Source organism: Paraburkholderia sp. GAS333, from assembly GCF_050435665.1.
GTDB classification, from domain to species: domain Bacteria; phylum Pseudomonadota; class Gammaproteobacteria; order Burkholderiales; family Burkholderiaceae; genus Paraburkholderia; species Paraburkholderia fungorum_A.
On the sequence record NZ_JBNDKS010000008.1, the window covers coordinates 1 to 57,671 of the forward strand.

Sequence of the window (57,671 nt, forward strand, 5' to 3'; positions counted from 1 at the left end):
GTTACTGGCGCAAGCGGGTTGCTTCCTGCTGCGCCTGCGAGCGTGCTCGTCACAGAGTTGACCACACCCGTCACCGGAGCCAGCGGATCACTTCCGGCAGCACCAGCCAGCGTCCCCGTCACCGAGTTGACGAGGCCCGTTACCGGCGCAAGCGGGTTGCTTCCTGCTGCTCCTGCAAGTGTGCTCGTCACCGAGTTGACCACGCCCGTCACCGGAGCCAGCGGATCACTTCCAGAGGCACCAGCCAGCGTACCTGTCACCGAGTTGACGAGGCCTGTTACTGGCGCAAGCGGGTTGCTTCCTGCTGCGCCTGCGAGCGTGCTCGTCACAGAGTTGACCACACCCGTCACCGGAGCCAGCGGATCACTTCCAGCTGCACCAGCCAGCGTACCCGTCACCGAGTTGACGAGGCCCGTTACCGGAGCAAGCGGATTACTTCCCGCTGCGCCTGCAAGCGTGCTGGTTACCGAGTTGACCACGCCCGTCACCGGAGCCAGCGGATCATTTCCAGCCACGCCCCCAAGCGCCCCCGTCAAAGAATTCACGGTTCCAGCGAGTGTGCTCGTTCCCGAGTTGACCGCATTCGTGACCACGCCAACGGTGGAGTCGACGGTATTCGTCACATTGGCCGTCGTCGCATTGACGGCCGTCGTCAAGGTGCCGGCTTCGGAGTTGACCGAATTCGCGAGCGCACCTGTAGTCGCATTTATCGAGTTCGATAAATTGCTGGTTGTCGAGTTAGCCGCGTTCGTCAGCGTACCCGTCACGGAATTCAGTACGCTCGAAACCGGAGCAAGAGGATTGCTGCTTGCAACATTCGACAGCGAAGCGGTCACCGCATTCACGACGCCACTAACCGGTGCCAGCGGATCCGTCCCACCTGCCCCGGCTAACGTACCCGTGATCGTCCCGATCGCCCCAGTAACTGGTGCCAACGGATTGCTTCCCACCGCGCCCGCCAACGCGCCTGTCACCGCCCCAATCGCGCCACTAACCGGTGCCAGCGGATCCGTCCCACCGGCCCCGGCTAACGTACTCGTGATCGTCCCGATCGCTCCGGTAACCGGCGCCAACGGATTGCTTCCCGCCGCGCCCGACAGCGCGCCTGTCACCGCCCCAAGCGCGCCCGTAACCGGCGCCAGCGGATCCGTCCCACCGGCCCCGGCCAACGTACCCGTGATCGTCCCGATCGCCCCGGTAACCGGTGCCAACGGATTGCTCCCCGCCGCGCCCGACAGCGCGCCTGTCACCGCCCCAACCGCGCCCGTAACCGGCGCCAGCGGATCCGTCCCACCTGCCCCGGCTAACGTACCCGTGATCGTCCCGATCGCTCCGGTAACCGGCGCCAACGGATTGCTTCCCGCCGCGCCCGACAACGCTCCTGTCACCGCCCCAATCGCGCCCGTAACCGGCGCCAGCACCCCACTCCCGCCAACCCCCGACAAGCTCCCCAACGATCCCAAAATCCCCGTCAACGGCGCCAACGGCTGGTTGCCCAGGCTAATGGCAAAACCGCCTGCTCCGCCCAAGGCCACGGTCACGCCGCTGATCGACGTCACGCTGCCTGCCGCGCCGCCCACCGCTATCGATCCGGGCGTCGCGATCGCGCCTAGCACCAGGCCCGTGCTCGGCGTGGTCGAATCTGCCAGAGCCGCCCCGCTCGCAGCCATACCAAACGCGGCGGCCGCGCAAAACGCGATTGCCGTAACCGCCGTGCCCGCGAAATTCTTATCCATCTCCATTCCCCTTTTTGTGTTGACGAGTGCCGCGCTGTTGAGTGCACGGCAAGCAATTGCAGAGAACGTGCCAATTTGCGCAACGTCCCTGCAGACGGGCGATGTAGAGACACAGCCCGCGTCAAACGTAGGGAGAACCACGACGGATTACTTCGATAGATTGCCTGATGTCACGTGAGAAACGGGCGATGTTCCGAGCCCACGTAACGTGACGCGCCCCATTTCCAATCCTGAAGCGGCGACAGATATCAACAGCATCAAATAACGTCTGCTGCGGATTCCAAACTAAACAACACGACCTCCAACCAGGCCGAATGAAAATTCATAACGCATCGCCAGACAGGGTCGATCACGACTCAAGCAGGAAATCTCATGGCGGTTCCAAGCATAAAGTCGTAAGCGATCGGCAGAAAAACTCGCGCCGTCAGTTGGAACGAAAAATAAGCGCCACCCGCTTTGCACTGCACGACACCATCAAACCTTGACGCTCGTCACCCAGCACCCTTTCGTCGATGCCCGGTTACGTGATTGCCTGCATCGGGCGACAAAGAAAACACGTCGGCAATCGCGATCACACTGAACACCGCCACCAGCACAAACGCAATGCTGAAGTCGGACGGCGTCAACGACTGGCCATCGTGGCCGTGCCACCACGCGGCGATCCGCAATGCAATCGCACCGGCCGCGACGCCCATGCCCATGGTCATCTGGCCCAGCGTGCTCGATAAGGTCGACGCGCCGCTCATCTGCTGCTTCGGGACATCGGCGAAACCGAGCGTATTGATCGCGGTGAATTGCAACGACCGCGCGACGCCGCTCACGAACAGCGCAAACAGAATCCAGCCGGATGCCGTCGAAGGCCTCAGCAAACTCATGCTTGCCAGCGTCAACGCGGCAAACGCGCCGTTGAACACGAGCACCGTTCTGAACCCGAAGCGCCGAAGAATTTGCGTCGTGACGAGTTTGGTCGACAGGTTGCCCGCGAATACCGCGAGCGTCAGCAAGCCCGACTGAAACGGGTTCATGCCGAAGCCGACCTGAAACATCAACGGCAGAAGAAACGGTACTGCACCGATCGAGATCCTGAACAGCGATCCGCCGCAAATCGACACCATGAATGTCTTGATCCTGAACGCCGAGAGATCGATCATCGGATGCGCGCTGCGTTGCAAATGAAACCACGCCGCCACGCAAGCCGCGAGACCGATCGCCAGAAACAGCAGCGATGAATGCCACGACGTGCCGACTCGGCCGATCGCCTCCATCGCATACATGACGCAGGTGCCCGCGACGCCGGTCAGCACGAAACCCAGCGCGTCGAACGGACGGCAATCTGCTTCGCGTTCGGTGTTGATGAAGCGCCAGGCGAGCACTATTCCAAGCAAACCGAGCGGCACGTTCAGATAGAAAATCCAGCGCCACGACGAGTACGTCGTGATGAATCCGCCGAGCGGCGGTCCGAGCACTGGCGCAATCAACCCGGGCCACGTGATGATCGAAATCGCGCGCATCAGGTTTTCTTTGGGCGTGACGCGCAGCACCGCGAGCCGCCCGACCGGCACCATCATCGCGCCGCCGATGCCCTGCAAAATCCGCGCACCGGTGAACTCGACGAGGTTGTCGGTCATCCCGCAGAGCATCGATGCGCCGGTGAAAATGGCGAGCGCCGTGGCGAACACCGTGCGGACACCGACCCGATCGGCAATCCATCCGCTGATCGGGATAAACACGGCGAGCGTCAACAGATACGACGTGATGCCGATACTCAACTCCACCGGCCTGATATGAAACGACTGCGCCATTTGCGGCAACGCGGTCGCGATGATCGACCCGTCGAGGTTCTCCATGAACAACGCGGCCGCGACCAGCGAGGTAATTAGTGCGGAACTTCCCTGGCGCTCGGTGGCGGATGAAGCCGACATCGGCAAATACTCCCTGAATTGCGGGCTGAAATAGCGAAAAAAACGAAACATGCGGACAACGGGGCTGCCCTGTCAGCGAGCCGCCTCGTTGTTCACGATTTTAAGGGTGAACCCTCGCGGCCAGTCTGCGTGTTCCTCGTACGTACGCTGTCCCTCTGTAAGCGAAATGGAAACACCCGGCGATCGTCTGCGTAACAAAAGCGTCATGGTAACGATTTACGATCGACTGTTCGCATTCACGGAGCAGTGTCGGCCGACATCCGCGAGTTGTCCCTCTCCTTCCCTAAGGGAGCGCGAATGCTCGTGCACTTCACCCCGTCCTCGGGTATCGTCGTCGGCATGCTGGTGGTGTGCCTGGTCATGGTGCTCGTATTCGAAGCGACGAACGGTTTTCATGACACGTCGAACGCCGTCGCCACTGTCATCTACACGCAATCGCTGAAGCCCGTACAAGCCGTCGTCTGGTCGGGCCTTCTGAACTTTATCGGCGTGATGGTGGGCGGTATCGCGGTCGCCTACGCGCTGGTCGAGATTCTCCCTCCCGATGTCCTGACTCCACCCGACGGCTCGCCCGCTGTGCCGATGCTCGTGTCGATCTTCGCGGCGGCACTGTTCTGGAACGTGCTGACATGGGCGTTCGGCATTCCGAATAGCAGTTCTCATTGCATCATCGGCGCGTTGATTGGCGTGGCCGTCGCCGACGCGCTTCTGAAATCGCGCAGCGTGGTTCAGGGCGTGGACTGGAAGCAGATCATCACGGTACTCGAAGGACTCGCGCTATCGCCCGTGCTGGGCTTTCTGCTCGCGGGCGGCCTCTATGGCCTGCTGAAACTCATCGTGCGCAGCGGACATCTGTTCGAGCCGCCCAAGGAAGGCCAACCACCGGTCTGGTGGCTGCGCGGCCTGCTGATACTCACATGCACGTCGGTCAGCTTTTCTCACGGCACCAATGACGGCCAGAAAAGCATCGGCCTGATCATGCTGACGATCATCGGGTTATTGCCCGCCGCCTATGCGCTCAATCCTGACGCGACCGGTCAACTGACGCAACTGAGCGAGCATGCCGCAGCGGCAATTCCTCTCATCGAAAAATATGGCGACGACGTCAAGCCTCACGCGTTGCAAGCAGCGCAGATGCTGCGCGACGCGCGAACGTCGCTGCAAAAGCAGGCTTCGGAACTGCAATCGAAGGAACAGCATGTCGACGGCGAGCGAGCCACGCGCGCGCAATTGCGCGGCGCGATTTACGACGTCGTATCGCAGATGAAGCACGTCGGCGAGGTCAAATCGGCGACGTCTGCCGACAAGAAAGAGGCTGCCGATCTTCTCAAACAGATGAGCCTGCCCGTTCAATACGCGCCGCTGTGGGTTCGCATGTTGAGTGCCGTCTGCCTGGGAATCGGCACGATGGTCGGCTATAAACGGGTGGTACGCACGCTCGGCGAGCGGATCGGCAAACAGCACATGACGCCGGGTCAGGGTGCGAGCGCGGAGTTGATCGGCTCATTGCTGATCGGCACAGCGGGATTCACGGGGCTGCCGGTGAGCACCACCCACATCATCACGTCAGGGATTGCGGGGACGATGGCGGTCGGCGGACAGGGTCTGCAACGCGGCATGATGGTTCGCATCGTGATCACGTGGCTGGTGACGCTGCCGGTCACGATCGGCCTTTCTGCAGGGCTGTTTTATGTGCTGGCGAATCCGCGCTTCTAGTCGCGGCGCCGACACTTACGCCCGATAGACGGCGTGCCGGGTCATGCGGCCCGGAACGCCGTCGCAGCCGTTACTACGACGAATGAACGGGCACGTTCTTCACGCCGATCGAGCCCAGCTTGAAGTCGCCGTAGCCGTTCCACTTGGTATCGACCCACAGGACCGCGGAGAACTGCTCCAGAAACGTTCCGATCGCGGGCGGCGGCAGGACGTGCGGATACGTGCCTTCGAGCAGCACGACATTGGTTTCCGACTGATTGCCAAGAGCGTGAATGGTGCCCGACACCCTGATCTCGGCATCCAGCGGCGGATTCGTCGCCTGCGTGATTCGAACGATGCCCGACACGCTTCCCGACGGCGGATTGACCAGAAGCGAGAAGTGAAGGATCGGTGCGCCCGGAATGTTCTTTCCGGCAGTCCCGTCTACTTTGTAGAGTTGGTCCATGATTATTTCCAGATTGTTCAGCGGTTAATGAGCACAGCAATTGAATGCAGAAAACTAACGTCATAGAACGACAACTGGTTCGCCTCATCACACGTTGGCGTGCGAAGGCGCATCGGCAATCTTGAACCCAAAGGGAAATCGGTGAATCCGAGAGGATATGTCTGTCCGGTTGCCTTCATTCGTCGCTGCAATGAAGAAGCAATCGTCAGAAAACGACAGCGCCACAAACGGTCAGGCGCCTGATTGAAGCCCTCGCTGCCTTTGGCCTTTATTTTTTTATCCGACCCAGCGAGAGACAGGATGCTATCGGCGGCAGACTCTCACAACCTGTCAACATTGCGAGGGATAAAGATACTTCGCGGCAGTTCAATAGAGGAGAACCTGTTTCAATTAACGAATGACCGGCTTTTTACCGTGCAGCCAGCGAGTGACCTCGCAAACCGAAGTCGACTCCGCTGCCTGTAACAGTCCCCGTGTTATGCGGTCGCCACTTCCGCGTCTTCCATAATCGGCTTGCGCGCCATGCACCAGTAGAACGGTGCTGCGCATGCCACAATGAACCCGCCCGAAATAAAGGCGAGTGCATACGAGCCAGTATGGTCGACGATGAAGCCCGCCACGAGAGGCGAAAACGCGCCGCCGAAATAGCCGCCGAAGTTCTGAATCGCACTCACCGACGCCACCATCGACGACGGCGCGATATCGGACGCCAGTGCCCAAGCCGAACCGATCATCGCGGCAAGAAACGCGAGGCCGACCGTGAACAGAACGAGCGTCGCATTCAACGAATCGGCGAACGGCAATGCGACCGCGCACACGCCTGCACCGACGGCGCAACACGCAATCAACAGGCGCTTCGCGCCAATCGCCGTAGCGAGATGGCGATCGACAAGCTTCTTCGCCAGATACCCGATCGCGATTTCACCCAGTGCGCCACCAACCCAGGGAATGCCCGCGACGGCACCGAGTTGTGCAAACGAGATATGGAACCGGTCGAGCAGATACAGCGGCAAGAACACAAGAAAAATGTTCCAGAGCCAGATCGTGCAGAAGTACCCGAGAATCATCCCCCACACGCTACGGCGCACAAAAAGCCCACGCCATTTGAGCGAGGACGTCGCGAGCGAACGCTCATGGCCGCCGCCGCCCGCTTCGATGTATCCGAGTTCATCTTTCGATAAGCGTTTGCTGTCGCGTGGATTGCGATACAGCATCAGGAACAGCAGCGCGAAGGCAATCCCGAACGCGCCTGTTACGTGAAAGAGCGAGCGCCAGCCGAACGCAATCATCAACGCAACGAGTAGTGCGGGAGCCAGCGCGGGTCCCCATTTCGATGACGAGTCCCAGATGCCGGTCGCAAAGCCGCGCTCCTTGGCGGGAAACCACGCCGCGGTTATTTTCGCCGCAGTAGGCCAGCATGGGGCTTCGCCCACGGCGAGCAATGCACGCATCACCACCAGCGCAGCGATCGAACCCACCACGCCCGTCAGCCATGTCGCGATACTCCACCAGATCATGCCGATAGCGTACGCACGCTTCGCGCCGAATCGATCGATCAGCCATCCTGCTGGCAACTGCATCATCGCGTAGGTCCACGCGAATACGCTGCCGAGCAGACCGATCTGTGTGCGGGTCAGGCCGAGTTCCTGAATCATTCCAGGCGCCGCAATCGACAGACTTGCACGATCCAGATAATTGATGATGCCGCCCATCAGCAGCCAGATCAGCACATGCCAGCGGTAACTCATGCGAGTGGTTTGACTCGCGGCGGGCGATACGGGAATGGTTTGCTTGTCCAACTCGTGTCTCCGTCCGGATGGCCGTTGTGGCCATTCATCGTTGTTTTTGGCGTGTCGCCGCGTTGTGCGTTGTTCGTCTGCGAACGCACTGCACGCCAGTGTACGGACGGAAACCTTTCTACTCCAATGTCGAAACCGAATGGGTCGATACCGTTTCCGTTATCGACTCTTGCTGACCGGCGTTATTCAACCAACGCCAAAGCGTCGGCACCGGCCACGAGACGAACCGGACTCGACGGGTCGTTCACCGCGCGCCACACGGCTTCGGAGACATCGTCGGCGGTCGTGACAACAGACGACTGTGCCCATTGCGCGAACACATCCTGCGCGAGCCCGGCGTACGCTTCGGGGATCGTGCCTTGCATCCGCGTCTGCGCGTTTTCCCCGAAACGGGTGGTTGGCGCGCGCCCCGGCAGCACCAGACTCACGCGAATGTCGAATGGCTGAAGTTCAAGCGCAAGCGATTCCGTGAACGCGTTCACCGCCGCTTTGCTCGCGGAGTAGATAGCAAGGAGAGGCAGCGATTTCAACGTCACGCTCGACGTGACGTTCACGATCACCCCTGCTTTCCGCTGTCTGAATTGAGGCAGCACAGCTTGCGTCATCGCCATCGTGCCAATGGTGTTGGTCTCGAAGATTTCGCGCGCGCGGCCCATTGAGATGCCTTCGAGAGCGCCCAGCAAACCGATTCCCGCATTGTTGACGAGTACGTCGATCGGTCCCGCTGCGTCCACCGCCTGGCGAATGCTCTCAGCGTCCGTGACGTCGAGCGCGAGCACGCGCAGCCGCTCCGAACGAGGCAACAGGTCTTCGCGCGGCGTACGCATCGTCGCAATCACCTTCCAGTCGCGATCGAGAAAATACCGCGCGATTTCCAGGCCGAAGCCTGACGAGCATCCGGTGATCAGAATTGTTTTCATCGAGAATTCCCGTAATGGTGGGGTTGGCAGTCCTCAAACGATAAAGCGTCGAACCTGGACTTGCTACAATCGAACGTCCAGATTTCATTTGCAGGAGTCCTGCCGTGACCGATCCGCTTGCCGAAGTTGTGCTGCTGCTCCAGCCTGGCGCACCGTTTTCGAAGGTCGTCAGCGGATCGGGGGCGTGGCGTGTTCGACGTTTCGACGTCGGGCAGCCCTTCTACTGGGCGATCCTCGAAGGTTCGTGCCGCCTGAGTGTCGAAGGACAGGAACCGCTAGATCTCCACGAAGGCGACTTCGTTCTGATTCCTTCGTCGTCCGGGTTCGCGGTGTCGAGTGCCGAACCGGCTCCACCGGACGACCTCGATACCGTTCCCGTCGCGTTGCTCGACGGCAAGTTCCGGCTCGGCGATCAAAGCGGCCCGGCTAATGTTCTGATGCTGGTGGGACATTGCGTCTTCGGTTCGCCGGATGCTGCATTGCTGGTTTCGCTGCTTCCGCAACTCGTTCACGTTCGCGGCGAGAAGCGGCTCGCGACGCTCATGCAGCTTGTCGGCGAGGAATCCCGCGCACGACGTCCTGCCCGCGAGGTGGTACTGGAAAGGCTAATGGAGGTACTTCTGATCGAAGCGCTCAGGTCGACGGCGGGCATGGGAACGGCGCCTGGTTTATTGCGTGGACTCGCCGATGCCCGACTCGCGGTCGCGATCCGGCAGATGCATGAGAGCCCCACCCGCGCATGGACGGTCGCGCAACTCGCGAAAGAAGCCGCGTTATCCCGCTCGGCATTCTTCGCGCGATTCACTCAGGCGTTAGGCGTCGCGCCGATGGAGTACCTGCTCGCGTGGCGCATGGCATTGGCGAAGAACCTGCTGCTGCGCAACGAGGTGAGCGTCTCGGAAGTCGCGCAACGGGTCGGCTATAGCTCCGCGAGCACGTTCAGCGTTGCGTTCACCCGTCATGTGGGATTGCCGCCGTCGCGATATGCGATGACGCAGATCGAATCCGCACTCGTTCTTTAACGACGAGTGCAGCGTGAAATCGCCATTCACATTGCTACATTGAAGGCGACATTCGAAAGCGACAGCATGCCGACCACGATGAGGCTAACCGCCCAGACCCGATCCAGATTGAACCAGCTCCGCGACACGAATCTGAGCCCAAGATAGCGATACACCAGCCACGCCAGAAGTCCGCCGCCGGTCACCATCGCGGCACCATGCGCGGCGGACACCAGCAACGCCATCCACAGGTTATCCGCGATCAACACCTGTGCTGCGTGGTGCGCGTGATCCATGCCGTATGACCGGCAGAGGCCGAGATAGATCGGGACCAGCATCAGCCCGGCCCCGTGCGCAATCGCGATCGCAAACGACCAGAGCGCGAGACGCGTAGGCGGAATGCGCGCCAGCATCCGGGGATGGCGTCGCCAGATCAGCAGGCCGACACCGAACGCAATGACCAGCACGCTCGCGCCGCCCTGTATCGCGCGTTGCCATTCGAGCAGGACCGCGAGCAGCGCAAACGGCAGCATCACCGAGAACATCGCGAGCACGTGTCCGGCGGCGAGATAGGCCAGCGCGGTAAACAACGCCCGCGCGCGTCGTTGAAACAAGCCGTTCGAGACAGCAAGCGGCCATCCCATTGCGGGATTGATGCCGTGATAAAGACCGCTTGCGAGAATGGCGAGCCAGAGGCCGGTGCGCGACCACTCTCCGCCGATCAAACGCCCACCGACGGATAGCAAAACGAGTCGGTCGAGCAATCTCCGCCTTCCAGGCGGATCTGATGCGCACGATAGCCGGCGGGAAAGGTCACCCAGTAATCGTCGGCGAGCTTAAGTCCGCCGCCCGGTTCCGCGTGCGCCATGACCTGCGCCGCCGGCACACCGTCTGGATAGAACTGGTTGTCCCACGTCGAATAAAGCGAGTTGGTCCAGTAGACCCGTTTGCCATCGCGGCTGATCTCGACCATCTGCGGGCCGCCTGCGAACGTCTCCCCATTCGGATGTGGCGTGCGCCGCACAATTCCGCCGATATGAACCGAGCCCGTCAACTTCGGCTTGCGCGGTTCCGTCACATCGTACTGACGCATTTCACCAGTGCCCCAACACGCGACATACAGGAATTTGTCGTCGATCGAAAGATCGATATCAGTCACGAGCGGCGGCACCGCGCCGAACCCCTGCAGCAACGGCGGCAGCAATTCGGCGGCCGCGGGCTCAGCCGGAATGGTCGCGGTCTTCTCGATATGAAACTGTCCGCCTTCGCGCCACCAGGTCCAGATCGATCCTTCCAGATTGGTCGTATCCACCACCACGCCGACGAACCCGTACTCGCGGCTCGGATCGTGCGCGGGCCGCACTTCGAGCGCCATCTGATGATTCGCGCCGAGGTCGAGCGTCTGCACATTGCGCCTTGCGCGCAAATCCCAGAAGTGGATACGGTGCCCGTATTTGTTCGACAGCAAGTCCTCGGGCACGATGCCGTTTTCGAATTGCGGCGGCAGCGCCCACTCGCTCGACACCATATAGTCGCGCGGCAGATTCCACCAGAAATCGTAGTGCTTCTCCTGCGCACCGCGATCTATTTCCCAGCGGCCGAGAACCTCGAACGTTTCGCAATCCATGATGAAGATTCCCGGCGGCCCGTCTGTGCCATCCGGCCCTGCGCCGCCCAGCGTGCTGACGTAAATACCCTCGGGCCCGCAATGAACCGTATGCGGACGCGAATAGCCTGTTTTGCGGAAGATTTCCTCGGGCTCGATGATCTTGTGAATCCGCGCCTGGGTCGGATGCGGCTTGGTGTCGACGATATAGATACGCGACGACCGCATGCCGGGAATGATCAGATAGCGGCGTTCGAGAAACGCATGCCCGGTAAGCGGCGACAGCGACGATGAACACGCATTCCAGCCGAAATGATGGAATTCATCGCCCTTGTTCGGCACCGACACCGTATGAACGACCTGGCTGTAAGTCGGCGAGCCGGGTTGCACGTCGATCACGGCGAGCGCGTCGGGCCGCGAGAAATCCGGGCTCAGCAGGAGCGTGTACGCGAAGTCTTCCGCGGGCGCGTCCATCGCGAGTTTGGGAGAGGCGTGAAAAGTGGGATCGGGGCGCATACCCATGGCAGGGCTCTCCTTGGTTTATCCGGCTTTGGCGGCAAACGAAATAGGCGGACGTTTATTAACGTTTTCTGCTCCCACTCGCCTGGCTGCTAGATTTGTAGTCCACGGGCACGGGGAGATCAACCGAAAGTTGGCGGCGTCCCGGCTTTCCTTTTCGTCATAGGCTCTCTCCTTCCGGAAACGGCGGTCGGCGTTCGCAAAGAACGTGATTTGCAATGCATGAATGGTTCGAACTGGCGGCGTATGGATTGCTTATAGTTGAACGCCTAAACCAAATCTCACCAGGATCGGGGTCTTTGATGAAACCACTGCTTTCCTCGCTGCGAATCGCCGCCGCCGGCATCGCCCTTTTCGCTACCGCCATCGGCGTTGCGCACTCCGCCGAACCACGCGAAGTCGTGATCGGCTATCAGGACATGGTGGTGCCGTGGCGATACGCGCAGGTCAGCGGCGCAGTCGAAAAAGCCACCGGTTATAAAGTGACCTACCGCAAGCTCGCGAGCGGCGCCGACGTGATCCGCGCGCTGGCGTCGGGTTCGATCCAGCTCGGCGAGGCAGGCTCCAGTCCGATCGCGGCAGGTCTGTCGCAAGGCGTCGATATTTCGCTGTTCTGGATTCTCGACAACATCAACGATGCAGAAGCTTTAGTGGCAAGAGACGGTTCCGGCGTGACGAAGCTGACCGATCTCAAGGGCCACAAGATCGGCTTGCCGTTTGTATCGACCTCGCATTTTCATGCACTCGTTGCGCTGCAAAATGCTGGCGTGGACCCGTCGACCGTGAAGATCCTCAACCTTCGCCCGCCCGAAGTCGCGGCCGCGTGGGAGCGTGGCGATATCGACGCGACTTACATCTGGGACCCGGTTCTCGCGAAAGTGAAGAAGAACGGCAAAGTGCTGATTACGTCCGGGGAAGTGGCGCGCGAATCGGGCAAAGCGACCTTCGACGGCTTCGCGGTGAATCGCAAGTTTGCGCAGGATAACGATGCATTCCTGGTCGGCCTGGTCAAGGTACTCGCCGACACCGACGCGCAGTATCGCGATCACAAGGCCGCGTGGACGTCCGGCTCGAAGGAAGTCGAAGGTGTAGCGAAAGAGTCGGGCGCGAATGCTGCCGACGTCCCCGCCAGCCTCGCGCTCTACGCGTTTCCGACGCTGACGGACCAGGCGTCGTCGACGTGGCTCGGCGGTGGCGCGCAGAGCGGCGCGGCGAAGTCCCTTGCCGCAACGGCGGCTTTCCTCAAGTCGCAAGGCACGATACAGAACGTGCTGCCCGACTACTCGGCGGGTGTCGATCCGCGCTTCGTGCAGCAAGCGGCCAAATGAGCACGCTGGAAATTCGCGGGCTGGGCGTCACCTATGAAGGTGCGTCGACGCCCGCACTCGAAGGCGTCGACCTGCAGATAGAGAGCGGCGAATTCGTGGTCGCACTCGGCGCGTCCGGGTGCGGCAAGACGACGTTGCTGAACTGTCTTGCCGGGTTCATCGATCCAACCTCGGGGTTCGCAAAACTGAATGGCGAGCCGATCGACGGACCGGGCGCGCAACGTGGTGTCGTGTTCCAGAAGTACGCGCTGATGCCGTGGCTCAACGTGCTCGACAACGTCGCGCTCGGCTTGCGCTTTCAGGGCGTCGATCGTAAGCGCCGTCGCGAAATCGCACGCGAAACGCTGGCGCTGGTCGGCCTCGACAAACACGCGGACGCACGTGTGTACGCGCTCTCCGGCGGCATGCAGCAACGCGTGGGCATTGCCCGCGCACTCGCGAGCGATCCACAGGTTCTGTTGATGGATGAACCGATGGGCGCACTCGACGCACTTACGCGCGAAACCATGCAGGAACTCGTGCTCGATGTTTGGGGCCGCACGCGCAAGACCATATTCTTCATCACTCATAGCGTTGAAGAAGCGCTGTTTCTCGCCACGCGCCTCGTTCTCATGACGCCTGGTCCCGGCCGAATCGCCGAAAGTCATGAGTTGCCTTTCGCGCAACAGTTTCTCGCTTCGCGCGACGCGCGCGCAGTGAAGTCGTCACCGGAATTCATTCAGTGGCGCGAGCGTCTCGTGCGACGCCTGCATGGCGAGCCACACGTCGCACGTGAGGCGGCGCTGTCATGAGCAGCATTGAATCGCTGGCTTCGTCCGCACCGGCAAAGAAGCGCGAAGTGCGGCGCCGCAAGCCTCGGCGCGGTCTTCCCGGCGAAGGTTCGACCGTTGCGCTGAGCCTCACCTCTGTCGCTGCGATTGCGGCGCTGTGGTGGGCCGCGACCTTCTTTCACTGGATTCCGCCGCTCTTTCTGCCGTCGCCACAAGCTGTCTGGACCGCATTCGTCGATGCATGGAACGGTCGGATCCAGGGCGGCCTGCCGCTCTCCGAGCATTTGATGTGGAGCGCGATTCGCGTATTCGGCGCATTTGCACTGGCGAGCCTGACCGCTGTTCCTGTCGGCATTCTGATGGGCGTGAGCCGGATTGCGCGCGGCCTGCTCGATCCGCCGCTCGAGTTCTATCGACCGCTGCCGCCGCTCGCTTATCTGCCGCTGGTCGTCATCTGGTTCGGTATCGACGAGACCGCGAAGCTGATCGTGATTTACCTCGCATGCTTTGCGCCAGTTGCAATGGCCGCGCGCGCCGGGGCGCGTAGCGCGACCGCCGAACAGGTCAATGCCGCTTATTCGCTTGGCGCAAGCTTTCCTCAGGTCGTCCGGCATGTCGTGCTGCCCGCCGCATTGCCCGAAATATTGACGGGCTTGCGAATCGCCATCGGCTTTGGATGGACGACACTGGTCGCCGCCGAAATGGTCGCGGCGACTGCGGGCCTGGGACAAATGGTGCTCAACGCATCCAGTTTTCTGCGTACCGATGTGGTTGTGATGGGAATCGTGCTGATCGGTCTGATCGCATGGACTTTCGACCTCGGAATGCGCGCACTCGAACGGCGTCTCGTGCCGTGGCGCGGAAAGTCCTAACGCACCGCGAATGGCGGTCGGCGAAAATGCGAATTCAACCATTGCATTTTCGCCGTTTAAAAATAAAGATTCAAATCGCCAGGGTGACACAAACCGCACTGAATTCAATTCAGATACGCATTGCAATTGACACGATATCTGTGAATGAACGTGTTTAATACGGCATCGGCATCTGACTTACGATGCTTGCAATTGGAGATTGCCAATATTGTATGAACGTCGAACGCCCCGTTGATCCGACCGTTTGCGGCAGGCGAGTCAATTGTTTTAAACGTGGCGCTTGCTCACGCTCAACGATTAAACCATCATGGACGCCGCGAATCCGATTGAGGACATGAAGGATCTTTACCCCAATGTCCGTCACAAACCCGCCAGCGGCATAATTGCTCTTCAAAGAAACCATTTTTCCCGCAAGCCGCGACCTGTTCAGCGAGATGCGTATTGGCAGGCCGAGTCGACGCACTCACTTTCGACGTTTTCGCGCTAACCGGCGATTTAGGATCGTACGGTTCCGTACGCGATACTAATGCCGCCAGCAAATCGGCATCCGTATCCTCGTGCTTATGCGCGCCGGACTCCGTTTTTTTCGATTGGGCGAGAACCTTGTTATTCGCCGGATGCGTTTTCGAATCGGCAAGCTCATGTTTGCCGCGCGCCTGCACGGAGTCATGATGGCTCTTCCTCGACGCTGAAGCCGATCCCGAACTCGCGACCTCTGCAGGTTTCCTTATCGCCTGGGGTCCGTCATTTTTTGTCTCGGCGGAAGCCACCGTTTTCGCGGACGAAGCCTGATTGTCGCCATCTGCGCCATTGGCAAGCGCGCGTGACAGCCGGCTGTCGTCAGCCGTGCCTGGCGTAGACGCGCCGTCGGAACTGTCGGAAATGATGGTCGCCGTTTGCGGAGCCGATGCCGGCGCGGCCTGCGATGCGGCGGCGAGTGTCGCGGCGGGCGCGGCCGCGCTGGCAGCCACGGCCGCGGGCGCTTTCACCACCACATTTCCAGTCGCGACCGCCTCGGCAGGCTTGCCCGCTGCATGACGCTGGACGCGCCACGCGCCCCACGAACCCACACACACCACGAGCAGCGCGACGAGAATCAACGGCGTTCTGGAACTGCGCGGCGCATCGGCCTGAGGCTCGACGCGCCCCTCGAGATTGGCAAGAATGCGCGAGCCATTCGCATCGGTGCCATTGCCTGCATTTGAAAGCAGACTCGGCGGTGCTTTGGAATTTGATTTGTCCGGCGCGCTCATTCAGTATCTCGTTGAATTCTGGTTTATTTCGCCGCAATAATAGATGCCTGCCCATCTGGGGCAGGCCTGATTCTATGTTCAAGTATCACAAAATACAATTGCTTCTACTCAACGGGGTTCTGCATTGATTGCCGCCGCACTTACCGCTTATTTTGCAATCGCGGTCGCCATTGCCGCATTGCTGCTGTTACCTGCGGCACGCACGATGTTTTTCGGTGTTATATCCAGTTTGCATAATCGATTTATGCATATTGCTTCGAATAGCACTACTCGCATTTTCGACAACATTTCTCAATCGGCAAGAACTTCGCAATCAGTATTAGTCAATACGAAAAATTTACTCGCGCGTCGTCGCTTGCTGATTTTTACTGCCGCGGGTATTCTTGCGGCGCCGCCATTAGTGGCAATTGCATTTCGTAGTCGACTTTTATTCCAGTACGATGATGATGTCCGCATTCCTGACGAAAAGATTTCAGCATTATTGAATGGCGAACAACTCGTTCCACCTCCGCCGCTCCCGCCCGAGGTATTCGCCACCCAGGAAGTCGAACAGATCCGGCCGGCACTGAAAGACGCAAGCCGCGACTGGAATATGCTCGATCCCGATTTCAGAACGCGTTTGCTGCTCGTCTACAAGATCATGCGTGAGCAATACGGATATGAAATGGCGCTGCTTGAGGGGTACCGGAGTCCCGAGCGGCAGAACCGGCTCGCGCAAATGGGGGGCAACGTCACCAATGCGGCGGCGTTCCAGAGCTATCACCAATACGGCCTCGCTTCCGACAACGCGTTTCTGCGCGACGGCAAGCTGGTCATCAGCGAAAAAGATCCGTGGGCCATGCGGGGCTATCAGTTGTACGGCATGGTCGCCGAACAGGTCGGACTGGTCTGGGGCGGCCGCTGGAAAATGATGGACCTCGGCCACGTCGAATATCACAAACCCGGCTTCGTACTCGGGCGCGGTCACTGACCAGACCGGCCCTATGCGATGCAGCATGTAGCGCTCGAATACGCTTCACCTGTCGTCGAACCGCACGTCACGCGCACGTCACGAATAACTCCAAGACCTGAACGGCTTATGCAACGCATTCTCAACGTGTTGACCCATCCGCGCACGCTATCGATCGTCGGTTTGCTCGCGCTCGCGGCGGCTCTGTTCATCGGCGCCGATGCGCTGCAAATCGATCCACTGTGGCCCGCTGTCGTGCTCGGCGCGGTGATCGCACTCGTGCTGCTGGTGTGGCTCGTGCGCAAACTGCGCGCGCGGCGCGGCAATCGCAAGCTCGGCGAGATGCTCGAACAGCAGGCCGAAACCGGCAAGGTGTCCGCGCCCGTCAAACCGGCCGAACTCGACACGCTGCGCACGCGTCTCGCCGACGCGGTCAAGACGATCAAGACGTCAAAAATCGGCCAGGTGTCGGGCGGTTCCGCGCTTTACGAGTTGCCCTGGTACATCGTGATCGGCAATCCGGCTGCCGGAAAAAGCAGCGCGGTGCTGAATTCGGGTCTGCAATTTCCGTTCGCGGAAAAGAACGACGCGGTGATTCACGGCATCGGAGGCACCCGCAATTGCGACTGGTTCTTCACGACCGAAGGCATTTTGCTGGACACGGCCGGCCGCTATGCGGTGCATGAAGAAGACCGTACCGAGTGGCTCGGCTTTCTCGGTCTGCTCAAACGTTATCGCCCGAAAGCGCCGATCAACGGCATTATCGTGACGGCGAGCATTGCGGAGTTGACCGGCAATCGGCCGGAATTCGCGATCAATCTCGCGAAGAACCTGCGCCAGCGCGTGCAGGAACTCACCGAAAAACTCGAAGTATTCGCGCCGGTTTACGTGATGTTCACGAAGACCGACCTGATTACCGGCTTCGCCGAATTCTTCAGCGACAACGACCGCGCCGAATACGACCGCGTGTGGGGCGCCACCCTCCCCTACTCGCCCGATGAAAAACGCGACGTGGTCGCGCAGTTCGACGAACATTTCGAAGAGCTTTACGACGGCCTGAAAGAAATCAGCGTCGCGCAGATGTCGATCAATCGCGGCAATCGTCTTTCGCCGGGGCAGCTCAGCTTTCCGCTCGAATTCTCGACCATCAAGCCCGCGTTGCGCTCGTTCCTCGCCACGTTGTTCGAGGCGAATCCGTTTCAGTACAAGCCTATTTTCCGCGGCTTTTATTTCACCAGCGCCTTGCAGGAAGGCGAAACGAACAGCGCGGCGACCCAGCGCATCGCCTCGCGTTTCGGACTCAATGCGGACAGCTTGCCGAAGGCTGTCGGCGCGGTGACGAAGAACGGCTTCTTCCTGCGCGACCTGTTTTCGAAGGTCATTTTCGCGGACCGTCAGACCGTCAAGCAGTTTGCCAGTCCGGCGAAAACGCGCATGCGCTATGCGACTTTCTTCGGCTTTGTCGCCGTACTCGCAGTGGCGCTCGGCGGCTGGACCTGGTCGACGATCGGCAACCAGCAACTGGTAGCGAACGTGCAGGCCGATCTCGACAACGTGGTGCGCCTGCAGCAGAACCGCAACGACCTGCAATCGCGCCTGCAGGCGATGGACATTCTCGAAGACCGCATCGACCAGCTCGAACAGTTCCGCCGTGACAAGCCGCTTGCGGTGTCGCTCGGTCTGTATCAGGGCGATCGTCTCGAAGAACATCTGCTGACCGAGTACTACAGCGGCGTGCGCCAGATCATGCTCGCACCGGTGGCGGACAACCTGCAATCGTTCCTGAAGGACGTCAACGCCCACCCCGAGCAGTTGTCGCCGATGACGCACACGCCGGACTCCGGCGCGATTCCGGTGTCGGCGCACTCGGCCATGGCGGCGAACAGTCAGGGCGGCCTGTACAGCGACGCATCGCCCGCCAACGTCGAAGACGCGTATAACGCGCTGAAAACCTATCTGATGCTGTCGGACAAGCGTCATGTGGAAACCGCGCATCTGACCGACCAGATTGCGCGCTTCTGGCGCGGCTGGCTGGAAACGAATCGCGGCAAGATGCCTCGCGACGAGATGATCCGCAGCGCCGAGCGGATGATTACGTTCTACCTGTCGCGCGTTTCCGACGACGACTGGCCGATGGTCGACGAAAATCTGGCGCTCGTCGATCAGACGCGTGAGAACCTGCGCCACGTGGTTCGCGGCATGCCGGCGCGTCAGCGCGTCTACGAAGAAATCAAGGCGCGCGCATCGACCCGCTTTGCGCCGATGACGATCAACCGTATTGTCGGCGACAGCAATTCGAGCCTGATTGCAGGCAGCTACGCAATTCCGGGCACCTTCACGCGCGAAGCGTGGTTCCAGTACGTGCAACCCGCCATCCGCGATGCGGCGACCAAGGAATTGCAGGCGAAGGACTGGGTGCTGAATACGTCCGCGCACGACGACCTGACGCTCGAAGGCAGTCCCGAGCAGATCCAGAAAGCGCTCGTGACGATGTACAAAACCGAGTATGCGCAGCATTGGCAGAAGTTCATGCAGGGCATCGCGGTGCAGAGTTTCGGCAACTTCAATCAGGCAGTCGAAGCGATGAACCGTCTCGGCGACCCGCAGGACTCGCCGATCCGCAAGGTGCTCGAAACCGCCTACGACCAGACCTCGTGGGACAACCCGTCGCTCGCGAATGTCACGCTGAAAGCGGCGCAAAGTGGCGTGACCGGCTGGTTCAAGCAGTGGTTCTCGCGCGCGCCGACCGCGCAGATCAACGCGAATATCGACATCAACGGCAATCCGGTCGAATTGCCGATGGGTCCGATCGGTCAGGAATTCGCCGGACTCGGGCGGATCGTGTCCGCGCACGACAACACGTCGATGCTGCGCGCGTATATGGATTCGTTGTCGAAGGTTCGCACGCGCTTTAACGTGCTGAAGAACCAGGGCGATCCGGGACCGGGCGCGCGTCAGTTGATGCAGCAGACGCTCGACGGCAGCGGCTCCGAACTCGCGGATTCGCTGAAGCTCGTCGACGAACAGATGCTCACCGGCCTCAGCGATTCGCAGCGTAAAGCGCTGCGCCCGCTGCTGGTGCGTCCGCTGGTTCAGGCTTACGCGGTCGTGATCCAGCCCGCCAGCGCCGAGGTCAACAAGGTGTGGAATGCGCAGGTTTATCAACCGTTCCAGACGTCGCTTGCGGGCAAGTACCCGTTTGCATCCGACGCGAAGGTCGAGGCCGGCGCGGCGGAAATCGCGCAGGTGTTCGGGCCGGACGGGGCAGTGGCTAAGTTCGTCGGCACTACGCTCGGGCCGCTCGCCGTGCGTCGCGGCGACACGTTGACGCCGCGCACGTGGGGCGACATGGGGCTCGCGCTGACACCCGACTTCACGTCCGGTTTCGCGCGCTGGGTCGCACCGCTCGCGGGTGGTGCGTCGGGCGCGGCACAAGGTTCGTCCGAGCCGCAAACGGTGTTCCAGTTGTTGCCGCAGCCGAGCACGGGCACGACCGAATACACGATCGCAATCGACGGCCAGCAACTGCGCTATCGCAACACACCGCCGCAATGGACTAACTTCGTGTGGCCGAATCCCGCCGGTTCGCCGGGCGCGACTTTGACCGCGACCACGTTCGACGGCCGCACGCTGCAACTGGTCAACGAGCCGGGTCGTTACGGTCTGGAAAAGCTGATCAACTCGGCTCAGCGCAAGCGTCAGCCTGACGGCACGTTCGACCTCACATGGACTCAGGGCAGCGTCACCGTGTCGATGAGCATGCGCATCATCAGCACGTCGCAGCCGTCTTCGGGCAGCGGCGACGCACCGCAACAGCAGAGCTTGCGCGGCCTGACGCTGCCGTCGTCGGTAGCGGATGTCAGCGCCGGGGCCGCGGTGAATGCGACTGCCGTGGGCTCGCCCGCAGCACCCGGCTCCGCACCGGCGACGTCGACGGCGGCAGTCCCCGCCGCCGCCCGGGCAACCTCGAACACAGGGAGCGCGCAATGACGCAGACCGTGCAGGCGCAAATCGCCTATTTCGGCAAAATCCCGTCGCGCGGCGACTTCGTCAAGAGCGCGCACAATCCGCAGTTGCTGCAGACGCTCGACCGCTGGGTCGCGCAGGCCATGGAACTGCTGGCGGAAGATCCGCGCTGGAAGATCGTCTATGAAGCCGCGAAGCCGTTGCATTTCGCGTTTCTCGGCTCGCGCAGCAAGCTCGCGATTGCCGGGCATATGGTGGTGAGCCACGATGTGTCGTCGCGGCGCTTTCCGTTCCTCGCCGCAACCGCGCTCGAAGTGGACCGCCCGCTCGCGTTCCTCGCGCGCAGCCCGCTGGCGTTCGCGCGGCTATGGTCGCGCATCTCGGCTCAGATGGCTCCGTTGCAGGCCGCTACGGAGCCCTCAGGCGCGTTGCAGGCACTCGGGGATACTCAGGTGCCCATCGAGGTCGCCGGACCCGGCAATCCGCACGATGGCACGTTCAACGATTTCGTCGAACATCAGACACTGTCTGGTCTCGAACAGATGCTGCTGGCAAGCGGCCATCCGGTGCGTCTGCGCGGCGCGATGCTCGCGCTCGGCTCGCTGCTCAAGCCGGTAATGAGCAGCGGCTCGTCGCATCTCGAACGCGGTTTGACGCTGCCGCTGCCGGTCGACCCGTTCTATCGCAGCCTCGTCGCCGCGTTCTGGCTCGAACTGATCGCGCCGTTCGTGTCGCAGGCCGATTTCGAACTCGCGATTTTCATCGGCACGATTGCGGAGCGCGAGCGCCTGGTGATCGGCTTTAACGGCGCGTCGGCGAAAACGCTGCACAGTGTCATCGATCCGCAGGCGTACGCGGCGCACAACATCGATATCGACGATCCCGAATGGATCGACGAACACGCACAGAACGATCATGGCATCAGCAAGCTCGTCAGTTACCTCGATCAACCGCAACTGTCGCTGCGCGTCAGCATCGACACGTTCCGCGAAGCTTTTACAGGGGTTTGAGACGATGACCGCCCCGATCCGCGCGCCGATGAAGCGCCGCGCTCTATCCCTGGCGGTGGCGCTTTTTTCCACCGTATTCGTCAATGCCTCCGTCTTTGCCGACGACGCCAGTCCCGCACGCGTGACGCCGGTCGACAACAGCGGCGTCCAGATTCATACGACCGTGCTGGCCGCTCAGGGCAGCACGGCTTCGTCGCCAACGTATGGCGGCAATGCGCCGGTCGCGTCCACGCCGCCTGCGGCAAATGCGTCGCCGGGTCAGGTCGTGGTGGGCGGCAAGGTGCCCGACGAAGCGACCAAGTCGGCGGTACTCGCGCGTCTGCGCGACACCTACGGCGCGGCGAACGTGGTCGATCAGATCGAAGTGGGTGATGTCGCGACGCCGCCGAACTGGGGCGCGAATGTGCAAAAGCTGATCGGCCCGCAATTGAAGCAGATCAGCAAAGGCCAGTTGAAAATCGACGGCACGCAGGTCGACGTGAAGGGCGAGGTGCGCAATGAAGCGCAACGTCAGCAACTCGCCAGCGATATGGCCGATGCGCTCAATCCGACCTATACGATCAAGAACGGCTTACGCGTCAGCGCGCCGGGCGCGTCGGAACAGGGATTGCTCGACCAGACGCTCGCCAACCGCACGATCGAATTCGAAACGGGCAGCGCGACGCTGACCCCGCAAGGGCGCGCGATTCTCGATCAGATGGCGGCTGTGCTGGTCAAGATGACGACGAAAACCGTCGAGATCATCGGCCATACCGACAATGCCGGTAACCGCCAGTCGAACATCGCGCTGAGCCAGGCGCGCGCCGATGCGGTGAAGGGCTACCTGGTCGCGCGGGGTATTACGCCCACCCAGTTGACAACGACAGGCGTCGGTCCCGATCAGCCCATCGCGCCGAACGATACGAACGACGGACGCGCGCGCAATCGCCGGATCGAATTCCGCGCGGGGGTTTGAATTCCTCAGGCGTTGCAAGCACGGACTCTGCGAAAACGGCCCTTCCTGAAGGGCCGTTTGCATTTGTACCGTCACTAACGATCGCGAGGACTCAGCGGTTTTCGTCGGCCTTCACACCCAGAATTTCGCGGATATGCGACAGCGAGCCATCGTCCTTCACGACGGCGGCAAGCCATTCATGCAAAGGCATGTTGGCCCACTCGGCCGCTTTATCCGCGAGATAGGCTGCGGGACTGTGCGGCTCGGTATGACGCAGAAACTTCGCGACTGCCCGCAATTGCGCGACGGCGTCCGAGCGGCTGCGAATGCCCGCGTGAGTCGGGGTGGGCGTTGTCGTCATGGCGGCCGTGTCGAGGTGAGGTTCGGTTTTGAAAGTCGGCTCCGCACGCTCCACGCGCGTGGCGTCGTCGGCCCGTTCCGTCTGCGCGGGTTGAGTCGCGGTCTCGGGCGTCACGCCGACTTCGCGCGCAAATCGCTCCGCCAGCAGATACACCGACTCATACGCCGATTTCGTCTGCCGGAAACTCGGCGCGGAATCCGCTGCGCGCTTGTCGAGTTCCTGTTCCAGCGCGTTCATTGCCGTCTCGAACGCTTTCAGATCGGCGAGCAGCGCCGAGTAGAACGCGGGCGGCGTAGAGCGTTTCGCGGCCTCGATCTGATCGACGGACGGCTTGCCGCGCGCGATATCGTCCGCGTGATCGGGATCGCGTTTGACGGCCTGCGCGACGTGCGTAGCCACGTCCCAATCAAGCGCGCTATACATCACGCCCGAGGTTTGCGTGAGCGGCACGGCGCGCAGCAATTCGGCGGTACGGGCCGCCAGCCACACGATATTGCCGAGACGATATTCCGAGTCGTCGCCGTCAGGCAACGGATGCAAATGCGCCCAGTAACGCTCCGACAACGCGGTCAACAACGCATACCCCTGCGTCAAACCCTTCACGCCCTCTTCCAGCGCGAGCGCTTCGGTCAGCCATGCGGCGAGCCGCAGGTCTTTAGTTTGCGTCGCAATCAACGCTGCACTTCGTTCGACGACAAAGCTCCAGTCCGCCTCCTTGATTTCGGTAACCCATTCGCCCTGATCGAGCGATGGATCGTCGAAACGGCGCGCGTGCTGGATCGCGTCGAACTCTGTTGAAAACAGCATGTCTTCGCCGCAAGGCGATGTGTCGGAGAGAGGTGCGGTAAGTGTGGCTAGATCAATCGGCATATCAGGCAATGGTGTAGTCGAACTCGTTAGCTTCGTTCGCACGGACGGCGATACTCGCGATAGACTTGCCATCCGCAATACGCTCGAGCACTTCCTGCGCAACTTGCGGCAGCAGCGTGCCATTCAGAATGTGGTCGACATTGCGTGCGCCCGAATCGACTTCTGTGCAGCGCGCGAGTACCGCATCGATCAGCGACTCGTCCCACGAGAACACGGCTTTGTGATTCGCTTCGATCCGCCTGCGAATGCGTTCGAGTTTGAGTTCGATGATTTCCGCGAGCACGTCGTCGGAAATCGGATAGTACGGAATGACTTTCATCCGTCCGAGAAAGGCCGGCTTGAAAGTCTTGTATAGCTGCGGCCGCAGTGTTTCGGCGAGCGCATCGGCATCCGGCAACTCTTCTGCCGTCTTGTTCAGGCATGCCTGCATGACGGCCGTCGAACCGACATTCGAGGTCAGGATGATCAACGTATTGCGGAAGTCGATCGTGCGGCCTTCGGCATCGTCCATCGCGCCTTTGTCGAAAACCTGGAAGAACATTTCGAGCACGTCGGGGTGCGCTTTTTCCACTTCGTCCAGCAGGACGACGGAATAGGGATTGCGCCGCACGGCTTCGGTGAGCACGCCGCCTTCGCCATATCCGACATAACCCGGCGGCGACCCTTTGAGGCCGGACACGCTATGCGCCTCCTGGTACTCGCTCATGTTGATCGTGATCATCTTGCGCTCGCCGCCATAGAGGATATCGGCTAGCGCCAGCGCTGTTTCGGTTTTGCCGACGCCCGATGGCCCGACGAACATGAACACCCCGCGCGGCTTGTCCGGGTCTTCGAGATTCGCATTCGCGGTTCGAACGCGTTGCGCAATCGCTTCGAGCGCGTGATCCTGACCGATGACACGCGCCGCCAGTAATGGCTGAAGATTCAGCACGGTCTGGATTTCGTCCTTGATCATCCGGCCAAGCGGAATACCGGTCCACGCTGCAACGATCTCCGCGACGACGTGCGCGTCGACCTGCAACGGGACCATCGGATGATCGCCTTGCAACGCTCGCAGCTTGTCGAGTTGCGCGCTCAGAATGACGCGTGCTTCGTCGAGCTTTCCTTCGCGAGATCCCGCATCGGCATGACGACGCATCTCGTCGATCTGCGCGTGCAGGCTCTCGATATTTTTGACAAGCGCCCGCTCTTCTTCGTAACGTGCTTCGGCGCGCAGCAACGATTGCGCGTCTTCCTCCCGCTGCGTGCGCAATTCGAGAAGACGCTCTTCATGCACCGCGCCACTCGCGGATTCCCGCTCCAGCGCGGCAATTTCTACGTCGATCCGCTCGATACGCTTGCGCGTATCGTCGATTGCGGCAGGCGTCGAACTATGCGCGAGCGCGACCTTCGCGCACGCCGTATCCAGCACGCTAATGGCTTTATCGGGCAACTGCCGCCCGGTGATGTACCGATGCGAAAGGCGCACCGCTTCTGTAATCGCATCGTCGAGCACGCGCACGTTGAAATGCCGCTCCATGAGTCCCGACATACCGCGCAACATCGCGGCGGCCAATGCTTCGCCAGGCTCTTCGATCTTGACCACCTGAAAGCGTCGAGCAAGCGCTGCGTCTTTTTCAAAGTACTTTTTGTACTCGCTCCAGGTCGTCGCGGCGATCGTTCTCAGTTCGCCGCGCGCAAGTGCGGGCTTCAGCAAATTGGCCGCGTCGTTCTGTCCGGCTTGTCCGCCTGCGCCGATGATCGTGTGCGCTTCGTCGATAAAGAGAATCACGGGATGTGAGCTTTTCTTCACCTCGTCGATCACGCTCTTCAGGCGATTTTCAAACTCGCCTTTCACGCTCGCGCCTGCCTGCAACAGGCCCATATCGAGTACATGCAGCGCGACGCCGCGCAATGGCGCGGGCACGTCGTCGGCAGCGATCCGCAATGCGAGTCCTTCGACCACCGCTGTTTTTCCGACGCCCGCCTCGCCGGTCATGATCGGGTTGTTCTGCCGCCGACGCATCAGGATATCGATCGTCTGACGAATCTCTCCTTCGCGGCCGATTACCGGATCGATCTTGCCGTCGCGGGCGCGCTGCGTCAGATTAGTCGTGTACGTATCCAGCGCCGGAGTTTTCGACACAGCAACGCGTGCAGGATCGGCGATGTCGTCCTGACTGGTATCGCTCCGGGAATCTGTTGCGCGCTCGGTTTCTATCGAGTCCGAGGTCAATTCGTCAAAGCGATGCTTGAGGTCGGTCACGCGCACATTCGCGAACAACGGCGACATACGCTGCGCGAATTGCGCGAGGTCCGGCGCACTCAACAACGCAAGCAATAGATGCCCCGTCCGAATGCGTCCGATCTGCGAGTCCAGCGAAGCAATCAGCCACGCCTGTTCGAATAGCGCGATCAGATGCACCGAGAAAACAGGCGTGCGCGTATTGCCAGTCTTGACTCGCGCCAGCTCACGCTCCAGATCCGCGCGCAAAGCGTGTGCGTCGATGTCGCTAGCACGCAGCACGACGGACACGTCACTGGCTGGTTGTTCGAGCAACGCCAGAAACAGATGTTCGAGATCGACTTCATAGTGACCACGCGACAGGCAATTACTTGCTGCGCGCTCCGTAGCCTGCCGGCAGGTCGAATTCAGTTTCGCAATCAGCGTTTTTAGAGGCGTGCTCATGTCGGGCTGTCCAGTTTCAGTTCGATCGTTGTTATCAATGGATGACGTGCAATTCGTAACGGGCGTCCGCGCGATCCCGGTCGGCGTCGTGCGTACAAAGGAACGCGTCCCAGCCGAGACGCGCGCCACCGCCTAAATGACTCGGGCCGACATCGTCACGCCGGAGCACCAGCGACACCTCATATTCGAGCGTGACGCCCGCGAGCAACGTCAACATCCGTTCGAGCGCCGCCGCCAGTTCCGCGCCCGGCAAGAACGCTTCATAGTCTTTCTTCGCGAGCGGTCCGATCACAAGGCGCGCCCGCATGTCGCGCTGCCACACACGCTCGCCGGCAAGCGCGGTTGCACCCAGAGTCGCATTCACTCCACCGAGTACGGTCAGCTGATCTTCGGGCACGGTGTACCACTTGCCGACGAATTGCTCGACACGCACCGGCACGCGGAAATACTCGGTCAGCGAGCGCTCGAGATAAGCAGCCGACATCGGACGATGGCGTGCCGCCATTGCATAACCCGCAATGCCTTCGTCGAATAACGCGCCGCTACCTTGCTGCAGACCGTCACGAGTGTCCTCGTTGACCACCCCGGCAAGCGCCAGCAACAACGGCAAATAGCGTTCGTCGCGATCCAGCTCGTAGTGCAACGGCAAACGGTACTTTTTCCACGCGGCGTAAAACAACGCTGTCGCGCGATTCGAAAACACGTCGAAGAACTCGCGCGCGGCACGATCGCGGTTGATCTGCTCACGCGCAATGATCTGCTCGGTGTAGTGCATCGGCAACGCGCCTTGCGTACCCAGCAAACCAAAAAACGCGGGCGTGATATCTACGCGGTCGACCTGGCCGTCTGCTATAGCCGCGACTTGCTCTGCCTTGCCTCTGAGTGCGGCGCCGTCGCGCCCGAATGAATTTGTCCGCTCGATCTCGCTCGGCGGAAACGACATCGAAATCGAGTTGCGAAAACCAATATGCTCCGCAACGGCCTTGCCGGCCCGCTCGGGCGATTGCTCCGCGAACCATTTCTCCAGAATCCGCACTGCCTGAAAAAACTGGAAGCGATGTGGTTCATCGAGCAGTTGCTCGACTACACCAGGATCGATTCGCCGCTGCGGGGTTTGCATCGAAGGATCTCCTCGCCGGTGCGCCTCGACAGCACGACCAGTTGTACAAAGCTGTTCAGATGAACATACAGCCCAAAGAATGTATCAATCACGCGGACAAACGACGCGAGACTGGTGCCGACAAAATGTTCTTCGTCGATGGTCAGGCGAATTTCAATACCGCGCACAAAAGTGGCAAACGGCTTACCTTGCAGCCACTGCACGGCCGCACGTTGCTCGATAGCCGTAATGCCGTCGATATGACGCGACGACACTGCTGTGCGTCGCAGGTCATAGAGCACCAGCATTTCCTTGAGCGCGGACAAGCCGTTATTCGCCAGCGACACATGATTCAACGCGAGATGCGAAATCAGACGCCAGTGCGACGAGCGGCCCCGTTCGAAACGCACGCTCGGTGTCGGACGGCGCAGCATTGAAATGCTGCCGGTTAACGAACCACCTTCCATAAACAGATCGCCGCCTTCGAGGCCGACCGCGAGCGTGGCAGGCAAATCGCGATTGGTACAGGTCAGGTCGAGACTCAGCGTATCGGTCTGCGGAGTTGCAGGATTGAAATCGATGTCGACAATCGAGATTTCGGTCTCGTAGCCGGGACTCTTTTGTGCGACCCATTCATCACGCCGCGCAAACCAGTAATGCCCCGCGCGTTGCGGCTCGCCATGATGCAGCGAATAGAACGGGCGAAATTCGATCACGGTTTCTTCTCGCGCGGTCTGTTTGACCAGTTGCACCGAATCGATCGAATAAACCTCGTAGGCAAATGCACGGCGCGCTTCGGCAATCACCGGATACGAAATCGATTGATGGCTAACGCGTATCGGTTCGCCATGCTGCTTGAACAGATTGACGACCGGCGTGCAGAAAAGCCGGAAATGCGTCGCCGTTAGCGATTCCATCAGACGCGCGACATGCGAGTCGCTGCGCATTTCCTTCAGCACGATGTGCAACGTGATTCGTTGACAACGGCCCGTTGCGCGAGTCATCGCACCGAGGTCGAAATTCACGAAATTGAATTTCTCGGGAAACGCGAAATACTCGGTTAGCAACCGGTATGCGGGATGTGCTTTTGCCGGGTAGTCGATCAGCGAGTCGGCTTCGTCGAAACCCGTGTGGGTAACCGGCGATGTGCGCAATGCTTTCCATCGCCCATTGCGATCCGCTTCCACATAAGCGGCCATCTGATTGATGAACAGACAATCGAGTAGCGCCGCGATGAACGACTGCTCGCCGTGCAAATGCGCGCGCAAGGTATCGAGTTTGATTGCGCCGAGATCGAATTGCGGCGCCGTGGACTCGAACGTAATCGACAGCACAGCGGCTGCGTTGTTCGGCAGAACCGTTGCGGCAGGCGCCATCGCGACCGGCGAAAACTTCGCTTCGGATACGCGGATCGGCGCGAGTTTCACTTCATACGCGGTTCGAAAACGACATTGCACGCCGTTGACCGGACGACTCTTCAGCTCAGTTCCACGCTCGATCACCGCCGCCTCGGTCAACTGGTTAATCGCGGCCGACGTACCGAACTGCGCAATCGAACATGAAGGGAAAGGCCGCAAATAATGCGGATAGAGCACTTCGAGAAGCGCCTCGGTGAATTCCGGGTAATCGTCGTCCAGCTTCTTGTTGATCCGTGCGCCTAGCAACGCGAACGACTCGATCATCCGTTCGACGTGAGGATCTTCGCAATGCTCGCCCGATATGGCGAGCCGCGCCGCGATCTTCGGATAGCGTTCGGCGAAATCGCGTGAGTAGCGGCGCAGAAATGCCAGTTCACGCTCGTAAAACGGCAGTAGTTCTTCCATCTTTCTATCCCCGGACTGCTGGTACTTTCTGCCGAATCAAACTGGTCCGCAGCACTTGCGTCAAAGTCGGGCCCGCGCGCGCGTGACCGAATACTGCAAGGTCGATGGTTGGAGCATGGCGTCGAAGCTCACCGGTTCTTCAGCCGGGTGCACGACGAGCAAAGCCTGAATGGCAAAGTACAGCGCGTTGGTGGATTGCTCGTTCAATTCGAGCGCTACCGACACGCGCTGGAGACGCGGCTCATGCCGCGCAATCGCCTGCTGAATGGACTTGCAGATAAAAGTCCTGTCGTAATGGCTCGCCAGGCTCAGTCCGGCAAAATCGTTCAGCCCGTACGTCAGCACCGATTGACGGCATTCGGGCAGCGCTTCGAGATCGTGTTCGGTCAAAGCAATCCGCGTGTTCAGGATCGACTCGACGTCGCGCGCCACGGTACTTTTCAATTCGTCCAGCGACAACTGCCGCATCGCCGGAGAAGCCGGCAGATGCGGTTCGTCGTCAAACAGCTTGTCGAGAAAGCTCGGTTCGAATCGTTTCATCAGGTGCGGCCAGGCTCTTCCGACATCAAGCGGAAACGCGCCGCACAAGCGGCGCGTTCGCTATTTGCATCAGACTGCATACGTCTTGTCGTTCTTCGTGAGACTCCACGCGCCCTGCGCGTTGCCGCCCTGGTTGCCGCCAATCTTCTGCTGCGTGTACTTCCACTGCACAGCGGCATATTTCAGCGAGAACTCTTCAGTAGGCAGGCCTTCTCCGACAACCGCCGGTGTGATGCTCGAAATGATCACGTATTTCAGCTTCACTTCCAGATACTTCACGCGATTGCCTTCACCGTCAGACCGCATGAAGTCGATCGTCACTTCGTCGAACGTCGTGCCACCTGAAGCGTGTTGATACATCAACGGGCTGACGACGTCGATGTCTTTCGTGAAGCGCATATCGGCGTGTTCGCAGCGTTCAGCCGTGTGGCCGCCCGCAGTCGATGCGGTTGCCGAACGCGGTTGCAAAATCGAATGACTCCACGAATCGATTTCGACCCAACCCTGGTGATCTTTATCGGCGGACTCGCCTTTGATCGCCGGATTTCCGAATTTTAAATAGATATCCTTCATAATTCATCGACTCCCCAAAGTGGTGGTTTTGCCGTGTGAGCGGGCCATCCGGCCCGCATTCACGGATTTCGTTTACGAATTTGCCGGCTTCGGCAGATCAGCGACAAGGCGCAAGGAGATAGAGAGTTCGTCGAGCTGGAAGTGCGGGCGCAGGAATGCGACCGAACGATACGAGCCCGGCTTACCCGGAATCTCCGAGACCTGTATGGATGCCTCACGCAATGGGAATTGCGCTTTCTGTTCCTGCGTGGCGTTGTCGTCCAGCAGCACGTACTGCGAGATCCAACGGTTCAGGAACACTTCGACATTCTGTGCGGATGCAAAGCTGCCGATCTTGTCACGCATCATCGCCTTCAGATAATGGGCGACGCGCGATACTGAGAAAATGTACTGCAATTGCGCGGAAAGAACCGCGTTCGCGTTCGCGCTATCGGTGCTGTACTTTTTCGGCTTCTGCACCGACTGCGCTGCAAAAAACGCTGCATAGTCGGAGTTCTTGCAGTGAACGAGCGGGATAAAGCCGAGGTCGCTCAGTTCTTTCTCGCGACGATCGGTAATCGCAATTTCCGTCGGACACTTCAACGCGACTTCACCGTCGTCGGTCTTGAACGTATGCGTCGGCAGGTCTTCGACCAGACCGCCGCCTTCCACGCCGCGAATGGCTGCGCACCAGCCGAAATCGTCGAAAGCCGCAGTCAGGCGCGCGGCAAAAGCCCACGCCGCGTTGCACCACAAATACTTGCTGTGATCCGTGCCGTCGACATCTTCGACGAAGTTAAAACTCTCCGCCGTCGCGCCGTCTTTTGGGTTGAACGGCAAACGGCCCAGAAAACGCGGAAGCGTCAGGCCGACATAGCGCGAGTCTTCCGAATCGCGGAACGACTTCCATTTGGTGTATTCGACCGTGTCGAATACCTTACCCAGATCGCGTGGCCTGCCGAGATCGGCAAACGTTTCAAGGCCAAGCAACTCAGGCGCAGCCGATGCAATAAAGGGAGCATGTGCAGCAGCAGCGACATGCGCCATCTGGTCGATGAAGTACACGTCTTCCGGCTGACGCGTGATTTCGAAGTCGCCGATCAGCGCGCCAAACGGCGAACCGCCGAACGTGCCGAACTCTTCTTCATAAACTTTCTTGAACAACGCGCTCTGATCGAATTCGATGGCCGCCTTGAAATCGCGTACGAGGTCGCGCTTCGGCGCATGGATCGCCTTGATCTTGACGGTCGCGCCGGTGTTGCTCTCCTTGCACAGATAGTCCAGACCGCGCCATGTTCCTTCCAGGCGCTGAAATTCAGGCGCATGCATCACGGCGCTGAGTTGCTCGGAAATCAATCGGTCGAGTTCTGCAACACGTGCATCGATCGTTGCCGACAGATTGTCGGACACGATCACCGTGCCTTCGAGCACCTGATTGACGAGTTCGCCAATCAGATCTTTCGCGCGCGCGTGTTCGGAATCGGATTTCGCCACCTTGCTCTTCTCGACGATCTGGTCGATCAACGAGCTGCCTTCGGTGAAGTCCGCACCGGCGAATTGGGCCGCAGCCGCTTGCTGGTTCATCTCGATCCGCCTTATTCGCCGTCGCGTTGGTGATCCGGCGTGTCGCCGTGCGAGTCTGCCGCGCCGCCTTCAGCTTTGGCGAGCGCTTCGAGCTGCTGTGTGTTCTTCAGCACTTCGTTCAACAGGTCTTCGAGCTTGTCGTTACCAGCAAGCTTGTTACGCAGATCCGCGAGCTTCGAGCGTGCTTCGAGCAATCGGCGCAGCGGGTCGATTTGCGCCACCACTTCGTCCGGATTGAAATCGGTCATCGAGCAGAATCGCAGATCCACCGCAAACTTGCCGCCAGCATCGCTCAAACGGTTTTCAACCTGGAACGCGGCACGCGGCTCGATCGCCTTCATCACGTCGTCGATATTGTCCCGATCGATGTTGACGAATTTGCGGTCACGCATTTTCGGCTGTTCGATTTCCGACTGCCCCGCGAGATCCGCAACCACGCCGACCACGAACGGCAGTTCCTTGATTTCGATCGCATCGCCACGCTCGACCTCGTAGGTCAACTGAACGCGCGGCGGCCGCACCTTCTGCAGGCGCTTCTGGATACTTTCTTTTTTCGCCATCGAAGGCTCCCGGTAGCTGTGGTTCAGGCGTGGATCAGCGTAGCGCGCTGAAAGGGTCGGACGCGCCGCGGCTTTGCGCAGCCTTGGTCGGTGCCGCAGGAGCGGCGGGTGCAGCGGGGGTTGCCGGTGCCGCGGGCGTTGCCGGCGCGGTCGCGGCACTGGTTGTCGCCGCGGATTCTTCGGCGGCCGGCGCCTTCGCTACCTTGCGGACATAACGACGCTTCTTCGGCGCGGGCTTCGCGTCGACCTCGGGCGGGAACAACGTGGCTTCGCCCAGCGTGTCGCGCAACTGCTTCGCCAGCGTCTGCGCATCGGATTTTGCATCGCCCGCGAGCGACGCATCCTGACGCAATTCGCCCAGCGATTGCGTGGCGACCCGCAAACCGGCTACTGCCAGCACGCTCTTCGCGCGGCGGTCGGACTGATCGCGCTGCAACGCTTCCTGTGCGGCGACGATTGCCTGGCCGTAATGACCTTGCGTGAACTGGATTTGCGCGATCCGCGACCAAGGTTCTTCGCGCGTCGGATTTTGCTGAGCGAGCTGCTGATATAGCGCGATAGCGTGATCCTGATCGTCGCCCTTTGCAGATGCTGCATCGGCGTCGGCTAAAGCCTTATCAAAGGCCTCCGGCGTCGACGCGGTGTTATTGCTTTGTGTCGCGCATCCGGCCATCAGGCCACATGCCAACACCACCCCAGATATTTGAGCGAAGAGCCGTTGTTTCATCGTTATCACCGACGTGCGAATTTTTTTAATTCAAGGAATAAACCGGAGTTTTGCCTTGCCCCAATTGCGCGGGTATAGTACAGGCCAATTTTCTATATTTCAACTTTCATGTGAGGAAACGTCAAGCAAAAGAATTTAATTGCTTTCTCTAATAACGGAGTGCTGGCAATTATTTCTTATTGATTTGCCGTGAATTGTAAATTCCAGGAAATTTTTTCCTGATGTTCAATTATTCAAAATGAATAGATCAGAATAACGCGATACGCATAAAAATTCATTTTCACGATTGATTCTATTGAATGTTTTTTGGGGCGACGGTGAGATCCGATCGATATAAATGATTCCGCGCATAACTCGACATACCTCTCTGGACTGGCTTGCGTGCGTGTCGATTCTGGCCGGCGTGACGCTGCTTGGCGGCTGCGCGGCGGCCGTGCCACTGCTCGGGTCGGCCGCCAGCGCGGCCCTCCAGGCTACCGGCCTGACCAAGCCGGACGTGCCCGACGCGCAGAAACCACCGCGCAACGTGGGTGTGACGCTCTACGCCGCGCCCAATCTGAACGCCGCGAACGACAAACGCCCGTTGGCATTGGTGGTGCGCCTCTATACGCTAAAAGATCCCACCTCTTTCCAGCAGGCGCCATTCAACACTTTTATCGATCCCGCATTGGAAAAATCGACACTGGGCTCCGATCTGTTAAGTGTCAGGGAAGTGACATTGGTGCCAGGCCAGCGCTATAACGTTACGGAAAAGGTTTCTCGCGAAGCTCAGGCATTCGGTATTGTCGCCCTGTTCCGCGATCCGGCAATGCAGCGATGGAAATTCGCATTCGATCCGGCAAAGTCGGAGAAAGCGGGCATAATGATCGGCCTGCATAACTGTGCAATGACCGTGACAAGCGGCACTGTCATTCCGGCACAACAGGGAATGCCGGTCCAGTCATTGAATATGCTGTCTTCGGTGAGTTGCGGCTAACAAGAAAGCCAATTGTAATTAAATGGCTTCGATTTATCCGGTCGGTTTGCGCTCATTGCACACCAGACTAAAACTCATTGCACGATTGTTTAAAACAGGTTTAAAAAATGAGTTATTCGGCAAAGGTACTCTGGGGAGAAGGCCTTTTTCTGAGGCCTCAGCACTTTCAGCGGCAGGACGCCTATCATGAGGCGCGTCTGTTCGAATCGATACAGGCCATTCAACCTTATAACTGGGGTGTGCGCTCGGTGCGCATCGACCGCGATGCGCTCGGCAGCAATGTGCTGCGTCTGAGCGAACTGTCGCTCGTGTTTCCCGACGGAGCGTTGTATTCCGCACCGCAGGCCGACGATCTGCCGGCGCCGGTCGCTCTCGACACGCTGCCCGACGGCATCAACGAATTCACGTTTTATCTGGCGCTGCACCCGCTTCGCGACGCGGGCACGAATTACGCGGCGGACCGCGACGCCGGTTTCGTCTCGCGCTACGTCAGCGAGCATTTGCCGGTGCCGGACAATTTCACCGACGCAGCCGAAGCCGACATCACCTTCCTCAAAACGAGCGTGAAGTTGATCGCGCATAGCGAGCCGCGCGACCAGTTGCTGTCCGTGCCGCTCGCACGCGTGCGCCGTACCGCGACTTCCGGCTTCGAACTCGACGAGAGTTTCGTGCCGCCGTGCATCGCGATCGACGCTTCGCCCATTCTTCATCAACGGCTGCGTCAGCTGATCGATGCGTTGCAGGCCAAGGTCAATGCGTTATACGGCTTTCATCGCGAGCCGACCAAGAACATCATCGAATTCCGTTCAGGCGATATTGCTTCGTTCTGGCTGCTGCATACCGCGAATGCCGCGTTCGCCGCGCTCGCGCATCTGTACCAGCACTCGGCGCTGCATCCCGAGCGGCTGTTTCAGGAGTTGCTGCGCCTCGCCGGTCAGTTGATGACGTTTTCGAAGGGCTATGCACTCGCCGATCTGCCCATTTATCGTCACGACGATCCGGGCCCCGGCTTCGCGCAACTCGACACGATGCTGCGCGACCTGCTGGAAACGGTGATCTCCACGCGCTACTTCGCGATCTCGCTCGATGAAGTGCGGCCGTCGTTTCACGTGGGCCGCCTCGACTCGGGAAAGATCGACGAGAAAACGCAGTTCTACATCTCCGTATCCGCCGACATGCCCACGGTCGAACTGGTCGAAGCAGTGCCCGCGCGTTTCAAGGTCGGCGCACCGGACGACGTCGACAAGCTGGTGTTGTCCGCCATGCCGGGGGTACGGCTGACTTACACGCCCCAGGTGCCTCCCGCGATCCCGGTCCGGCCCGGCGCCTGCTATTTCTCGTTCGAGCCGCGTGGGGCGCTTTATGACCGCATGCTGCAGTCGCAGTCGGCCATGATCTACGCGCCGTCCGGTATTCAAAACCTTCAATTCGAACTGATCGCGGTGACCTCATGAGCTACGCGCCTTCACTCCTCGACGGCAGCAAGCCGTCCGCCGCTCCAACGCCCGCGCAGGAACCCACCTATCAGGTGCGCTCGTTGCTCGACCTGCTGTATGACGGCTTCTTCATGCTGTTCCTGTTGAAGAACGGCCGCGAGCCCGGTTCCGCCGACGAATTCCGTCAGCGCGTGCAGCAGTTCCTGCAGGATTTCGAGCGCGGCGCGAAGAAACTGAACGCGTCGGCGGACGACACGTATGCGGCGAAATTTGCGTTTTGCGCGGCCGTCGACGAATCGGTGCTGTCGTCGCAGTTCGCGATTCGCGCGGAGTGGGAGCGTCGTCCGCTGCAACTGGTGTTGTTCGGCGAACAACTCGCGGGCGAGAAGTTCTATCAGTTACTCGAAGAAGGACGCGCGCTCGGCGCGGTGCGTCTGCAATCGCTCGAAGTTTTTCATATGTGCCTGCTGCTCGGATTTCAGGGCAAGTATCTGCTGGAAGGGCCGGAGAAGCTCGCGTATCTGACCGCGCGTCTCGGCGATGAAATTGCACATATGAAGGGCAAACGTGCCGGCTTCGCGCCGCATTGGCCGCTGCCCGATCAGGTCGCGCACCGGTTGAAGCGCGAGGTGCCGTTGTGGAGTATCGGCGCGGTTTTCCTGCTGGTCGCGCTGCTGGGTTATCTTGGCCTGAATACATGGCTGCGCGATTCGACATTGCGCACGCTCGCCCCATACTCGCAGATCGTCAAGCTCGGCCCGCAGTCGGCGAATCTGACTATTTCGTTGCCGTAGCGCGTTGTAGCAGGAAGCGGCGGAATTCGTGCCTGCAGGTGTGCACGAGATTCCGCCGATGTGGTTCCTGCGTACCCGGCCTGTTGTTCAATATCCCACCCACACTCACTTCCGCCGACGTCCATAAAACGGCGGAACGTACCGCATTTCCGGCAGTAGACCTCGACACGATGCCCGTTGTTTATGGCGCCATCCGTTCTTCTGATCGGCGCGCCCTGCGCATGGCATTACCGATCAAAAGATGCTATTAACAACGGCTGCGATACACGCTTGATCTGATGCGGACACCGCGCCGCCCGCTCCAATCTGTCGAACAACATTGCCCATTCAACGAGGACCTAAGCAAATGACGCAGAACGAAACCGCCACCCCTGCATGGAAAGCCGATCCGCTCACATGGGGTCACGGTCCGCGCGTATTCGAAGTATTTCTGGAGCCTACCTGTCCGCATTCGGTGCGGGCTTTCGGTAAGCTCGACGCGCTTCTGGAGCAAGCAGGCGCGGATCGCGTCACCGTGAAAATCCGGCTGCAATCACAGTCGTGGCACATGTATTCCGGCGTGATCGTGCGATGCATTCTCGCTGCTTCGACACTGCCCGGCGGTAAGGAGGCGGCGAAGGCAGTGATGGCCGCCGTCGCTGCCCATCGCGAGGAATTCGAGTTCGAACGTCACTGCAGCGGACCGAATATGGATGCGACGCCCAACGACATTATTGACCGCATCGAACGCTATAGCGGTATCGAACTGCGTGCCGCTTTCGCGATTCCCGAACTCGATCGCGAAGTCAAATGGCACGCGAAGTATGCGCGTCAGAACGGCATCCACGTATCGCCTACTTTCATGATCGACGGCATTGTCGATCCGAAGGTGGGCAGTCGCGACGAGGTATCGGCGTGGGCGGCGTTGCTGGACTGAACGCGGCTCACAGCAGGGGTAACGTCGCCCTGATGTGCTCCGCGAATACCTGAGTCAGATGCGCCGGACGCGCCCGCTCGAACTTCAGGCTTATGCCGATGCCCGGTAACGGCGGCAATAACGGATCGCCGTTGAGTATCTGAAGATCGGGCGCGACGGCAATCTGCGTGATAACGGCGAACGCCTGGCCCGAGCGGACCAGCGCCGTCAGACCCGCCAGGCTGCTGCTCGCATAAGCGATGCGATACGCCCGGCCGGCCTGTTGCAGCGCCTCGCAGGCCGCAACGTGATCGAGCGTATCGGGATCGGAAAGCGCCAGCGGCAACGGGTCGAAATAGGCGGAATCCAGCCCCGGAGAACCGACCCACACCAGCGGCTCACGACGGATCACGTCGTCATTCGGCGCGCCTTCCGGCAACGAAATCATTGCAAGGTCCAGCGCGTGCATCTCCAGTTGTTCGAGCAGACGCGGCGTGGGCGCGCACGTGACTTCCACCAGCGCATGCGGATGCTGGCTCGCGAACTGACGTAGCAAATGCGGCAGGAAAACGGCGGCGTAGTCATCCGGGCAACCGAAACGGATCGTTCCCGACAGCCCTTTGCCGGAGAGATCCGCCATCGCCTCGTCGTGCACACGCAGAATCCGTTGCGCGTGAACTAGCAGACGCTCGCCAGGATTGGTCAGCACCACACCGCGCCCCGTCCGTTGAAACAGCGGCTGATCGACGATTTCTTCAAGACGCTTCATCTGCTGACTCAGCGCCGATTGCGTGCGGCCAACGCGGCTCGCCGCGCGACTCAGCGCGCGGCTTTCGGAGACGGCGATAAACGAGCGCAGCAGATCGATTTCAAGTGAAAGACTCAAGGTATAAGCCCCGTTTCTAGCTTCCATTAGAAGTATTCGATTCTATGAAAGCAGAGTGACATCTAGACTGCAAGTTATTCCCGCCCTCGCTCAAGGAGAAGCCACGTGACCCGCAACGACGATGCAACTTTCTGGCGTAATGCCAGGCAGCACCTGATTCGCTATGGCGGCACCTTCGAGCCGATGATCATCGAGCGCGCGCAGGGCAGTTTCGTTTATGACGCGGACGGTCGTGCGATTCTCGATTTCACGTCGGGCCAGATGAGCGCGGTGCTCGGGCATAGTCACCCGGAAATCGTGTCGGTCATCAACGAATACGCGGGCAAACTGGATCATCTTTTCAGCGGAATGCTGTCGCGGCCGGTGGTCGATCTGGCAACGCGGCTAGCCGACATCACACCCGAGGGACTCGATCGCGCGCTGCTCCTGAGTACCGGCGCGGAGTCGAACGAAGCGGCGATTCGCATGGCGAAGCTCGTTACCGGTAAATATGAAATTGTCGGTTTTGCGCAGTCCTGGCATGGCATGACCGGCGCGGCCGCTTCCGCAACCTACAGCGCCGGTCGCAAGGGCGTGGGTCCGGCCGCCGTCGGCTCGTTTGCGATTCCCGCGCCGTTTACGTATCGGCCAAAATTCGAGCGGCACGGCGAATACGACTATCTGGCCGAACTGGATTACGCGTTCGACCTCATCGATCGTCAGTCGAGCGGCAATCTCGCGGCCTTCATCGCAGAGCCGATTCTTAGCTCCGGCGGCATCATCGAGTTGCCGGAAGGCTACATGGCCGCGCTCAAACGCAAATGCGAAGAGCGCGGGATGCTGTTGATTCTCGACGAAGCGCAAACCGGCGTCGGCCGCACGGGCACGATGTTCGCCTGCCAGCGCGACGGCGTGACACCCGACATTCTTACGCTGTCGAAAACGCTGGGTGCCGGTTTGCCGCTGGCGGCGGTCGTCACCTCTGCGCAGATCGAGGAGCGCGCTCACGAACTCGGGTACCTGTTTTATACGACCCACGTGTCCGATCCGCTGCCCGCCGCCGTCGGTTTGCGCGTGCTCGACGTGGTCGAACGCGAAGGGCTGGTCGCGCGTGCCAACGTGATGGGCGCGCGGCTCAGGCGCGGGCTGCTGGATCTGATGGAACGTTTCGAATGCATCGGCGACATTCGCGGACGCGGACTGCTTCTGGGCATGGAGATCGTCAAGGATCGCCGCACGAAGGAGCCGGCGGACGGGCTCGGCGCAAAGATCACGCGAGAGTGCATGAAGCTGGGGCTCAGCATGAACATCGTGCAATTGCCGGGGATGGGCGGCGTATTCAGGATCGCGCCGCCGTTGACCGTCAGCGAAGACGAAATCGATTTGGGCCTTAAGTTACTGGGACAAGCCATTGAGCGGTCGCTGTAGTCGCGGGTTCGACATCAATTTATAGCGCGACTGAAAGCAATATGTAATACTTATATCTCGCCGGCTGACTTCGGCGAGTGCACTTAAAAGCCGCGGCCGCTGCCGCGGCTTCTTTTTATGCATCTCCTCCATTCGCTTTCCCGCCTACCCTCAGGCGCACTCCTCCCGGCACAGCGCGAGCATATAGTTGCAATTTTCAACTATATAAACCTGGGACTGGTGCTACGCTTCTTCCTCCTGGAAAGTGCGGTCCGGCTTCCACGATCTGATTTCCTCAAAAAGTATTTGATCTGATCATTTGCGCCAGCCTGTTGATGGAAAGGACACTGCTATCCTTGTCCACGCTCAGCTCCGCCTGAAACGTCATCGCGACGCCGGCCGATCATCAGACTATGCGTAGTTTCTCTCTCGCCGCCAACGGAGGACCCATGAAGCAACTGATCAGCGCACTCATACCCGACGCGGACGCTCTGCTGCCCGAACTCGAAGCCATTTACAAAGACCTGCATCAACATCCCGAGCTTTCGATGCAGGAGGTGCGTACTGCAAAAATCGCCGCCGACTACCTGGCCGCTCAAGGATTCGAGGTGACGCGCGAGATTGGTGTCACCGGCGTGGTCGGCGTGCTGCGCAACGGCGAGGGGCCGACGGTGATGCTTCGCGCCGATATGGACGCGCTCCCGGTCGCGGAGGCCACCGGCCTGCCCTATGCGAGCACGGTCATCGCGAAAGACGAAGACGGGGTACAGGTAGGCGTTTCGCACGCATGTGGACACGATCTTCACGTCACGTGGTTGATGGGTGCCGCGCGCCTGCTCGCGCAGCATCGTGACACGTGGAGCGGAACGGTGCTCGCAGTCTTTCAGCCCGGCGAAGAAGTGGGCCGTGGCGCTCAAAGCATGATGGACGACGGCATGATCGAGCGCTTTCCCAAGCCCGACATCATCCTGGGTCAGCACGTGATGGTCGGCGTGGCCGGCACGGTCGGTTATCGCAGCGGCGCCATTCTCTCCGCGGGCGACAGCCTCAAGGTCAAGCTCTTCGGACGCGGCTCGCATGGCTCGCAGCCGCAAACATCGGTCGACCCGGTGATCATGGCGGCATCGACGACCTTGCGGCTGCAAACCATCGTGTCGCGCGAAATCGCGCCGAGCGAAAGCGCGGTACTGACAATCGGATCGCTACAGGCCGGCACGAAAGAAAACATCATCCCCGACGATGCGACGCTCAAACTCAACATGCGTACCTATGACGAAGACGTGCGCGAGTACATGCTGTCGGCCATCAAACGAATCTGCTGCGCAGAGTGTGTGGCGTCCAACGCGCCGAGGGAACCGGAGTTCACCACGCTCAGCAGCTACCCGTTGACCGAGAACGACAAGGAAGCGACTGCACGCGTCGCACAGGCATTCGCCGCCCAATTCGGCGAAAGTGCGTACGAAACACCACCCGCCGCAGCCAGCGAAGACTTCAGCATATTCGGGCGTCGCTGGAATGTGCCCTACGTTTTCTGGTTTGTCGGCGGAACCGACCCGCAGCAATATGCCGACGCAAAGGCGAAGAAGCAGCTTAACCAGATCCCTAGCAATCACTCGCCGAAATTCGCGCCGACGCTGCATCCCACGTTGAAAACGGGCCTGCTCGCGATGCTGGGCGCGGCGGCGGAATGGCTCGGCGAGGGGAACGCAGCGTCATGAGTGGACACGCCCTCTTTCTGCTACTCGACCTGGTCGGAACATTCGTCTTTGCGATCAGCGGCGCGGTGGCGGCGAAGCAGCGCAATCTCGATCTGTTCGGCGTGCTGGCTATCGCGTTCGTGGTGGCTTGCGGCGGCGGCATCGTGCGCGATGTGTGCATTGGCGCGATACCGCCTGCTGGTCTGTCGAACTGGCGCTATCTATCCACGTCGATCGGCGCCGCACTCATGGTGATCGTCGCGTATCCGCAGATCAGAAAATTGCGGCACTCCGTGCTTTTTTTCGACGCGATCGGATTGGGGCTATTTGCGGTGTCCGGTGCGCAAAAAGCGCTGACGTATGGGCATAACGCGGAAGCAGCAGTGCTGCTCGGTGTGGTCACGGCGGTTGGCGGAGGCACGTTGCGCGACATTCTGCTCGCCCGCGTACCGGTCATTCTGCAGAGGGAAATTTACGCATCGGCCGCATTGCTGGGTTCGGCCTTGATGGTGGCATGCGAACACTTCGGCGTAGCTCAGCCGTGGACGCCATGGGTCGCCACGCTCGCCTGCGTCGGCTTGCGCCTCGCTTCGCTGCGGCTCAGGTGGCATCTGCCTACTTTTGCGAACCGGCATGCGCGGAATACGCAGCATACGGATCAAGCGTGAGCGCAGTGACCTGCGCCTCCATGTACTAAACAGGCGGCGAGGCACCCCGCTCTCACCGCGCTCTTTATCAGCGGACCTTCTTCAAAGCATCGGCCTTATGAATGGCCGTCTTGCCGCTTTTCGAGCTTTCCACCTCGTACTGAGGATTGTCAGGGGACGCCTTCGCAACGTGGCCGCCGGCTTTTGCTGTGCCGCTCACTTTGCGCGTGATCGTGCCTTCGGTGCGTCCCTGTGAGGTTTGCCATTGCACCTTGTCGCCCTTGGATAGAGTCGGCATGTCGAACTCCTTTGGATAGTCGTTTTGCTTCTCTCGCTGCCTGCGATCTTTTGTCGCAATTTCTGTTCCGCGCCGGACGCTGCCTTTGGCAACGAACGGGAAGCGTATGCAGTGATAAAAAGGGACTGCCACGAGTGTGCGACTTGCTAGCCGTATGCGATGTCCGGAGCGTCAATCGCAGAAATGGAATGTTTGCAGAGGCGAGCCAAGGGACGGCGTCGTTTTTGAAGTTACCAAAGGAGCGAGAGCGAGCGATTGTCGTCGGCGAACCGAAAGTCGATCCGACAATATTTGTTCCGGACTTTTGCAACTGGAGGGTCATGCGGCCGCTGTCGAACAACCGGTTACCGGCGCCTACAGGGTTATAGCGTGCGGAATAGTCCGCTTGGGTCCTGCTTCACAAACTCATACATCTGGTGCCGACGGCGAGACTCGAACTCGCACAGCTTTCGCCACTACCCCCTCAAGATAGCGTGTCTACCAATTTCACCACGTCGGCATCTTTCTTCAACAAAGGATGTCTGGATAAGAACCCATACACCTTTCGGCACTACCCCTTCAAGCCGGGGCGTCTGCCAGTCCCGTCACCTAAGCAACGGGGCGCCATTGTAACCACTAAATTCGCTTTTGTGAATATTGCGTGACCGGTTACATCGCACTTTCTCGCGTGACGGTGCAGCGCGGAGAGAACGACACAAGCCGTGATATCGTGGAATTCGCTGCGTCGCCGCTAAGCTGACAGTCGGAATACAAATCGGACAAGCGGCCGACAACGACCGCGCAGCAGACCTCAAACAACAGAGAACGGGGGAGCCATGGGAGCAATGGCCTTTTGGGAATGTGTCCGGCAAGCGTGGGTGGATGCCACAGGTTTTGTCCGCCGCAGGCCTTTTACCGTAGCCGCTGCATTTGCAATATTGCTTGCCGATAATGCTATTTCCATCGAATCAGGCGGTTTGCACGGCCTCTCGTCATCAGCTATTGCATCGAATTTATTGCAATGGATTTTCATACCCGTCAGGTTCGCGGTCATGATTGCGCTGCCCATTCAGGTTGTGCGGTACGTCATGCTCGGGGAGCAGGAATCCCATCCTCGCTCCGTGTTCGGAAAGCAATTCTGGCGCTACTTCGGTTTGTGTCTTGCAATCGGCTTCGGCAGTATTGTCGTCGGCGCTCTGATAGTCGCCGTCGGGTTTTCTGTGACCCACTCTTTCAATGGCTATCTGGGCAAAACGGGATTGCAACTGTTCGTATGGAGCGTGATTGCGATATGCGTCGTCACCTTCATCGCAATTCGCTTCAGCTTGTTGTTCTGTCATGTCGGGATCGGACGCGCCATTCGCTGGCGTGCATCATGGCGCGATACACGCGGGCATTTCTGGCGAATCGTCGTTTCACACATGCTGACACTGGCGCCGCTCGAAGTCTTTTTGATCGCCCTGTTCGCTGTTCTTCGCGCGTGGTCCAGCACGGGTGATAGATCGACATCGCTCTATCCCATTGCGATTGTCGTGTCGCTATTCTCCTCTGTAGGCATGGTCGTCGGCGCGACATGCGCGTGCTGGTTGTACCGGCGGTTCGCACGGGCTCTGCTCGAGAACCCGTGATCGACCGGATTGGCAACCGGTCATTGCATTGCGCCGGCCTTGGGCGGATACACGATAGTCCAGTCCTGCTTCATGCTGACGACGATCCATCCTTCGCGTTTGGCTTCGTCCCACGCTTTATCGAGCCGCGCCATTGACGACTGCCGGTCGTAAGCGAATTCCCGATCGGCATCGTCGTGATGCAACAGCAACGCAAGCGTTTCGCCAGGACCGCTTGCAACATACTCGAGCATTTCCCGGTCGCCGTCGGAATTGCCGAAAGCGAGAATCGGGCGCTTGCCGATCGAGCGAAAAATACCGACGGGTTTGCCCGGACCATCGTCGATAAAATCAAAACCAGGCTGGCGAATCAGCACCGGCCTGCCGTCGCGCACTTCATACTTCAGCTTCTCTTCGCTGCCTACTACCTGTTCCGGCGGCACTCCATAAGCCTCTTTCGCCCACACGCGCATGAATTCGGCCGTGCCGCCGGACACGATCCACACGCGAAAGCCGTTGGCTCGCAGCAGACGGAGCAATTCGAGCTGCGGCTGATACACGAGTTCGGTATACGGACGATTGAGCACCGGATGCTTCGCGCTGGCGAGCCACGCGCGAATCGAGCGGTCATATTCGTCGGTCGTCATGCCGCTGTTAGCCACAGCCAGCATCTGCAGAAGCGCCTTGCTGTTCTTCGCAAGCGCTGCCGTGTCGTTCGCGAGAAGCGCCTTATACGCCGGATTGCGCGTCCATTCCGGATGCTGCGGCGCAGCCGCTTTCAATCGTTCGATCATGAACGACAACTGGAACGGCACAGGCTGCTCGCTCCACAACGTGCCGTCGTTATCGAACACCGCAATGCGCGCTTCGGGCGGCACATAAGTGGAAGAACCTTCGCGCGTCACATCGGCGATGAACTTGACGATGGCCGTGCGCGCGGCGCCGTCCTGCCATGACGGCAACGCCGCGGCCAGTTGCCCGGCCGATTGCGCCGGTTGCGATGTCACCCCCGGCGTTTGATGGCTGGCGCAGCCGCTCAGCAGCACGCCTGCGCAGAAAACGATTCCGCCGAGACAGCGTGAGATCTGCTGCAACAGCGCAGGCCTCGTCAGCGCCGTAAAACCGGTTTCAGATGCCATCGTGTTCCCTCCGGATAGTGAGGCAGTGTCTGACATGGTGGGTGCCCGGTCGAGGCGGATCGCGGTGATGTGAAGGCACCCGTTCGCCGTTAAGCGTTTTCCCACAGAAGACCATAGCGAGCCATAGGTACTTGCGGCAAGCCCGCTTCCCCTTCGGGCAATATTGAATTTCGTTCTTTCATTTCACGCAGATGAACACTACATTAGACTGCGCGAGTGCACCGCGGATACCGCGAAAATGCTCGCCGCCGACACGCCTTCAGATTCACCAGGCGTTTCTCTCACGAATTGGGAGAGCACAATGAAGCGAAGCGTTTTTGCCATTCTGACGGTGGCCGGAACGATGCTCGCGCCTCACATCGAGGCGCAAACGGCGTCGGCCCCCGTCGCCGCCAGCGCGCCCGCGAATCCGGTAGATCCTGCCGCCATTCAGGCGCTCCAGAAAATGGGCACGCATCTCCAGTCGCTCAAGCGGTTCAGTGTCACGCTCGACCTGACTGGTGAGCGCGTTCTCGAAGACGGCCAGAAACTCCAGCACACTGCTGTCGCGCAACTCGACGTGGACCGCCCGCACCGGGTTCGCACCGTGATGCGAAGCGCGAGAAGCGAGCGCGAGATCTTCTACGACGGCAAAACCGTATCGCTCTATGTGCCGCAGCAGAAGTATTACTCGACGGTCGCCTTCGACGGCAATATCTCGGCGCTCGTCGCGCGCCTGCACGAACGGTACGGTATCGAATTTCCGCTTGCCGACCTGTTCGTCTGGGGCACGCCCGATGCGCCGGTTGACCAGTTCGAATCCGCGATGTTCGCGGGCCAGGACTACATCGGCCCGGACCTGACCGACCACTACGCGTTCCGCCAGAAGGATATCGACTGGCAGATCTGGATCACGACCGGCGACAAGCCTTTGCCGCGCAAGCTGGTGATCACGCGACGGGATGACGATGCGCGTCCGCAGTCGGTCTCGATCATCGACTGGACGACCTCGCCCACTTTCAAGGACTCCGAGTTCACGTTCCGGCCCCCGGCGGGCGCGAAGAAGATCGAGGTTGTTCCGGTTGACGGAAAACGGGAGTAGGCCATGAAGACCGTACTTTGGCGAAATCGAACCCTGCTTCCGATTCTGGTGACCGTTGGTGCGACCCTCGGCGCGGCGCCGCTGACCGATGCGCTCGCATTTGGCGGTGGCGGCGGTCACATGCAACGAGGCGGCGGTGGCGGCGGAGGTGGAGGATTTCACGGTGGTGGGGGCGGAGGCGGCGGTGGTGGATTTCACGGCGGCGGCGGCCCTCACGGTGGTGGCGGCGGCCCTCACGGCGGCGGACAGATCAACAATGTCCACGCCGACCCGCGTACCAACAACGTCCGCAACACCAGCGTGAACAACGTGAACGTCAACCGCAATGTCAACGTGAATGCGAACGGCAATAATCACGGCGACGACCATCACGGCGGCGGCGATCATCACGACGACTACTACCACCACGGCGGCTGGGACGACGACTATCACCCGATCGCGACGGCGGCTGCCGTCACGGCGACGGTGGCCGTCACTTCGGCGGTTATCGGATCGATGGTGCGCACGGTGCCCGCAAATTGCGTACCCGTGAACTACGGCGGGTTGATCTACCAGCAGTGCGGCAGCACCTGGTATCAGCCACAGGGCGCGCAATACGTCGTGGTGCGCGCGCCGTACTGACACCGACAGGTAGCCCGGTTATCAGGTTTCCGGGCCGCCCTTGCCGGCAGCGATAGGCTTGCGAACGCGGCGGCCCGCCAATGACGTCCTGCAACTGCGTTTGAGTGGGCGTCATCGCCGCATTAGCCGCAGGTGAAGCGGGAGGATTTCATCGTGAGCACGCTGCCCGGCAGGATCAAGCATGAAGTGATGAAGGCCATCCCGCCCACCCTGTTCTTTTTCTTCATTCTCCATATCGTCACGCTCATTCGCGCGCTGATGATCAAGGGCACCGGCATTTCGATCGGAACCTCGGGCTCGGTTCTGATCGCCTCGCTGATACTCGGCAAATCGGTCCTCGTCGCGGATATGCTGCCGTTCATCAACCGCTTTCCCGACAAGCCGCTGATCTGGAACGTCGCGTGGAAAACCTTGATGTACGCGATGGTCGCGCTCGTCGTCCACTATCTGGAGCGGCTGTACGACGCCTGGAAGGACGCGCCGACTCTGCTCGCTGCGAATCACGTACTGGTAACCGAAATAAACTGGCCGCGCTTCTGGGCAATCCAGATACTGCTCGTCACACTCATACTCATGTATTGCGTCATCGCCGAATTGTCTCGGGTGATGGGGCGCGGGACGCTGAAGGCCATCTTTTTCGGGCCGCTCGACGTTTCGCGCGGATCGTCGCGCTGACGGCACCTGTCGCGCGGTTGGCGCAGCAAGGATTGACCTCGTTCACGACGCTGCGGCCTGCGGGCAGCGGTCCGTCAGAACCCGCGTCGCCAATGCGCTACCTTTTGCGATGTGCGTCGCACCAAATCGCGTGTCGCGCAGCGGTGTCACCTCTCGTTCAACGGCGGAAGAGCGTCGCGCTTCTGTTTGCGTGCGCGTGGCCGTATCCGGCGAAAATCGAGCCGCACGTGCGGCGTGTTCGTGGTGCGTTGCGTGTAGTGCTGCTGCACGGCATCGGCGAGCGGCTTGAGTTGCGGATCGTCGATCATGGCGACACGTGCCGGACGCGCAAAGCGCGGACTGGCATCGATCCATCGATAGAGAGCGGGCACGATACGCTGCATCGCGCCGGATTCCACCGCCGTACGCAACCCCCGCCACGCGGCAAACTCGCCTTGCGCGCGCCGCTTGCGCCGCGCAGACCACCATCGCGAGAGTAGCTCGACCCAGCCGCGCATGCGCGAATAAAACGCCACCACAGCGACGATGCACGCAAGTACGACGCCCGCCAGCACGAGATCGCGCGCACTCAGGAAAATCACCGTATGTCGGGCTGCACCCGCGAGCGCATCGGCGGGAATCGCCCATAGCGGTTTTTCCTGTGCGGCCCGCGCTGTGAATGTGACGGCGGGCAGATGAACCATCTCACGCTGTTTCGTCGCCGTGCTCCACCATTCGATATCGATGGGCGGCAATGTGTAGTGTCCGCGCCGGTTCACGACATAAGTCACTGTGTCGACACGCTCGCCGGCAATGAGGCCACCCCGACCATCGGAAATAACACGCGTGGCAGGCGCTTTCGCATAGCGGCGCAAACCGTCGACGTCGCCGAACGCAAGCGGTGGAATCAGCATCGGCGCGGTCGCTTCCGCGCGCTGGGTGATGATGCGAGTGATCGTGCCGCCAACTTCGAGCCGCCCGTCCTTCGGCTCGACAACCTGGGTCGCCGTCAGTTTCGGTGCGGGAAAGAACGTCGCCATATTCTCGGCACCAGGCGGCAGCGTCGCCGAGAAGCTAAGGGTCGGCGTCTCCAACGTGACCGGCGTATCGGAACCGCCCGGATGCAGCGTGATCCTGAACGACGGCACCTCGAACGTGCCCGCCGCGCGCGGCACGATCTGATACTCGCGGCTCACGCCGAACCAGCGCACGCCGTCGATCGTCTCGTTCAGGTTCTGGCCGCTGTCGTCGGGCAGCGTGACAAATGCGTCGTGCAGATCGAACAGCGGCCAGTCGGGTGCTTCGGAGAAATACGTCGTCGTGAGAGTATCGACGACGAGCTTCACCGCGCTGCCCGCGACCACCGGTCCCGCCGGTTCCAGATGCGCGCGCAGCATCGTGCGCGGCGCGTCATCGGCATGCGCGGCGGTGGACATGAGCATGCACGCGAACAGGATCGCAACGAAGCGCGAGATCATGGTGCGCCTTGCGCCTCCTGCGCGAAACGCCGCTGCATGAACGTTGCAGGCGACGTGTTGAGATTGCGCATCCACGTGTCCTCCGAAGGCGCCTGCTGCTGCACGAGCATGGGCTTGCCCTCCTTGCCCTTCTTTTTCTGCAGATCGATCTTGTCGGGCTTCACCGTGGTGGATTCGTCGCCTTCGTCCGGCTTGTCCTTGCTGAGTTTCGCCACCAGGTCACGGTTCGCGAGGGCTTCCGCGAACCCGGCGCGTTTCGCAATCGCGCTGTCGTAGGCTTTCAGCGCGCCAGCGTAGTCCTTCATATGCGCCAGCGAATTGCCGATGTAAAAGTCTGCCTGCGCGGAATCGATTCGCGAAAATGTTTCGAGCGCACCGGCGTAATCTCCCGCGAGATATTGCGCCCGCCCTTTCCACATCGGGTCGTCGAATCGCGCCGCAGCCCGCGCATAGTTGCCGTGATCAAAATTCCATCGCCCTTGCTGATCGTGAGTCGCGAAAAGATCAAGCCATTCAAACGATGCCGCTTGCGCATGCCTGGGCGCGAACAGCGCCGCCGACGTCATCAATAAAATTGGCAGCCACTTCACCGTCCAGCCACGCCGGAAGCTATATAGCGCGATCAGGAGTATCGGCAGCACGAGCCAGTAACCCGACTCTTTCCAGCGCGGCACGATCTTCGATTCCTGCGCTGCTTCGAGGTAGACCTGCGCGCGGCGCTGCACCCATTCGATGTCGTCATCGTCGGCGCGCACGCTCGCCAAAGGAATCGACGCGGCCTGCGTGATTCTGCGGATCGCCGCCGCGTCGAACGCGCCCATGATGGGATGGCCCGCGTCGTCGGTGGCAATGTCGCCTTTCGCGTCGCGAACCGGGCCGCCGTTTTCGGTCCCCACAGCGAGCCATAACAACTGGTGTTTCGTCTGCTTGGCGATGCGCAAAAATGCGTCGGTGCCGCTCTCGTCGAAGCCGTCGCTCACGAACACAATGGTTCCCGCCGCCTGTTCCTTTTGCAGCATCTGCTCGGCAATCGCGAGGCCGGCTGCCGCATTCCTGCCGTCGCGAGGCATCAACTCGGGCGCGAGCGCGGGGACGTATAGCTCAAGCATCGCGGGATCTTCAGTCGGCGGCACTACGAGATGCGCACTCGACGCGAACACCACCAGCCCGGTGCGCGCGCCCTTGCGCGCGGCAGCGAGATCGAGCACCTTCTGCTTCGCGCGTTCGATGCGGCTCGGCGCGACATCACTTGCATCCATCGACCGCGCGAGTTCCAACACAACGACCAGCGGCGCCTTGTCCTGATCGAACGGAGGCCGCTCCTCCTGCCACGTCGGCCCGGCAGCCGCAACCGCGCCGAGCGCGATCAGCGCGGCGAGCGTATGCACGGGCCGCACGCCGCGCTGCGCTTTCTCGCCGACAATCAGATGTTCGAGCAGAGGCGGCGCGATGATGGCGCGCCATCGCGCGCGCACATCGTTTCGCCGCAACCACGCGAACGGCAGCAGCACAGCCGGGATCAGCAGCAACAGCCAGAGCGGTCGCAAAAAATGGAATGCAGTGAGATCGATCGTCATCTCACGCCTCCTTCCGTTCGACCAGCACGCGACGCGGCGCGCGCAGCCACGCAATCAGATACGCCAGCACGTGATAGAGCGTGAGCAGCGACACAGCGAGCGCGAGCGGCACCCAATAAAACTCGCGCTGCGGCCGGTACACCTCGCGTTTGATCTTCTCCGGCGTCATTCTGTCGATCGTGGAATAGACCGCTGCGAGGTCCTCTTCGCGGCCTAGCGCATGAAACGCACTGCCGCCCGTGATCTGCGCAATGCGGGCAAGCGCGTCGAGATCGACCTTGTCTTCGCCTTCGGTTTGCGGATCACCAATGCCGATCGTATGTACGACGATACCGTGCCGTTTCGCAATCCGCGCCGCCTGCTCGGGGGGAATCGCGCTCGCGGTGTCGTTGCCGTCGGTCAGCAGGATCAGCACTTTCTCCTGCGCGGGCGTGTTCTCCATCAGCCTGACCGCGAGGCCGATTGCGTCGCCAATCGCCGTACGCGGACCCGCCATGCCGATCCGCATCGCGTCGAGCAAGGTGAGCACGCTGTCGTGATCGAGCGTCAGTGGCGCCTGGGGATACGCGCCGTCGCCGAACACCACGAGGCCGATGCGGTCGCCTTTGCGCCGCGCGATGAAATCCGCGACGACATGTTTCACCGCGGTGAGCCGGTCCATGTGCTCGCCGGTCGTTCCGTCGACAAAATCACGCTCGCTCATCGATTGCGACAGGTCGATGGCGAGCAGCAGGTCGCGCGCGGGCAGGTCGCGCGTGACGGGCGCTTCGACGAACACCGGACGCGCCGCCGCGATCAATAGCAACACCCATAGAAACGGCATCAGCAGACGTTGCAGCCAGTTGCTGCGCAGACGCACGCCGCCTGGCGCGGGCCGTTCGCCCGTCACGTCGGCCATTTCCTGAAAGAACGGCATGCGCACCGCCGACGCCGTCGTGCGATACGCGGGCGCGAGCCACCACACCAGCGCGGGCAGCGGCAGCAGCACGAACATCCACGGGAATTCAAATTTCCACATGATGACTTTCGATCCAGCCGCGCGCCGTTTGCGCAAGACGCTGCGCCTGTTGGGGCGAAATCGTCGCCACGCGCGCGGCCGATGCATAGCTCGCGGTGTAGAGGAGCGCGCCGCTTTCGTCGTCGAACGGGCCGTGCTGGCGCAGGTAATCGAGCCACGCCGCGCCGCTCAGCGACGCCACCTGCGCGCGCGGCGCGGCGGCAAGCGCCGTACGTTTGATGAGCGGACCGATCCCGGCGAGTGCGGCCACACGCGTGGTGTCGTCATTCAGATTCGCTTCGATGCGCGCAAGCTCCGCCAACGCTTCACGCCTGTAGCGTGCGCGCTCGTAACGACGCCACGCGCGCCATGCGAACGCGGCGAGCACCGCGATCACCAACACCGCGACGAACAGCCAGCCGATGGTCTGCGGCGCGTAAGATACCGTGTCGGGCAACGGCAATTCGCGCAGCGGCTGCAACGCGGCGGGCGTATCGCGCGGCACCAGGGTGCTTAACGGCGACCCGCTCATATCCCGCTCCCCGGTACATGACGCGGCCGCTCGCCGAACAACCGGCGCACCTGATCGACCACAGGCTCCGCTGACGAGAGCGCCATCAACGGAACGCCGCTCGCGCGTAGCAATTCAGCAATCTCGGCGGCACGTCCGCTGAAAAGACTCGCGAGCGGCGCGCGCACGCGTTCGTGTTCAATGCGTAGTTCGACCTGCAAGCGCCCCTCGCTGACGACCAGCGCGCGATGTTCGGGCATCCGCTGCCACAAAGGGTCGTAGACCAGCGTCGCGACCACGTCGTTGTGCGCGGATAGCTGACGCAAAAGCCCGCGCGTGCGCTCGTTCGCGCCCGCGAAATCGCTGATGATGCAGACCAGGAAATCGTGACTCGCGATCTGCAACACGCCTTCGAGCGCGGCGTTCAGTTGCAGATAGTTGGTGCGCGCGGGACTCTCGGCAGCGAGCGACGTGTTCATTCGCGCGATGGCGTTGAACAGCATATCGATGCGGCTGCGGCTACGCAATGGCCGCACGCGCACGATGTCATCGTCGCCGAAAACCACGCCGCCGACCCGGTCGCCTGCGGCAAACCCCATCCATACCGCGAGCGCGGCAGCTTCGGCGGCGACCACCGACTTGAACGCGCGGCTCGATCCAAAGAACATGCTCATGCGCTGATCGACGACGACGAGCAGCGGCCGGTCGCGTTCTTCTGTATAGACACGTACGTGCGGCTTGCCGGTTCGCAAACTGACGCGCCAGTCGAGATGACGGATATCGTCGCCGGGAAGATAGCCGCGCAGTTCCTCGAAGTTCAGGCCGCGCCCGCGCATACGCGATGCCTGCCGTCCCGACAGAATGCTCGATACCGGCGCGGGCGCGACGAAGCTCAAGCCGCGCGCGCGCCATTCCAGCTGCACGAGATGCGCGGCATCGACATACACGCTGCCAATCGATCCTTCCACGCCCGGCATCATGGCCTCCGTGCTACGCGGGCACCGCGACCTTCTCCACCAGCCGGTCGATCACCTGGTCGGCGCTTACATGGTCCGCGTTCGCGTCGTAAGACAGCAGCAAACGATGCCGCAGCACCGGATGAATCACCGCGCGCACGTCGTCGGGCGTGACGAAATCGCGCGCGTCGAGCCACGCATGCACACGGCTCGCGCGATCCAGTCCAATCGCGCCGCGCGGGCTCGCGCCCACTTCGATCCACTTGCCGAGATCCGCGTCGAGCGTGGCGCCGTGGCGTGTCGCGTTGACGAGCGACACGATGTATTCGTCGATAGCGGGCGCCACCGCAACGCGCCGTGCCTGATCGCGCGCGGCGATCACCGTTTCCTGCGACAGCGTGTCGAATTGCGTGACCGTGCCTTCGCTCTCGCGCCGCAACAGGCGCAGCATGTCAGCCTCGTTTTGCGGCGACGGATAACCGATCAATACCTTGAGAAGGAACCGGTCCATCTGCGCCTCGGGCAGTGGATACGTGCCCTCCTGCTCGATGGGATTCTGCGTCGCCATTACGAGGAATAAGCCAGGCATCAGGTGAGTTTCGCCCGCTACGGAGATTTGCCGTTCCTCCATCGCTTCGAGCAGCGCGGACTGCACCTTCGCCGGCGCGCGGTTGATTTCGTCCGCGAGAATCAGGTTGCCGAAGATCGGACCCGGCTGAAATCGCAGCGTGCGTTCGCTGCCCGATTGCAGCAGCGTCTCGCCGCCGGTGATGTCGGACGGCAGCAGGTCAGGCGTGAACTGGATGCGCTTCATCGTCACGGCGAGGCGCGCGGCGATGGCCTTCACGGTTCGCGTTTTCGCGAGACCCGGCAGACTTTCGAGCAACACGTGACCGTCGGCGAGCAACGCGATCAGGATTTGCCGCACGACCGCCTCCTGACCGATGACCGCTTCCCCGATACTCGCTTCGAAACGAAGAATGGTGTCGCGCATGGCTCGCTCTCTGTCGATGGTTCGCTCGATGATTCGCTTCTACCCTGCCCGCCGGGTGCCGCCACGGCCGAATGTGAAGCACAAGTTACTGGAGTAAAGCGCTTTCGTCAAAGCATCGTGGAAACTCCTTTATCGACGAAAAGAAGCGGTACGTCATGCGATTTTCGGGCAGTTTTCGCTCAAGAAAAAATGATTGCATTCGCTGGGGAGTTCGTATATTTGTGGATAGGTTGCACAAAGATGCGTTCTCATTTCGGCTCTATCGAGGGGGCGGAATTGACGGAGAAATCGAGGAAGCGGCAACCGGCGCGATCGCGTGCGGACGTCCCTGCGTCTGACGCGTCGTCGCGTGCACGGCGCAACGGGCTCGGTTCGCGCATTCAACGCATTGGGCTGTGGGCCGTTCTGCTTCTGCTTTGTCCGGCGCTCGTGGGCTACGCGGTAAGCCGCGCCATGAGCGAACGCGCCGCGCAGCCGATTCACCCCGTACTCGGTGACGGCACAAAAGGGCCCGCCGGCATGGCGTGGGTGCCCGGCGGCGACTTCATGATGGGCAGCGACAGCAAGCTCGCGCAGCCCAACGAGCGACCCGCTCACGAGGTCCGCGTGCATGGGTTCTGGATGGACGAGCATCACGTGACCAACGCAGAATTCCGCAAGTTCGTCGAGGCCACCAGCTACGTCACTACGGCCGAGAAAAAGCCCGACTGGAAGACGCTCGAAGTGCAGTTGCCGCCAGGCACGCCACGGCCGCCCGACAGTGCGCTTCAGGCCGGCGCGATGGTGTTTGTCGGCACGAAGGAACAGGTGTCGCTGCAGGACTATTCGCGCTGGTGGCGCTTCGTGCCGGGCGCAAACTGGCGGCATCCGCTGGGTCCGGCAAGCAATATCGACGGCAAGGACGATCACCCTGTCGTGCAGGTGTCCTACGAAGATGCCGAGGCTTACGCGAAGTGGGTGGGCAAGCGCTTGCCGACCGAAGCCGAATGGGAATTCGCCGCGCGCGGCGGACTCGACCAGGCAACCTACGCGTGGGGCAATCAGTTCGCCCCGGACGGCAAGCAGATGGCCAACGTCTGGCAGGGCCAGGAAGCGCAGCCGTTTCCGGTCGTCAATGCAAAGGCGGGCGGCGCGGCGGGCACGAGTCCGGTCGGCAGCTTTCCGGCGAATGCGTATGGTCTCTCCGATATGACCGGTAACGCGTGGCAATGGGTGGCGGACTGGTATCGCGCGGATCAGTTCCGGCGCGAGGCGGCGACCGACGGCGTGGTGAACGAGCCGATCGGACCCGTCAGTTCGTGGGACCCCGCCGATCCCGGCGTGCCGGTCGAAGCGCCCAAGCGCGTCACGCGCGGCGGCTCGTTCCTCTGCAACGAGGCTTATTGCCTCAGCTATCGCCCGAGCGCACGGCGTGGCACCGATCCCTACAACAGCATGTCGCATCTCGGCTTCCGGCTTGTGATGGACAAGGACATCTGGGACAAGACACACGGCAACGCAGTCACAACCGCCGCGCGCTGACGGCTCGCTTTGAGTCAATGCAGATCGCGCTTTTCACGACGACGACGGTTATTCAAGGCCGCAAACAGATCCGGTTTCAGAACCACACACGGCTCACGCAAACGACGCAACACGATTGATCCGGCGAACCCATGTCGATGAGAGACGACGTGCGCTCGCACGAACGGGCAACCGTTCACATCGGGCACACTCCCCGGGAGAACAACGATGACCACAGCCAAACTTCGACGCGTCCGCTACATCACGGGAGCCCTCGTTGCGATCGCGGCGGTCTGCGTGCTGATCGTTCCGCCGGTAGTTTCCACGGCCCAGACGCCCGCCAAACCCGCCGCCCCCGCGAAGCCGGCCGCGCCTGCACCCGCTGCCGCGTCGCAGAACAACGCCAAGGCATCCGGAAAACCGAACATTCTCGTGATCTTCGGCGACGACATCGGGCAAACCAACATCAGCGCGTATAGCAAGGGCGTGGTGGGTTACGAGACGCCGAACATCGATCGCATCGCCAATGAAGGGATGATTTTCACCGATTACTACGCTGAAAATAGCTGCACGGCAGGACGCTCCACGTTTATTACGGGCGAAGTGCCGTTACGAACGGGCTTGTCGAAGGTGGGTTTGCCTGGGGCGACAGTGGGCCTCCAGGCGTCAAATATCACGATCGCCCAGGCGTTGAAGCCACTCGGCTATGCGACAGGCCAGTTCGGCAAGAATCATTTGGGCGACCGCAACGAGTATCTGCCTACCGCTCATGGCTTCGACGAGTTCTTCGGCAATCTCTACCATCTGAATGCCGAGGAAGAGCCTGAACGCCCCTACTATCCGAAAGACGACAAGGCGTGGGTAAAAGCCAATGCGCCGCGCGGCGTCATTCACTCGTTCGCCGATGGCAAGATCCAGGACACCGGTCCGCTCAACACCAAGCGCATGGAGACGATCGACGACGAAACCACGCAAGCCGCGATCGATTTCATCCAGAGACAGGCGAAAGCCAACAAGCCGTTCTTCGTGTGGATGAATACCACGCGCATGCACCTTTTCACGCACGTGCGCCCTTCGATGCAGGGACAGAGCGGGATGCCCGGCAACGAATACGCGGACGGCATGATCGAGCATGATGGCGACGTGGGCAAACTGTTGAAGGCCCTGGACGACCTCAAGCTCAATGACAACACGATTGTCATCTATACGACCGATAACGGGCCGAATCAATTCTCATGGCCCGACGCTGCAACAACCCCGTTCCGCAGCGAGAAAGACACCAATTGGGAAGGCGCTTTCCGCGTGCCCGCGATGATCCGGTGGCCGGGGCACATCAAGCCGGCAAGCGTATCGCGGCAAATGATGTCGGGACTCGACTGGTTTCCCACGCTGCTGGCCGCCGCCGGGGACACCAACATCTCAGATCGCCTGCTCAAGGGTGTATCGATAAGCGGCAAGAATTTCAAGAATCATCTGGATGGCTACAACTTTCTGCCCTATCTGACGGGGCAAGCGAAGCAGGGGCCGCGTCACGAGTTCTATTACTTCAACGACGACGGCGTCCTCGTCGCCATGCGCAGCGACGACTGGAAGTTCGTTTTCTGCGAGCAGCGGGAGCCTGGCGGCATGCAGGTCTGGGCGAATCCGTTCACCTGCCTGCGCGTGCCGAAGATATTCAATCTCCGTATGGACCCGTACGAACGCGCCGATATCGTGTCCGATCAGTACTATGACTGGACCGCGAAGAACGCTTACCTTGCGTCCTATGCGGTATCCAAGGTCGGGCCGTTCCTCGCGACGTTCAAGCAGTATCCGCCGAGCCAGCGTCCCGCAAGCTTCAGCATCGACCAGATGACCGAGGCGCTGACGAAGAGCATGGAAACCCCAGGCAAATAATCAGGGAGCGCGATTCACACGATGATCGACCTCGGCGCTGCTATCAAGGCTGAACGAAGCACGAGCAGGCGCGGCGCGCGGGCACACAGCGAAGCGCTGCCCGCGCCCGCACTAAAGCTCGCATGGCCCGCGCTAC

The 57,671-nt window shown here is 60.7% G+C and carries 49 protein-coding genes and 1 tRNA gene (1 of these 50 running past the window's edge); 23 read left to right on the forward strand and 27 right to left on the reverse strand.

The window, feature by feature from the left end; translation table 11 throughout:
* Nucleotides 1-1,736 (reverse strand): beta strand repeat-containing protein (locus ABH945_RS30820; protein WP_429253182.1); only part of this gene is annotated, 1,736 nt, incomplete at its 3' end.
* Nucleotides 1,737-2,227: 491 nt separating this feature from the next.
* Nucleotides 2,228-3,658 (reverse strand): MFS transporter, encoded by a 1,431-nt coding sequence (locus ABH945_RS30825; protein WP_429253183.1) that lies wholly within the window; start codon nucleotides 3,656-3,658, stop codon nucleotides 2,228-2,230.
* 297 nt (nucleotides 3,659-3,955) lie between these two features.
* Between ABH945_RS30825 and ABH945_RS30830 the strand changes: the two genes are divergently transcribed.
* Nucleotides 3,956-5,374, forward strand: coding sequence for an inorganic phosphate transporter (locus ABH945_RS30830; protein WP_429253184.1), 1,419 nt, complete (start codon nucleotides 3,956-3,958; stop codon nucleotides 5,372-5,374).
* A gap of 73 nt (nucleotides 5,375-5,447) precedes the next feature.
* Here ABH945_RS30830 and ABH945_RS30835 read toward each other — a convergent pair whose 3' ends face one another.
* From ABH945_RS30835 to ABH945_RS30845, 3 genes are all read right to left on the reverse strand, one after another.
* A complete protein-coding gene (locus tag ABH945_RS30835) occupies nucleotides 5,448-5,819 on the reverse strand; it encodes a DUF1842 domain-containing protein (protein ID WP_074771742.1) in 372 nt (123 codons plus the stop codon).
* Nucleotides 5,820-6,295: 476 nt separating this feature from the next.
* Nucleotides 6,296-7,618 (reverse strand): MFS transporter, encoded by a 1,323-nt coding sequence (locus tag ABH945_RS30840; protein ID WP_429253185.1) that lies wholly within the window; start codon nucleotides 7,616-7,618, stop codon nucleotides 6,296-6,298.
* 182 nt (nucleotides 7,619-7,800) lie between these two features.
* The gene (locus tag ABH945_RS30845) at nucleotides 7,801-8,538 is read right to left on the reverse strand and encodes an SDR family oxidoreductase (protein ID WP_429253186.1); all 738 of its coding nucleotides are present in this window, start codon (nucleotides 8,536-8,538) and stop codon (nucleotides 7,801-7,803) included.
* A gap of 104 nt (nucleotides 8,539-8,642) precedes the next feature.
* Here ABH945_RS30845 and ABH945_RS30850 point away from each other — a divergent pair, with 104 nt between their 5' ends.
* Complete coding sequence (locus ABH945_RS30850) at nucleotides 8,643-9,560, forward strand: AraC family transcriptional regulator (protein WP_074771745.1); 918 nt, start codon at nucleotides 8,643-8,645, stop codon at nucleotides 9,558-9,560.
* A gap of 26 nt (nucleotides 9,561-9,586) precedes the next feature.
* On the opposite strand, the gene ABH945_RS30855 is transcribed toward ABH945_RS30850, so the two are convergent.
* A complete protein-coding gene (locus tag ABH945_RS30855) occupies nucleotides 9,587-10,264 on the reverse strand; it encodes a hypothetical protein (RefSeq protein ID WP_429253275.1) in 678 nt (225 codons plus the stop codon).
* Nucleotides 10,261-11,667 (reverse strand): selenium-binding protein SBP56-related protein, encoded by a 1,407-nt coding sequence (locus ABH945_RS30860; RefSeq protein ID WP_429253187.1) that lies wholly within the window; start codon nucleotides 11,665-11,667, stop codon nucleotides 10,261-10,263. Before ABH945_RS30860 ends, ABH945_RS30855 begins: the two co-directional genes overlap by 4 nt.
* 299 nt (nucleotides 11,668-11,966) lie before the next feature.
* On the opposite strand from ABH945_RS30860, the gene tauA reads away from it, so the two are divergent.
* From tauA to ABH945_RS30875, 3 genes are read left to right on the forward strand one after another with little or no spacing between them, the layout of a single operon-like run.
* On the forward strand, nucleotides 11,967-12,992 hold the full coding sequence (gene tauA / locus ABH945_RS30865; RefSeq protein WP_429253188.1) for a taurine ABC transporter substrate-binding protein: 1,026 nt from the start codon (nucleotides 11,967-11,969) through the stop codon (nucleotides 12,990-12,992).
* On the forward strand, nucleotides 12,989-13,783 hold the full coding sequence (locus ABH945_RS30870) for a taurine ABC transporter ATP-binding protein (protein WP_074771748.1): 795 nt from the start codon (nucleotides 12,989-12,991) through the stop codon (nucleotides 13,781-13,783). Before tauA ends, ABH945_RS30870 begins: the two co-directional genes overlap by 4 nt.
* Nucleotides 13,780-14,634, forward strand: a complete 855-nt coding sequence (locus ABH945_RS30875; protein ID WP_429253189.1) for an ABC transporter permease subunit — start codon at nucleotides 13,780-13,782, stop codon at nucleotides 14,632-14,634. Before ABH945_RS30870 ends, ABH945_RS30875 begins: the two co-directional genes overlap by 4 nt.
* Nucleotides 14,635-14,939: 305 nt before the next feature.
* Here ABH945_RS30875 and ABH945_RS30880 read toward each other — a convergent pair whose 3' ends face one another.
* Complete coding sequence (locus ABH945_RS30880) at nucleotides 14,940-15,887, reverse strand: hypothetical protein (protein ID WP_429253190.1); 948 nt, start codon at nucleotides 15,885-15,887, stop codon at nucleotides 14,940-14,942.
* Between the two features lie 124 nt (nucleotides 15,888-16,011).
* Here ABH945_RS30880 and ABH945_RS30885 point away from each other — a divergent pair, with 124 nt between their 5' ends.
* The 4 genes from ABH945_RS30885 to ABH945_RS30900 all read left to right on the forward strand — a co-directional run bounded on the left by ABH945_RS30885 (nucleotide 16,012) and on the right by ABH945_RS30900 (nucleotide 22,767).
* A complete protein-coding gene (locus ABH945_RS30885) occupies nucleotides 16,012-16,857 on the forward strand; it encodes a M15 family metallopeptidase (RefSeq protein ID WP_429253191.1) in 846 nt (281 codons plus the stop codon).
* A gap of 108 nt (nucleotides 16,858-16,965) precedes the next feature.
* Entirely contained in the window at nucleotides 16,966-20,826 is a 3,861-nt protein-coding gene (gene tssM / locus ABH945_RS30890) for a type VI secretion system membrane subunit TssM (RefSeq protein ID WP_429253192.1), read from the forward strand.
* Nucleotides 20,823-21,812 (forward strand): type VI secretion system-associated protein TagF, encoded by a 990-nt coding sequence (gene tagF, locus ABH945_RS30895; RefSeq protein ID WP_074771753.1) that lies wholly within the window; start codon nucleotides 20,823-20,825, stop codon nucleotides 21,810-21,812. The genes tssM and tagF overlap by 4 nt, the downstream gene beginning before the upstream one ends.
* Before the next feature lie 4 nt (nucleotides 21,813-21,816).
* Nucleotides 21,817-22,767: an OmpA family protein gene (locus ABH945_RS30900; RefSeq protein WP_074771754.1), complete on the forward strand. Its 951-nt coding sequence runs from the start codon at nucleotides 21,817-21,819 to the stop codon at nucleotides 22,765-22,767.
* Nucleotides 22,768-22,858: 91 nt separating this feature from the next.
* On the opposite strand, the gene tssA is transcribed toward ABH945_RS30900, so the two are convergent.
* The 9 genes from tssA to ABH945_RS30945 form a co-directional block, all read right to left on the reverse strand.
* Entirely contained in the window at nucleotides 22,859-23,977 is a 1,119-nt protein-coding gene (gene tssA, locus ABH945_RS30905; RefSeq protein WP_429253193.1) for a type VI secretion system protein TssA, read from the reverse strand.
* A gap of 1 nt (nucleotide 23,978) precedes the next feature.
* The gene (gene tssH, locus ABH945_RS30910; RefSeq protein ID WP_429253194.1) at nucleotides 23,979-26,645 is read right to left on the reverse strand and encodes a type VI secretion system ATPase TssH; all 2,667 of its coding nucleotides are present in this window, start codon (nucleotides 26,643-26,645) and stop codon (nucleotides 23,979-23,981) included.
* A 34-nt stretch (nucleotides 26,646-26,679) separates the two neighbouring features.
* Nucleotides 26,680-27,765: a type VI secretion system baseplate subunit TssG gene (gene tssG / locus ABH945_RS30915; protein WP_074771757.1), complete on the reverse strand. Its 1,086-nt coding sequence runs from the start codon at nucleotides 27,763-27,765 to the stop codon at nucleotides 26,680-26,682.
* Nucleotides 27,729-29,567 carry a type VI secretion system baseplate subunit TssF gene (tssF, locus tag ABH945_RS30920; protein WP_429253195.1) on the reverse strand — a complete coding sequence of 613 codons (1,839 nt, stop codon included), beginning with the start codon at nucleotides 29,565-29,567 and terminating at the stop codon, nucleotides 27,729-27,731. Before tssF ends, tssG begins: the two co-directional genes overlap by 37 nt.
* Nucleotides 29,568-29,627: 60 nt before the next feature.
* Entirely contained in the window at nucleotides 29,628-30,107 is a 480-nt protein-coding gene (tssE, locus tag ABH945_RS30925; RefSeq protein ID WP_074771759.1) for a type VI secretion system baseplate subunit TssE, read from the reverse strand.
* Nucleotides 30,108-30,176: 69 nt separating this feature from the next.
* The gene (locus ABH945_RS30930; RefSeq protein WP_074771760.1) at nucleotides 30,177-30,680 is read right to left on the reverse strand and encodes an Hcp family type VI secretion system effector; all 504 of its coding nucleotides are present in this window, start codon (nucleotides 30,678-30,680) and stop codon (nucleotides 30,177-30,179) included.
* A 72-nt stretch (nucleotides 30,681-30,752) separates the two neighbouring features.
* On the reverse strand, nucleotides 30,753-32,243 hold the full coding sequence (gene tssC, locus ABH945_RS30935; RefSeq protein WP_074771762.1) for a type VI secretion system contractile sheath large subunit: 1,491 nt from the start codon (nucleotides 32,241-32,243) through the stop codon (nucleotides 30,753-30,755).
* Between the two features lie 11 nt (nucleotides 32,244-32,254).
* Nucleotides 32,255-32,803 carry a type VI secretion system contractile sheath small subunit gene (gene tssB / locus ABH945_RS30940; RefSeq protein ID WP_429253196.1) on the reverse strand — a complete coding sequence of 183 codons (549 nt, stop codon included), beginning with the start codon at nucleotides 32,801-32,803 and terminating at the stop codon, nucleotides 32,255-32,257.
* Between the two features lie 34 nt (nucleotides 32,804-32,837).
* Entirely contained in the window at nucleotides 32,838-33,530 is a 693-nt protein-coding gene (locus ABH945_RS30945; protein ID WP_429253197.1) for a tetratricopeptide repeat protein, read from the reverse strand.
* 337 nt (nucleotides 33,531-33,867) lie between these two features.
* On the opposite strand from ABH945_RS30945, the gene tssJ reads away from it, so the two are divergent.
* From tssJ to ABH945_RS30965, 4 genes are all read left to right on the forward strand, one after another.
* Nucleotides 33,868-34,506 (forward strand): type VI secretion system lipoprotein TssJ, encoded by a 639-nt coding sequence (gene tssJ, locus ABH945_RS30950; RefSeq protein ID WP_074771768.1) that lies wholly within the window; start codon nucleotides 33,868-33,870, stop codon nucleotides 34,504-34,506.
* Nucleotides 34,507-34,613: 107 nt separating this feature from the next.
* Nucleotides 34,614-35,960 (forward strand): type VI secretion system baseplate subunit TssK, encoded by a 1,347-nt coding sequence (gene tssK / locus ABH945_RS30955; RefSeq protein ID WP_429253198.1) that lies wholly within the window; start codon nucleotides 34,614-34,616, stop codon nucleotides 35,958-35,960.
* Nucleotides 35,957-36,736: a type IVB secretion system protein IcmH/DotU gene (gene icmH / locus ABH945_RS30960; RefSeq protein WP_074771772.1), complete on the forward strand. Its 780-nt coding sequence runs from the start codon at nucleotides 35,957-35,959 to the stop codon at nucleotides 36,734-36,736. Before tssK ends, icmH begins: the two co-directional genes overlap by 4 nt.
* A gap of 346 nt (nucleotides 36,737-37,082) precedes the next feature.
* Nucleotides 37,083-37,652 (forward strand): DsbA family protein, encoded by a 570-nt coding sequence (locus ABH945_RS30965; protein WP_429253199.1) that lies wholly within the window; start codon nucleotides 37,083-37,085, stop codon nucleotides 37,650-37,652.
* 7 nt (nucleotides 37,653-37,659) lie between these two features.
* Here the strand turns inward: ABH945_RS30965 and ABH945_RS30970 are convergent, their stop codons facing one another.
* On the reverse strand, nucleotides 37,660-38,544 hold the full coding sequence (locus ABH945_RS30970; RefSeq protein WP_074771776.1) for a LysR family transcriptional regulator: 885 nt from the start codon (nucleotides 38,542-38,544) through the stop codon (nucleotides 37,660-37,662).
* Nucleotides 38,545-38,622: 78 nt separating this feature from the next.
* On the opposite strand from ABH945_RS30970, the gene ABH945_RS30975 reads away from it, so the two are divergent.
* The 3 genes from ABH945_RS30975 (at nucleotide 38,623) to ABH945_RS30985 (ending at nucleotide 42,268) form a co-directional block, all read left to right on the forward strand.
* Nucleotides 38,623-39,924, forward strand: coding sequence for an aspartate aminotransferase family protein (locus tag ABH945_RS30975; RefSeq protein ID WP_429253200.1), 1,302 nt, complete (start codon nucleotides 38,623-38,625; stop codon nucleotides 39,922-39,924).
* Nucleotides 39,925-40,352: 428 nt separating this feature from the next.
* Nucleotides 40,353-41,621, forward strand: coding sequence for a M20 family metallopeptidase (locus ABH945_RS30980; protein WP_074771780.1), 1,269 nt, complete (start codon nucleotides 40,353-40,355; stop codon nucleotides 41,619-41,621).
* The gene (locus ABH945_RS30985; RefSeq protein ID WP_074771782.1) at nucleotides 41,618-42,268 is read left to right on the forward strand and encodes a trimeric intracellular cation channel family protein; all 651 of its coding nucleotides are present in this window, start codon (nucleotides 41,618-41,620) and stop codon (nucleotides 42,266-42,268) included. Before ABH945_RS30980 ends, ABH945_RS30985 begins: the two co-directional genes overlap by 4 nt.
* Before the next feature lie 67 nt (nucleotides 42,269-42,335).
* Here ABH945_RS30985 and ABH945_RS30990 read toward each other — a convergent pair whose 3' ends face one another.
* Together ABH945_RS30990 and ABH945_RS30995 are read right to left on the reverse strand one after the other, a co-directional pair.
* Nucleotides 42,336-42,545, reverse strand: coding sequence for a DUF2945 domain-containing protein (locus ABH945_RS30990; protein WP_429253201.1), 210 nt, complete (start codon nucleotides 42,543-42,545; stop codon nucleotides 42,336-42,338).
* Nucleotides 42,546-42,959: 414 nt separating this feature from the next.
* Nucleotides 42,960-43,044 (reverse strand) — tRNA-Leu (locus tag ABH945_RS30995).
* A gap of 316 nt (nucleotides 43,045-43,360) precedes the next feature.
* Here ABH945_RS30995 and ABH945_RS31000 point away from each other — a divergent pair.
* Entirely contained in the window at nucleotides 43,361-44,152 is a 792-nt protein-coding gene (locus ABH945_RS31000) for a hypothetical protein (RefSeq protein WP_429253202.1), read from the forward strand.
* A 20-nt stretch (nucleotides 44,153-44,172) separates the two neighbouring features.
* On the opposite strand, the gene ABH945_RS31005 is transcribed toward ABH945_RS31000, so the two are convergent.
* Nucleotides 44,173-45,270, reverse strand: coding sequence for an HAD family hydrolase (locus tag ABH945_RS31005; protein WP_429253203.1), 1,098 nt, complete (start codon nucleotides 45,268-45,270; stop codon nucleotides 44,173-44,175).
* A 301-nt stretch (nucleotides 45,271-45,571) separates the two neighbouring features.
* On the opposite strand from ABH945_RS31005, the gene ABH945_RS31010 reads away from it, so the two are divergent.
* The 3 genes from ABH945_RS31010 (at nucleotide 45,572) to ABH945_RS31020 (ending at nucleotide 47,647) form a co-directional block, all read left to right on the forward strand.
* Entirely contained in the window at nucleotides 45,572-46,351 is a 780-nt protein-coding gene (locus ABH945_RS31010) for a DUF2092 domain-containing protein (protein WP_074771790.1), read from the forward strand.
* Nucleotides 46,352-46,471: 120 nt separating this feature from the next.
* Entirely contained in the window at nucleotides 46,472-46,972 is a 501-nt protein-coding gene (locus ABH945_RS31015) for a hypothetical protein (protein ID WP_429253276.1), read from the forward strand.
* A gap of 153 nt (nucleotides 46,973-47,125) precedes the next feature.
* A complete protein-coding gene (locus tag ABH945_RS31020) occupies nucleotides 47,126-47,647 on the forward strand; it encodes a hypothetical protein (protein WP_074773291.1) in 522 nt (173 codons plus the stop codon).
* Between the two features lie 146 nt (nucleotides 47,648-47,793).
* Here the strand turns inward: ABH945_RS31020 and ABH945_RS31025 are convergent, their stop codons facing one another.
* Genes ABH945_RS31025 through ABH945_RS31050 form a run of 6 tightly spaced genes read right to left on the reverse strand, consistent with a single transcriptional unit; the run spans nucleotide 47,794 to nucleotide 54,139 of the window.
* Complete coding sequence (locus tag ABH945_RS31025; protein ID WP_429253204.1) at nucleotides 47,794-49,104, reverse strand: hypothetical protein; 1,311 nt, start codon at nucleotides 49,102-49,104, stop codon at nucleotides 47,794-47,796.
* Complete coding sequence (locus tag ABH945_RS31030) at nucleotides 49,101-50,681, reverse strand: vWA domain-containing protein (RefSeq protein WP_429253205.1); 1,581 nt, start codon at nucleotides 50,679-50,681, stop codon at nucleotides 49,101-49,103. The genes ABH945_RS31025 and ABH945_RS31030 overlap by 4 nt, the downstream gene beginning before the upstream one ends.
* A 1-nt stretch (nucleotide 50,682) precedes the next feature.
* Nucleotides 50,683-51,699, reverse strand: a complete 1,017-nt coding sequence (locus ABH945_RS31035) for a vWA domain-containing protein (protein ID WP_429253206.1) — start codon at nucleotides 51,697-51,699, stop codon at nucleotides 50,683-50,685.
* Nucleotides 51,686-52,210, reverse strand: coding sequence for a DUF4381 domain-containing protein (locus ABH945_RS31040; RefSeq protein ID WP_429253207.1), 525 nt, complete (start codon nucleotides 52,208-52,210; stop codon nucleotides 51,686-51,688). Before ABH945_RS31040 ends, ABH945_RS31035 begins: the two co-directional genes overlap by 14 nt.
* On the reverse strand, nucleotides 52,207-53,169 hold the full coding sequence (locus ABH945_RS31045) for a DUF58 domain-containing protein (RefSeq protein ID WP_429253208.1): 963 nt from the start codon (nucleotides 53,167-53,169) through the stop codon (nucleotides 52,207-52,209). The genes ABH945_RS31040 and ABH945_RS31045 overlap by 4 nt, the downstream gene beginning before the upstream one ends.
* 10 nt (nucleotides 53,170-53,179) lie before the next feature.
* A complete protein-coding gene (locus ABH945_RS31050) occupies nucleotides 53,180-54,139 on the reverse strand; it encodes an AAA family ATPase (RefSeq protein ID WP_429253209.1) in 960 nt (319 codons plus the stop codon).
* Between the two features lie 453 nt (nucleotides 54,140-54,592).
* Here ABH945_RS31050 and ABH945_RS31055 point away from each other — a divergent pair, with 453 nt between their 5' ends.
* The 3 genes from ABH945_RS31055 to ABH945_RS31065 form a co-directional block, all read left to right on the forward strand.
* Complete coding sequence (locus tag ABH945_RS31055; protein WP_429253210.1) at nucleotides 54,593-55,660, forward strand: formylglycine-generating enzyme family protein; 1,068 nt, start codon at nucleotides 54,593-54,595, stop codon at nucleotides 55,658-55,660.
* Between the two features lie 207 nt (nucleotides 55,661-55,867).
* Nucleotides 55,868-57,535: an arylsulfatase gene (locus tag ABH945_RS31060; RefSeq protein ID WP_429253211.1), complete on the forward strand. Its 1,668-nt coding sequence runs from the start codon at nucleotides 55,868-55,870 to the stop codon at nucleotides 57,533-57,535.
* A 21-nt stretch (nucleotides 57,536-57,556) separates the two neighbouring features.
* Nucleotides 57,557-57,671, forward strand: partial view of a fused MFS/spermidine synthase gene (locus ABH945_RS31065; protein WP_429253212.1) — the 5' portion only. 2,486 nt of this gene lie beyond the right edge of the window; 115 of the gene's 2,601 nt are visible here — the first part of the coding sequence; it begins with the start codon at nucleotides 57,557-57,559; its stop codon lies beyond the right edge, outside the window.

What these genes read in the sequence shown, in the direction of transcription:
- ABH945_RS30825 (WP_429253183.1), bottom strand. Translation starts at nt 3,658, where the DNA reads ATGTCGGCTTCATCCGCCACCGAGCGCCAGGGAAGTTCCGCACTAATT.
- ABH945_RS30830 (WP_429253184.1), top strand. Translation starts at nt 3,956, where the DNA reads ATGCTCGTGCACTTCACCCCGTCCTCGGGTATCGTCGTCGGCATGCTG.
- ABH945_RS30835 (WP_074771742.1), bottom strand. Translation starts at nt 5,819, where the DNA reads ATGGACCAACTCTACAAAGTAGACGGGACTGCCGGAAAGAACATTCCG.
- ABH945_RS30845 (WP_429253186.1), bottom strand. Translation starts at nt 8,538, where the DNA reads ATGAAAACAATTCTGATCACCGGATGCTCGTCAGGCTTCGGCCTGGAA.
- ABH945_RS30860 (WP_429253187.1), bottom strand. Translation starts at nt 11,667, where the DNA reads ATGGGTATGCGCCCCGATCCCACTTTTCACGCCTCTCCCAAACTCGCG.
- tauA (WP_429253188.1), top strand. Translation starts at nt 11,967, where the DNA reads ATGAAACCACTGCTTTCCTCGCTGCGAATCGCCGCCGCCGGCATCGCC.
- ABH945_RS30870 (WP_074771748.1), top strand. Translation starts at nt 12,989, where the DNA reads ATGAGCACGCTGGAAATTCGCGGGCTGGGCGTCACCTATGAAGGTGCG.
- ABH945_RS30875 (WP_429253189.1), top strand. Translation starts at nt 13,780, where the DNA reads ATGAGCAGCATTGAATCGCTGGCTTCGTCCGCACCGGCAAAGAAGCGC.
- ABH945_RS30880 (WP_429253190.1), bottom strand. Translation starts at nt 15,887, where the DNA reads ATGAGCGCGCCGGACAAATCAAATTCCAAAGCACCGCCGAGTCTGCTT.
- tssM (WP_429253192.1), top strand. Translation starts at nt 16,966, where the DNA reads ATGCAACGCATTCTCAACGTGTTGACCCATCCGCGCACGCTATCGATC.
- tagF (WP_074771753.1), top strand. Translation starts at nt 20,823, where the DNA reads ATGACGCAGACCGTGCAGGCGCAAATCGCCTATTTCGGCAAAATCCCG.
- ABH945_RS30900 (WP_074771754.1), top strand. Translation starts at nt 21,817, where the DNA reads ATGACCGCCCCGATCCGCGCGCCGATGAAGCGCCGCGCTCTATCCCTG.
- tssA (WP_429253193.1), bottom strand. Translation starts at nt 23,977, where the DNA reads ATGCCGATTGATCTAGCCACACTTACCGCACCTCTCTCCGACACATCG.
- tssH (WP_429253194.1), bottom strand. Translation starts at nt 26,645, where the DNA reads ATGAGCACGCCTCTAAAAACGCTGATTGCGAAACTGAATTCGACCTGC.
- tssG (WP_074771757.1), bottom strand. Translation starts at nt 27,765, where the DNA reads ATGCAAACCCCGCAGCGGCGAATCGATCCTGGTGTAGTCGAGCAACTG.
- tssF (WP_429253195.1), bottom strand. Translation starts at nt 29,567, where the DNA reads ATGGAAGAACTACTGCCGTTTTACGAGCGTGAACTGGCATTTCTGCGC.
- tssE (WP_074771759.1), bottom strand. Translation starts at nt 30,107, where the DNA reads ATGAAACGATTCGAACCGAGCTTTCTCGACAAGCTGTTTGACGACGAA.
- ABH945_RS30930 (WP_074771760.1), bottom strand. Translation starts at nt 30,680, where the DNA reads ATGAAGGATATCTATTTAAAATTCGGAAATCCGGCGATCAAAGGCGAG.
- tssC (WP_074771762.1), bottom strand. Translation starts at nt 32,243, where the DNA reads ATGAACCAGCAAGCGGCTGCGGCCCAATTCGCCGGTGCGGACTTCACC.
- tssB (WP_429253196.1), bottom strand. Translation starts at nt 32,803, where the DNA reads ATGGCGAAAAAAGAAAGTATCCAGAAGCGCCTGCAGAAGGTGCGGCCG.
- ABH945_RS30945 (WP_429253197.1), bottom strand. Translation starts at nt 33,530, where the DNA reads ATGAAACAACGGCTCTTCGCTCAAATATCTGGGGTGGTGTTGGCATGT.
- tssJ (WP_074771768.1), top strand. Translation starts at nt 33,868, where the DNA reads ATGATTCCGCGCATAACTCGACATACCTCTCTGGACTGGCTTGCGTGC.
- tssK (WP_429253198.1), top strand. Translation starts at nt 34,614, where the DNA reads ATGAGTTATTCGGCAAAGGTACTCTGGGGAGAAGGCCTTTTTCTGAGG.
- icmH (WP_074771772.1), top strand. Translation starts at nt 35,957, where the DNA reads ATGAGCTACGCGCCTTCACTCCTCGACGGCAGCAAGCCGTCCGCCGCT.
- ABH945_RS30965 (WP_429253199.1), top strand. Translation starts at nt 37,083, where the DNA reads ATGACGCAGAACGAAACCGCCACCCCTGCATGGAAAGCCGATCCGCTC.
- ABH945_RS30970 (WP_074771776.1), bottom strand. Translation starts at nt 38,544, where the DNA reads ATGGAAGCTAGAAACGGGGCTTATACCTTGAGTCTTTCACTTGAAATC.
- ABH945_RS30980 (WP_074771780.1), top strand. Translation starts at nt 40,353, where the DNA reads ATGAAGCAACTGATCAGCGCACTCATACCCGACGCGGACGCTCTGCTG.
- ABH945_RS30985 (WP_074771782.1), top strand. Translation starts at nt 41,618, where the DNA reads ATGAGTGGACACGCCCTCTTTCTGCTACTCGACCTGGTCGGAACATTC.
- ABH945_RS30990 (WP_429253201.1), bottom strand. Translation starts at nt 42,545, where the DNA reads ATGCCGACTCTATCCAAGGGCGACAAGGTGCAATGGCAAACCTCACAG.
- ABH945_RS31000 (WP_429253202.1), top strand. Translation starts at nt 43,361, where the DNA reads ATGGGAGCAATGGCCTTTTGGGAATGTGTCCGGCAAGCGTGGGTGGAT.
- ABH945_RS31005 (WP_429253203.1), bottom strand. Translation starts at nt 45,270, where the DNA reads ATGGCATCTGAAACCGGTTTTACGGCGCTGACGAGGCCTGCGCTGTTG.
- ABH945_RS31010 (WP_074771790.1), top strand. Translation starts at nt 45,572, where the DNA reads ATGAAGCGAAGCGTTTTTGCCATTCTGACGGTGGCCGGAACGATGCTC.
- ABH945_RS31015 (WP_429253276.1), top strand. Translation starts at nt 46,472, where the DNA reads ATGCAACGAGGCGGCGGTGGCGGCGGAGGTGGAGGATTTCACGGTGGT.
- ABH945_RS31025 (WP_429253204.1), bottom strand. Translation starts at nt 49,104, where the DNA reads ATGATCTCGCGCTTCGTTGCGATCCTGTTCGCGTGCATGCTCATGTCC.
- ABH945_RS31030 (WP_429253205.1), bottom strand. Translation starts at nt 50,681, where the DNA reads ATGACGATCGATCTCACTGCATTCCATTTTTTGCGACCGCTCTGGCTG.
- ABH945_RS31035 (WP_429253206.1), bottom strand. Translation starts at nt 51,699, where the DNA reads ATGTGGAAATTTGAATTCCCGTGGATGTTCGTGCTGCTGCCGCTGCCC.
- ABH945_RS31040 (WP_429253207.1), bottom strand. Translation starts at nt 52,210, where the DNA reads ATGAGCGGGTCGCCGTTAAGCACCCTGGTGCCGCGCGATACGCCCGCC.
- ABH945_RS31045 (WP_429253208.1), bottom strand. Translation starts at nt 53,169, where the DNA reads ATGATGCCGGGCGTGGAAGGATCGATTGGCAGCGTGTATGTCGATGCC.
- ABH945_RS31050 (WP_429253209.1), bottom strand. Translation starts at nt 54,139, where the DNA reads ATGCGCGACACCATTCTTCGTTTCGAAGCGAGTATCGGGGAAGCGGTC.
- ABH945_RS31055 (WP_429253210.1), top strand. Translation starts at nt 54,593, where the DNA reads ATGAGCGAACGCGCCGCGCAGCCGATTCACCCCGTACTCGGTGACGGC.
- ABH945_RS31060 (WP_429253211.1), top strand. Translation starts at nt 55,868, where the DNA reads ATGACCACAGCCAAACTTCGACGCGTCCGCTACATCACGGGAGCCCTC.